The organism is Roseovarius sp. (assembly GCF_040223625.1).
In the GTDB taxonomy this organism is placed as follows: domain Bacteria; phylum Pseudomonadota; class Alphaproteobacteria; order Rhodobacterales; family Rhodobacteraceae; genus Roseovarius.
In genome coordinates this window covers 1-55653 of sequence record NZ_JAVKFX010000032.1, presented here as the reverse complement: position 1 = coordinate 55653, position 55653 = coordinate 1, and the positions used below count along the sequence as shown (strand labels likewise).

Sequence of the window (55653 nt, the reverse complement as noted above, 5' to 3'; positions counted from 1 at the left end):
GTTGTTCGACGAGATCGCGATGGCGCTCTCGGTGATCTGGATCGAATAGGACAGCGCATAGCGCCCCGGCTCGGCCCGGCCCAGCCGCTCCTCGAACCGGCGGGTCAGAAGATAGCCCGGCCGGCTGTTGGGTTCATCCACGAGCACCGAATTTTGAAGTTTCGTCGCCGCCCCGCCCGGTCCATAGGCGGGCGTGAAGCCACAGCCGGCCAGCGCGGCACCCGACAAGAGGAAGAGACGGCGGTTAAACGACGACATTCACGATCCGACCGGGGACGACGATAACCTTCTTGGGCTGGGCCCCATCCAGCGACCTGATCACAGCATCGTTCGACAGGGCGGCTTTTTCAACCTCTGCCTTGTCCATGTCCTTGGGCACCTCGATTTCGGCCCGGCGCTTGCCGTTGATCTGGATCGGCATCGTGATGGTGTCGTTGACCAGCATCGCGTCGTCGGCCTCGGGCCACTTGGCGGTGGTGACAAGGCCCTCCTGCCCCAGCGTCGACCAGAGTTCCTCGGACAGGTGCGGCGTCATCGGCGACATGAGCTGCACCAGCGTCACCGCCGCCTCGCGCTTGGCTTCCGCCCCGGCCTGCGAGCGGGCCAGAGTGTTGGTGAAGGCGTAAAGCTTGGCGATGGCGGCGTTGAAGCCGAAGCTTTCTACCCCGCCGGTCACGTCGTGGATGGTCTTGTGCATCTCGCGCAGCAGGGCGGTGTCGGCCTCGGCATTGGCCGGCGAGTCGCTTTCCGCGATCTCGGTGACGATGCGGTGCACGCGGGAGAGGTGCTTGAACGCCGCCTCGGCGCCAGCCGCCGTCCATTCGACATCCCGCTCAGGCGGGCTGTCGGAGAGGACGAACCAACGCGCGGTATCGGCGCCGAACTCGCGGATGATGTTGACCGGGTCGACCACGTTCTTCTTCGATTTCGACATCTTGGCGGAGGGGACGATTTCCACCGCCTCGCCCGTCGCCTTGAGGCGCATGGTGCCATCGGCCTCTTCCACGTCCTCGGGGAAGTGATAGACCGCGCGGTTCTTGTCATCCCTGGTCTGGTAGATCGCGTGGGTCACCATCCCTTGGGTGAAGAGCGCATCGAACGGCTCGATCGCCTTCTCGGGCAGGTGGCCGCAGATATGCATCGCCCGGGCGAAGAAACGCGAATAGAGCAGGTGCAGGATCGCGTGTTCGATGCCGCCGATATACTGGTCGACATTCATCCAGTACCCGGCCTCGACCATGTCCGTGGGCGTCTCGGCACGCGGCGCGGTGAAGCGGGCGAAGTACCACGAGCTGTCGACGAACGTGTCCATCGTGTCGGTCTCGCGCTTCGCCGGGGCGCCGCATTTCGGGCAGGCACAGTCGCGCCATGTCGGGTGGCGGTCGAGCGGGTTGCCGGGGGTGGCGAAGTCGATCGGTTTGCCATCCTCGTCATAAGGCAGCTCGACCGGCAGATTTTCCTTCTTCTCCGGCACGACGCCGCAGGTCTCGCAATGCACCACGGGGATCGGGCAGCCCCAGTATCGCTGGCGGCTGAGCCCCCAGTCGCGCAGGCGGTACTTCACCTGTTCGGTGCCGAGCCCCTTGTCGGCGAACCAGTCAATCGTGGCATCAATCCCCTCTTGGCTGGTGACCTCCGCGATACCGGCGAAGTGGTCGATATAGACAACCTTCTCGCTTTTCGGTGGCACGAGGGCGGTATCTTGTACCTCGACCTCCTCGCCCGGGAGATAGAAGGCATTTCTAACGTCGAGCCCGTACTTCCGCGCGAAGTCGAGGTCGCGCTGATCATGTGCCGGGCAGCCAAAGACGGCCCCGGTGCCGTAATCCATGAGAACGAAGTTACCCACCCAGACAGGCAACTCAACTTCGGGCCAGACGGGATGCCTGACAGTTATGCCGGTATCGATCCCCTTTTTCTCGGCCTTTTCCAAAGCGGCTTCGGTCGTGTCCATCTTTCGGGTTTCGGCGATGAAAGCGGCCAGCTCCGGATTGTTCAGCGCAAGGTCGCGAGAGACCGGATGCTCGGGAGAGATAGCGACAAAGCTGGCGCCGCGCATCGTATCGGGGCGCGTGGAATAACAGGTGATGGGCGGCTGGCCATCCATCCGTTCGAACGGTATCTCGATACCGCGCGACTTGCCGATCCAGTTCTCCTGCATCAGCCGCACCTTCGCGGGCCAGTTGTCGAGCCCGCCCAGCGCCTCGAGCAGTTCCTCCGAGAAATCGGAGATCTTGAAGAACCACTGTGTCAGCTCCCGCCGCTCGACCTCGGCGCCCGAGCGCCAGCCCTTGCCGTCGATCACCTGCTCGTTGGCGAGCACGGTCATGTCGACCGGGTCCCAGTTGACGACGGCGTTCTTGCGGTAGACGAGGCCTTTCTCGAGGAAATCGAGGAACATCGCCTGTTGGTGACGATAATACTCAGGGTGACATGTGGCGATTTCGCGCGACCAATCGTGCGAGATGCCCAGGGGCTTCATCTGCTCCTTCATGTCCGCGATGTTTTGATACGTCCATTTGGCTGGGTGTACGCCCTTCTCGATGGCTGCATTTTCGGCAGCCAGCCCGAAAGCATCCCATCCAAACGGATGCAGCACGTTGTGCCCCGTGGCCAGTTTGTGACGCGCAATCACGTCTCCCATCGTGTAGTTGCGCACGTGGCCCATATGGATGCGGCCCGAGGGATAGGGGAACATCTCGAGCACGTAGTACTTGGGCTTGTCCTGTGACCGCTCGGCGCGGAACACCTCGGCCTTGTCCCAGGCCTCTTGCCACTTGGCTTCGATTTCGGCGGCGGAATAGCGCGACATGGCCTGCCTGTCCTTGCAACTGTCTGATCCTCTGGGGTGATAGGGCCAGAGCGCGCGAGCGTCCAGTGCGGGAGCGCGAAAAATGCGTGACTTTGCACCGGGAAGGTGCGGGCCTATAAGGGGAAAAGTCGAGCGGGCCGCGATTGCGATGAAGATCCTTTTCATTCACCAGAATTTCCCGGGGCAGTACAAGCACCTTGCCCCGCTGCTGGCGTCGAAGGGGCATCAATGCGTCTCGCTCACCCTGCGCGTGAAGGAGCCGATCACGTGGAAGGGGGTCAAGGTGCTGCCCTATGCCCTGCCCGACCGGGGCGGGCAGAGAGTGCACCCCTGGTTGCTGGATCTCGACAGCAAGGTCACCCGCGGGCAGGCCTGTTTCCTCGCCGCGCGCAAGCTGCGCGACAACGGCTTCGAGCCCGACCTGATCCTGGCCCATCCGGGCTGGGGCGAGGCGATGTTCCTGCAGGATGTCTGGCCCGAGGCGCGGATCGGGCTTTACTGTGAGCTGTATCACCGGTCGGGTTATCCCCACTTGAGCTTCGATCCGGAGTTCGAGACCGGCGATGCGGAGCTTCAGCCGCTGCGCATCCGGATGAAGAACATCAACAACCACCTGCATTTCCCTGCCGCCACCGCCGGGATCAGCCCCACGGCCTTCCAGGCCGATACCTTCCCGCCCGAGTTCCGCGACAGGATCACCGTCTGCCATGACGGGATCGACACAGACATGGCCCGCCCGAACCCCGACGTGCGGCTGCAGATCGGGGATCTGGACCTCAGCCGCGATGACGAGGTGATCACCTTCGTCAATCGCAACCTCGAGCCCTATCGCGGCTATCACGTCTTCATGCGTGCCCTGCCCTGTCTGCTGAAGGAACGGCCCAACGCCACGGTGCTGATCGTCGGCGGCGACGAGGTGAGCTATGGCGCCCAGCCGCCCAAGGGGAAGACGTGGAAGCAGATCTTCATCGATGAGGTGCGTGGGCGCATCGCCACGAAGGATTGGAACCGGGTGCATTTCCTCGGCCGCATCCCCTACAGCCAGTTCGTGCAGCTGCTGCAGGTCAGCCGGGTGCATGTCTACCTGACCTATCCCTTTGTCCTGAGCTGGAGCCTGATGGAGGCGATGAGCTGCGAGGCGGCGATCGTGGCCAGCGGCACGGAGCCGGTGCGAGAGGTGATTCGCGATGGCGAGACCGGGCGGCTGGTGGATTTCTTCGACCAGGAGGGACTGGTGGAGCGGGTGTGCGAGTTGCTCGAGGACGAGGCGCAGCGCCGTACCCTCGGTCAGGCGGCGAGGCGGCTGATGATCGACGAGTACGACCTTCAGAAGACCTGCCTGCCGCGACAACTCTCATGGGTCGACGGCGTCATGCGCAGCGCCCCACCCGGGCCACCGCGCGACTGACGCTCACAACCTGTCGATCAGTACTTCCCGGCCTGGACCCGAAGCTGCCGCGCACGGGCGAGAATCGCATCCTCCACCGCGCGCTGGGTACCAGCGCTGACCGGGCCGCTCTGTGTTTGCAGGGCGACGTTGAGCGAGCGGGCGTCGAGCGCCGGGTCGCTGATCAGGATGGTCGCACGATAGGCGCGTCCGCCGCCCGGCGGGCGGCCATAGCCGGTGGTGATCACGCCGGTGAAGGGGTCGGCGCTCTGGACGGGCAGGAAGTCGAGCGTTTGAAGGGCCGCGTTCCACAGGTAGCGGTTCACCTTCACCTTCGCGCCACCATCGCGGAAGATGTCGAGCAGGCTCGACCCGTCGTCGACCGCACTGCCGGCATTCGGTCCGGTTTCGACTTCGAACGCGCTTTCGCGGATCTTGGTGTCGCGGAAACCGCTGCACGATGCGACCAGCCCGGCGCACAGAAGCACGAGGAGCGCTGTTTTCAAACGGAGGTGGATCATCTTAATCGCCCGTCACTGTTTCCCCCCCTCTACTATCCAACGACTGGGACCGGGGCAAGGAGTTTACCCCAGTGTCGCCAAACCCTTGCACGAGTGCGGCAGAGATTGTGCAGTCGGGCGGCCTGTGGCAGACCTGTGACCGACGTTGCCAGGGAAGGATTTGCCCCGTGAGCCTTGAAACCATCAAAGCCCGGATCGCCGAGGCGGAACGCGAGGCCGACCGCGCCGAAGGCAGCGTGCGGCTGGTGGCGATTTCCAAGAAGCAGCCGAACGAAAGGGTCGCGGCCGTGCTGGAAGAGGGCCACCGCTGTTTCGGCGAAAACCGCGTGCAGGAGGCCGATGGCAAGTGGCCGGAGTTCCGCGAGCGGTTCGACGGGATCGACCTGCATCTCGTGGGGCCCTTGCAGACCAACAAGGCCCGTCAGGCGCTCGAGCTGTTCCAGGCGATCCACTCGGTCGACCGCCCCAAGCTGGCGAAGACGCTGGCCCGCCTGGCCCAGGAGGAGGGGCATTGCCCCGATCTCTTCATCCAGGTGAATACCGGCGAGGAGGAGCAGAAGGCGGGGATCCTCCCCGGCGACGCGGACGGGTTCATCGCGGAGTGCAAGGCGCTCGACCTGCCGGTGAAAGGGTTGATGTGCATCCCCCCGGTGGACGAGGAGGCCAGTTTGCACTTTGCCTTGCTGGCCAAGATTGCCGAGCGCAACGGGTTGAGTGGCTTGTCGATGGGCATGAGCGGGGATTTCGAGAAGGCGATCTCCTTCGGCGCGACGCATGTGCGAGTGGGCAGCGCAATCTTCGGAGAGCGGACGGGCTGAGCTTATCTTCCGAGTCTACCGGAACGACCCCGGCCTCACGATCAGCCGCGTGCCGGGTCGGATCGCCCCCGCGATCTCGCGCAGGTGGTCGGGGCGGAACGCCACGCATCCCGCCGTCGGATAACCCGGCCGCCGCCAGCGATGCAGGAAGATGCAGGAGCCGCGCCCCGGTATCACGTCGGGCCAGTTCCAGTCGGTCACCAGCACGAGATCGTATAGCGGATCGCCCCGGCGCATCACCTCGTGCGAGGCGGCGTAGGGCCGGGTGACAAGGTGGTTGTACGCGGGGTCGTCCGCATCGTCCGACCAGAGATCGCCGGGCCGGATCGGTTTTGCCCATGCGGCCGGCCGGGCCATCCGGTCGGGGCGATAGAGCATGCCGACGATACGGTGCTCGCCCACGGGCGTCGCTCCGTCACCCTCGCGCTTGTCACCGCTCAGCCCGCCGCGGCCGATCGTGCAGGGATAGCGGCGACCTTGGAAACGCAGGCCGAGCGGGGTGAGGACAAGATCATGGGGCGTCATGCAGACGTGATGCCGCAACCGGCGCCGCAAGGAAAGCCCCGGTTTACCCCCTGGTCCAGCCGGTTTCCCGCAAGACCTGCACGATGCCGCCAGCCAGCAGCCCCCAGACCGCCCCGCCCAGACCGAAGGCGGTCACACCCGAGGCCGTGATGACAAAGGTGATCGCCGCCGCCTCGCGCGTGCGCTCGGCCTCCAGCGCGGCGGTGGCCGAACCGGCGAAAACCCCCAGCAGGGCCACGCCCGCGACCGCCGCCGTAAGCATCGGGGGTGCTAGGCCGGCGAAGCTGGTGATCACCCCGGCGAAGAGGCCGAGGATGCAATAGAACACGCCCGCCATGACCGCCGACCAGTAGCGTTTGCCGCGGTCGGGGTGCGACTCCTCGTTCGAGCACATCGCCGCGGTGATCGCCGCGAGGCAGGTGGCCGGCGCACCGAACGGGGCCGACAGGATCGAGAAGCCGCCCACCGAGGCGAAGAGCGGCCCCGGCGGCGGGGTGAAGTCGAAGCTGCGCATCACCGCGATGCCGGGGATGTTCTGGGTGGCCATGGTGACGATGAACAGCGGGACGCCAATCCCGATCACGGCGGGCAGCGAAAACTCCGGCATGACGAACCGGGGCGCCTGCAGCAGCGCGCCCGGTGCCCAGGCCGACAGATCGGCCGTGACCGCGATGGTGATCGCGGCCATCACCACGGCGCCGGGCACCGCCAGAAGCCGGCTGACCCGGCCCAGCAGGAACCATGTCAGGATCGTCGGCGCGATGACCAACGGTGTCTCGGCGAGGGCCACGACGGGGGCAATGCAGATCGGCAGCAGTACCCCCGCCAGCATCGCGTGGGCGAGCGGCGTGGGGATGGCCGAAGCCAGCCGGCCCAATGGCTTCCAGAGCCCGGCCAGAACGGTCAGCGCCCCGGCGGTCAGGAACCCGGCGACAGCGCCGGCGAACCCGGCCTCGACCGTGCCCGTGACGGCCAGCAGCGCCGCACCGGGGGTCGACCACGCGACCGAAACCGGCGCCCGTGTCCAGAGACTCAGCACGATCCCCGCCAGCCCCATCGCCACGGCCGCGGCCATCAGGCCAGAGGCGGATTGCGCCGGGTCGGCCCCGACGCCCTGGATGCCCTGCAGAAGGATGGGGAACGAGCTGAAGAACCCGACCATGGCCACTACGAACCCGGTCGAGACCGTCTGGAAAGGCGGCAAAGCGGTCGGCATCAGGGTAAGATCAGGCCCGTCGCGCTTCGTCCAGAAGCGACCAGGTGCGCTGGTCGGGGACGTGCAGGCGCATCACGTCGCCCACCGCCAGCGGGCCTTCACGCTCGACCCAGGCGGTGACGCCGCGGCGCCCCTCGGCGGCGGGCTTGAAGCGTTTGCCCAACCCCGGATGATCCTTCTCGATCTCCTTGGCCGGGAAAATGCAGGGCCGGTTGTGCATGTCGATGACAAGGCAGGTGCCCGCCTCGTTCTGCAGCCGCGCCGAGGGCGGGACATGGGTGAAGTCGGGGATGCCCTCGACCACGATCGAGGCGCCGAGCCATTCGGGCTTGATCTCGTTCATTTCCATCGCTTCGGCGATGGCCGAGAGTTCCTCGGCCGAGACGATAGTGAACTGCCGGACATTCGCGATCTCGGTGCCCTCGGGATACTGCGTCGTCACCCGCACGCAGGAGGGGCGCGTCAGCCCGCCGTGGATCTCGCCCTCGGCACCGGCGAAGCTGGCGAAAACCTTGGGATTCGCGGCCGAGCGGATGCCCTCGCGTTCTTCCCCCACGAGGCCCAGCCATGTGACGGTGCCCTTGAAGTCGGTGGGTATGAGCGCGGGCATGGTATGTCCTTTCCGAAACGGCAGTTCGCGCGCAGCTTCGGCAAACCGGCGGCGGGGGTCAATCGGTAACTTGTGCTCGGAACAATCGCGCCATGCGGGCGCGCGTCAGACGGTGAGAGTGAAGAACAGCCGCCGGAAGGGGAACAGGACCGATCCGTCCTTGCGCACCGGGTAGGCCGCGCGCATGACATCCTCGTACCGGCGGATCAATTCGGCTTTCTCGTCCTCGTCCAGCACCTGCAGCACCGGGCGGGCATAGGTGCTTTCCGTGAAGCGGCGCACGGGGTGACTGCCGCCCTCGGCCACGAGCCGCTGGTAATACTCGGTGTCCCACATGCGGAACTGCCCCTTCGAGCCGAGCAGCTCCTCGTATTTCACCGGGGCCATCACGCCGGGCGTGCCCATCTTCTCGACACGGCCGGGAAACAGCTCTTCCACGAGGGTCAACCAGACCCGGTGGGACGGGGCCTTGTTCTGATGCGGCATCTGAACGGCGAGGGTACCGCCCTTGCCCAACATCGAAACCAGCCGCGGCATGAGCTTTTCATGCCCGCCGACCCAGTGCAGCGCGGCGTTGGACAGGATCAGACCCGGCGGCCGGTTGGGGTGCCAGTCGCGGATATCGGCCTGTTGCAGCTTGGAATAGGCCTGGGCCTGGCGGGCCTTGTCCAGCATAGCGGGCGAGGCATCGACGCCGATCACGTCGCGCCCGCCGGCTCGGGCCTTGAGCGCATCGCCCATCGCCCCGTTGCCGCAGCCGAGATCGACGATGTCGCCCGCCCCCATCTGGCTGACCGCGTTCAACAGGTCGAGACCGGGGCGAAGGCGCAAATCGTGGAACCGGGCATAGGCGCCCGGGTTCCAGTCTGAACTTCGTGCCTTGGTCGTCACGTGGAGGGTTCGGGCTCCATTCCGCCTTCGCCGGAGCCCGGCGACGACTTGGGCTTGGTCTTGGGAATGGCCGTGACCGAGGGCTTTTCCTCCTTCTCGGGGGCGCTGCCGTCATCGTCGGATTCAGGCGGCTCGCCGCGGATCACGCGCTCGATCTCCTCGCCGGTCAGGGTTTCGTATTCCAGCAGGCCCTGGGCCAGGCGTTCCCACTCGTCTTTCTTCTCGCTCAGGATCTTGTGGGCGTGCTCGTAGGCCTCGTCGATCAGGCGCTTGACCTCTTCCTCGATCAGTTCCTTGGTGTGCGCCGAGACCGAGAACCCGCCGGCTGCGTTGCCCATGTAGCCCTCGTGGGCCTGTTCGTAATCCACGTTGCCGACCTTGTCGGACATGCCCCAGCGCAGGACCATGGCGCGGGCCAGGCCGCTGGCCTGCTGGATATCGCCGGCCGGGCCGTTCGACACGTTGTCGGGGCCGTACTTGATGATCTCGGCGGCCTTGCCGGCCATGGTCATCGCCAGCTTCTGCTCGCATTCCGACTTGTGCCAGTTCAGGCGGTCGATCTCGGGGAGGCTGACCACCATGCCCAGCGCGCCGCCGCGCGGGATGATCGTGGCCTTGTAGACCGGGTCGCATTTCGGCAGGGCAAGGCCGACGATGGCGTGCCCCGCCTCGTGATAGGCGGTCTTTTCCTTCTGGTCGTCGGTCAGGACCATCGAGCGGCGCTCGGCCCCCATCATCACCTTGTCCTTGGCGTTCTCGAAATCGTCCATGGTGACGAAACGCCGGCCCACGCGGGCCGCCATCAGCGCCGCCTCGTTCACGAGGTTGGCAAGGTCGGCGCCGGAGAAACCGGGCGTGCCGCGGGCGATGATCCGGAGGTCGACATCCGGACCAAGCGGGGTCTTGCGGGCATGGACGGCAAGGATCTTCTCGCGGCCCTTGATGTCGGGGTTGGGCACGGTGATCTGGCGGTCGAACCGGCCGGGACGCAGCAGCGCGGGGTCGAGCACGTCTTTCCGGTTGGTGGCCGCGATGATGATCACGCCTTCGTTGGCCTCGAACCCGTCCATCTCGACCAGAAGCTGGTTGAGGGTCTGCTCGCGCTCGTCATTGCCGCCGCCATAACCGGCGCCACGGTGGCGGCCGACGGCGTCGATTTCGTCGATGAACACGATGCAGGGCGCGTTCTTCTTGGCCTGTTCGAACATGTCTCGCACGCGGGAAGCGCCGACACCCACGAACATCTCGACGAAGTCCGAGCCGGAAATGGTGAAGAAGGGCACGCCCGCCTCACCCGCGATGGCGCGGGCCAGAAGCGTCTTACCGGTGCCCGGAGGGCCGACCAGCAGCGCGCCCTTGGGGATCTTGCCGCCGAGGCGCGAGAATTTCTGCGGATTGCGAAGGAATTCGACGATCTCTTCGAGCTCTTCCTTGGCCTCGTCGATGCCGGCCACGTCGTCGAAGGTCACGCGGCCATGCTTCTCGGTCAGCATCTTGGCCTTGGACTTGCCGAAGCCCATGGCCCCGCCGCCGCGGCCGCCCTGCATGCGGTTCATGAAGTAGATCCACACGCCGATGAGAAGCGCGAAGGGCAGGAGCGAGATCAGGAAGGTCTGGAAGCCGGATTGCTCCTGCGGCTCTGCCGTGATCGGAATGTCGCGCTCGATCAGCATCGGCGTGAGTTCCGCGTCTTCCGGCTTGATGGTCACGTAATCCTGACCGTCCGTGCTACGAAAGCGCACGTTCTCGCCATCCAGCGTCACCTGGCTGACCGTTTCGTCCTCGACCGCCTGCACGAATTCGGAGTAACGGATCTGCTTGCTTTGCAGGGTACTGCCTGAGCCGCTGAACAGATTGAACAGCGCCAGTATCAGCAGAAAGAGCACCAGCCAGAAGGCTATGTTTCTCGCGTTACCCAAGGACATTCTCCTAACAGAAGGGGGTCGGCTTGCTCTAGCACAAGCGGTACCTGTCTAAAATAGCCATCATCTCTGGCGGTTCAATGCGATATTAGTGCGGCAAAGTCGTGGTTTTCCCGGCGCACGAGCTCTGCCGTCCAGCCGTTGTCGAGCCCGGCCAGCGGCGCGGCCAGCAAGGTCTCGCCCTGCCAGACGGCCGGAGAGGCGCGCAGTGAGGCGGCCGGCAACGCGGAATTTCGCCGGTTCGGGCAGTGCCTGAGCCCGTTTTCGCCCAAGGCTGCAACGATGGCGCCTTCCGTCTCGGGGCCGGAGAGGCGCCAGCGGCCATCCCAGGGCTCGCCCGGTCGGGCAGTGATCCCCGCCACGGCCCGCTCTTCCCGCGTGATGCGAAGCGCGCCCGCCCGGGTGATGAAGCGGCAGCCGTGCAGGGTGGCGCTTTCGCCTGCGTCAATGGCGCGCATCACCCGTTTGAGGGCTGGCCCGCGCGGCGGGTAATCGGCGCCACTGATCCAGAGGATCGCCTTCTGCAACAGGCGCCGGGTGATCTCGGGCTCGATCCGGGCCAGCGCGGTGCGGTCGATAAGCACGTCGCCCGCCTCGATCCGGGCCACGTTCCGCGCGGCGAAGGCCACTTGGGTGTCAACGATATCGCGGGCGTCGGCAAGGTTGCCCGCAACCTCGGCCAGCGTGGCCGCCTCGATGCCGAGCGGCGCTAGGGTTTCGAGCACCTGCCGTGCCCGCACGCGTTCATAGGCCGGGTCGGCGTTGGTCGGGTCGTCGGCCCATGTGATGCCACGGGCGCGCAGGACTTCGCGCAGGTCTTCCCGGGTGGCACTGAGGACCGGCCGCAGGAAGGTGACGCCCCCTTGCTGCCAGCGCGGCGCCATGGCCGACAGCCCGTCGAGCCCGGCCGCGCGGGCCAGCCGCATCAGGAAGGTTTCCGCTTGGTCATCGGCAGTATGGGCCACGGCAATGGCGGAAATGCCCGTTTCCGCTGCCCAATCCGCCATGAGTCCGTAGCGCGCGCGGCGCGCGGTATCCGGCAGGTTGCCGGTGCCGTCCCAACCCTCCCATTTCAGGGTGGCGTGAGAGATGTTCCAGCCTTCGCAGAGACGCGCGACCATGCGCGCCTCCTCCGCCGCCTCGGACCGCAGGCCATGGTCGACCGTGACGGCATACAGATCGGGGCCGCCGGTGGCGCGCCAGTCGTTCAGCAATGTCAGAAGGGCCAGCGAGTCGCTTCCGCCGGACACGGCCACGCCGAGCCGGTCTGGCCTGTCCGCGCCAATCGCTCCGGCGATCTGTTGTCGCAGCCGCGCGGGCAGGTCGGTCACTGGCAGGAGAGGGCCTTTCTTTCGGCCTGTGCGCTTTGCGCGGGCTGGGAGTTGGGAAAGCGGAAGCCGACCTCGGACAGGGTCACGCAGGCCTCTTCGGTCTGGCCAAGCTGGCCCAGCGCCCGGCCCAGCCGGAACAGCGCATCGGCGGCCTTGGGCCCGTTCGGGGCGGCGCTGAACGTGTCGAGATAGGCGCGGGCGGCCTTGGAGGTTTCGCCCGCCTTCTCCAGTGCCTCGCCCCGTTTGATCCCGGCCTCGGCCTCCAGCGGGCTGCCGGGATAGTTCTTGATGAACAGCGCGAACTGCTCGGCGGCGGCGGCGTAGTCGCCCTCCTCCATCGCCTTGGCAGCCTGGTCGTAATCGGCCTGCTCGCCCACCGCCATCTGCACGCCGCTCGTGTCCGAGCCGGTACCGGTGGCGGTGTTGCTGGACGAGCTGTCACTGCCGATGCTGCCGCTGGTCCCCGACTGCGATCCGGCGGTGCTGCCGGTCGAAGGCGCGGTGCCGCCCAGCGTGGTGCTCTGACCGAGCTGGCCAACATCGCAATCGGTCTCGAGCTCGCAGAGACGGAACTCGAGGTCGCCCAGCCGGTTGGTGCCGTCATTGACCACCTGGTCGATACGGAACTCCAGCTCCTCGGTCTTCGAGGTCAGTCGCTGAAGCTCGCTTTCGATGGCGCCGACCCGGTCGATCACCGAGCCGCCGATCTGCGCGCTGCTGACGCCGCCCGTGGTGCTGAGCTCGCGTTTGAGTTTCTGCAACTCGACGTAAAGCACCGACATCTCCTGTCGGATGTCGGCGAGGGTTTCGTCCCTGTTCTGTGCATGGCCCGCGCCGGCCGTGGCCAGAACGGCAACCAGAAGTCCAATCCAAACCGGGCGCATGACGGCCATACCCCCTTAGCTCGTCGGCCCGGCCGAGATCACCGTCACCGCACGGCGGTTCTTGGCATAGCAGGCTTCCTCGCTGCAGATCTCGATCGGGCGTTCCTTGCCGTAGGACACGACCTTGAGCCGGCTGGCGGCCACGCCCTTGGTGATCAGGTATTCCTGAACCGAGTTGGCCCGTCGCGCCCCCAGGGCCACGTTGTATTCGCGCGTGCCCTGCTCGTCGGCGTGGCCTTCGATGACGGCGTTGTAATCGGCATTGCGCATCAGCCACAGAGCCTGGCCGTCAAGCGTGGCGGTCGCGGTGGGCGACAGGTTGGACTGGTCCACCTCGAAGAGCACGCGGTCACCCACGGCCTGCTGGAAGTAGAGCGGCGACGTCGGATCTTGTGCGGTGCCGGCAATGCTCGCGTTCGCGTTGGCGGATGCAGAGCCGGACTCGTCGAAACGGTCGGGGTTGCTGCAGGCGGCCAGGGCCAGCCCCGCCACCACCAGGATTGTCTTGCTGAGAAAAGTCATGTCGATGCCTCACGTATCAGATTTGTCTCGGTCCAATGTTGATCCTGGCCCTCGTGCATCTTCTAGCACAGCGGTGCGGCGTTGGAAACGCGGGCCTTTCTCCATAACGCTCATTTTTGAAGGGGCGACCAGGAAGGGTCGGACGCACCGGAGGGTGTCGGCACCTGTTTCAGGTTCCGGCCGGTGATGTCCACGGAATAGAGGCTGGTGCTGCCCTGCGCGCCCTGTGTCTCGCGCGAGAACATGATGACCCGGCCGTTCGGTGCCCATGTCGGCCCCTCGTCGAGGAACGACGCGGTCAGCAGGCGTTCCTCGCTGCCGTCGGTGCGCATGACGCCGATATGGAAGCGGCCCTTCGACTGCTTGGTGAAGGCGATGAGGTCGCCGCGCGGCGACCAGACCGGCGTGCCGGAGCGGCCCAGCCCGAAGCTGATCCGCTGCGCCTCGCCGCCGCCGGCGGGCATGATGTAAAGCTGCGGCGTGCCGGAGCGGTCGCTTTCAAAGACCATGCGGCTGCCGTCGGGGCTGAAGCTTGGGGCGGTTTCGATCGAGGGCGCGTTGGTGAGCCGCGTGCTCTGACCCGAACCGATCTGCATGGAATAGAGGTCGGTATTGCCGCCGCGTGTCAGGCTGTAGACCACTGTCTGCCCGTCGGGGGCGAAGCGCGGCGCGAAGCTCATCGTGCCGTCCTGGCTTTCCAGCACGCGCCGCCCCACGGTTTCGACGTTCAGCACGTAAATGCGCGGGAAGCCGGATTCGTAGCCGGTGTAGAGCACCTGGTCCCCCTGCGGCGAGAACCGGGGCGCCAGTACCAGCGACGAACTGTCGGTCAGATAGGTGACGTTGGCGCCATCGTAATCCATGATCGCCAGCCGCTTCTGGCGCGCATCCTTCGGCCCGTCTTCCGAAACGAAGACCACCCGGCTGTCGAAATACGGGTCTTCGCCGGTCAGCCGGCTGTAGACCTGGTCGGCCACCTTGTGGGCGATGCGGCGCCAGCCTTGTTCGGTGCCGACAAGCTGCAGGCCCTGCCCCATCTCCTGCCCCGCGAAGACGTCGTAGAGGCGGAAGCTGACCACGATCCGCCCCGACCCTTCGGTTCTGACGGCGCCGGTGATCAGCGCCTGCGCATTGATCGCCTTCCAGTCCGAGAACTGCACCGGGCTGGAGAAGTTGCTGATCCGCGCGATATGCGCCTCTGCCGGGATCTCGCGGAAGAGGCCGGTGCCGTTCAGGTCAGAGGCGACGACGCGGGAAATCTTGTCAGCCCATTCAGACGCCGCCGCCGTGTCGGCCACGAAGGACGGTATGGCATAGGGCAACGGCTCGATCACACCCTCGGTGATCTCGATCCGGAGTGGCCCGTCTCTCTCGGCCGTGTCCTGGGCGAGGGCGGGCGCGGCCAGCATGTGAAGGGCCGCAAGGAGGCTGAGCATGTATCGCATCATTTGATCCTCATTTTCTCCGGATTGAATGTCATTTCAATGTCACGCCACTGATCATACTTCTCCGGTGGCAATTTGTAGCCGGCCGCGCCGCAGCGGATGATCGCGCGGCGGGCGGCCTCGAAAGCCTGTTGTGCGGCCGAGTTGCTTCCCCCGGACGAGCCGAGCATTTCGATCGACGCGGTAATCGGCCGGCCGTCTTCCGACATCGACACGCCGACGACGACGGTCGTGGCAAGCGCTTCGGACGACAGGCTGCCGACGTTCCAGCATTGCTGCACGGCAACGCGCAGCCCTTCCTTCTCGCCCGCGGTAAGCGGCGGGCCGGAGGGGGTGCTGTCAGCCTGCGTCTCGCTTCCGCCCAGGGCTTCGGCGAGCGCGTTCTCGACGGCGTTCTCGTCGACCTCGGGGCTTTGCGGGGCCGCAGTTTCGGTCTGTTCCGGCTCCTGCGCGGCGGGCTGGGGATCGGCCTCGGGCTCGGGCTCCGCCTCGGCCTGGCGGGTGGGCCGGGTGCGCGGGCGCAGCGAGCGGCTGGGCGCCGCATCTGCGGGCTCGTCAGCCTCGGTCACGATCTCGGTGGTGGCCTCTTCGCGGGCGGTTTCCTCCTGATCCTCCTCGACCGGCTCGGCGCTTTCGTCGGGCGCCGACTCCTGCTGGTCGACATCGTCGATCTGCACGTCCGGCTCGGGCGGGGCGACGGGTTCGGGGGCCACGCGGGGCGCCTCGCGCGGGCGGGTCTCGGGCGAGCGGTCGGGGACCAGCGCCGCCGTATCCTCCTGCGGGGGCTGCATGACGGGGGGTTCCTCGCTGACCTCGGCCTGTGCGGGCGGATCGGGCTCGGTCACCTCGGGGGGCGTGTCGGGTTCGGCGGTCTCGGCCACCTCGGGCTGGGCCGTCTCGGGAACGGCGTCGGCCTCGGACGTCATGCCCGGCGCTTCGCCCGCCTCGGGCGGCTCGGGCGTGTCGACATTGGCCACGGCTTCGGGCGACTGTTCCGGCGCCATCAGCGCGGCATAGTCCTCGGCCGAGATGGCGGTGACCTCTGTCACTTCATTGGGCGGCGGCACGTCACTGAACGCCCCTCCGAACAGAGCCCAGAAGATCAGGCCAGCGTGTCCGGCCCCGGATATGATCTGACCGGTGTTCATGCCGCACGCGTCAGCCGTCCTCGTCGAGCGTCGGCCCGCCGGTATCGGTCACGAGGCCGATATTGGAGAATCCGCCCCGGTTGAGCGCACCCATCACCTGCATCACCAGCGCATAGGGCACGTTGCCGTCAGCCCGCAGGAATATCCGCGTGCTCTCGCGCTCGGCCGCAATGGCGCGAAGGCGCGTGACAAGCTGCTCGGTGGCGATCTCGGTGGTTTGCAGCATCACCGTGCCCTCGGGCGTGATCGTCACGGTCAGCGGCTCCTCCTGTTCGGTCGGCAGGGCGCTGGCGGCGGTCTTGGGCAATTCCACCGGCACGCCGACGGTCATCCGCGGCGCCGCCACCATGAAGATGATCAGCAACACCCGCATGACGTCGACGATGGGCGTGCCGTTGATCTCGGCCTTCGGGCGCGAGCGCCCGCGCCCGCGCCGCCTGCGGCCGCCGTCTCCGGTTTTCTGAACGACACCTGCGCCCATGGGTCAGCCGTCCAGCTGGCGGCTGAGGATGGTCGAGAACTCGTCGGCGAAGGCCTCGTAGCCCGCCACGATCCGGTCGCTGTCGCCGCTGAGCTTGTTGTAGAAGATCACCGCGGGGATGGCGGCCAGCAGGCCCAGCCCTGTGGCCAGCAGTGCCTCGGCAATGCCAGGCGCCACGACGGCGATGTTGGTGTTCTGCTGCTCGGCGATACCGATGAAGGCGTGCATGATGCCCCAGACCGTGCCGAACAGGCCGATGAACGGCGCCGTCGAGCCGACCGTGGCCAGCACCGACAGCCCGCTCTGCAGCGAATCCGCCTCCTTGGCGACGGCCACGTCCATGTTCCGGTCGATCCGTGCGGTCGCGCCGGGGATCAGCTTGCCATCGTCGCGATGGGATCGCCGCCATTCCATCATGCCGGCGGCGAAGACCCGTTCCGACTGGCCGCTGGGATCGGGGCCGATCTCGTCGAACAGCTCATCCAGTGGTTCGCCGGACCAGAACCGGGCATCGAAGCGGTCGGCCTCGGTCCGGGCGCGGCGATACATGATGATTTTCTGGATGATGATCGACCATGCCCAGAAAGAGGCGACGATCAGCATGATCATCACCAGTTTGACTACGATCGTGGCACGCGCAAACAGCGCCCACATGGAGAAATCCATCTCCTGTGCCATTGCCAGGGTTTCTGCTTCCATCTGCCTGCTCTTTTTGACGTCGTTTCGTCCCGAAGGGCCTTGTTCACCGGCCTCATTGCCCCGGAACCTAGCGGAAATCCATAAGGAAAGCCATCACTTCCGCGTCAGTGGTGACACGCGGGCAGACTGCGGCGGATATTTGCCGTTCTCCGCTTCTAATGAAGGCGTTTGCGGACCTCCGCCGGCAGCCTGACCGGCTGTCCGGCGAGGTTCATGCAGGCCACGGTCACCTGGGCCTCGAACAGCCGCTGGCCGCCGCGGAGAACCACCTGGTCCATCACCAGCCGCGCGCCGCTGACCGAGGCGGTCGTCGTGCGCACCTCGAGGTCATCGCCGTAGCGCGCGGGCAGCAGAAACTCCGCTTCAACCCGGCGCACCGCGAAGACCACGCCCCTGTCGCGCATCGCGTTCTGGTCGAGCCCCAGCCCGGCGACCCACTCGCTGCGGGCCCGTTCGATGAACTTGAGGAAATTCGCATGGTAGACGATGCCGCCCATGTCGGTGTCTTCGTAATAGACGCGGATGGCGAAGCGGTGAGTCATGCCGCGGACGTTAACCGGTGATATTCGGGGCCGAAACCCGAATCGTGGGGCCGATCGCGATTAATCACGCCTTCCCGTCCGTGCGGCCTTTATTTTCCGGCCAAGCTCTGGCAACGATTTCCCTGGGACAATTGCAATTACAGTACAAGCCCGGGCAGCGGTGACAGCAGGAGGGACAGATGGAAGGATTCATGGAAACGGCCAACGGATACGCTCCGCTGGTCATCAATGCGGTCAAGGCGCTCGTCGTCCTGATCCTCGGCTGGATCGTCGCCGGGGCCGTCAGCGGGCTGATCCGGCGCCGCGTCAATGCCAATCCGAAGATCGACAACACGATCGGCAATTTCGCCGCCAGCATCGCCAAGTGGGTGATCCTGCTGATGGTGCTGACTGCCATCCTCGGCCTGTTCGGGATCGAGGCGACCAGCCTCGTCGCCGTACTGGGCGCCGCGACGCTGGCCATCGGCCTTGCGCTTCAGGGCACGCTGGGCGATCTGGCGGCGGGGTTCATGATCATCCTGTTCCGGCCCTACAAGAACGGCCAGTTCGTCGATATCGGCGGCACCGCCGGCACGGTGGTCGACATCAATCTCTTCGTGACCGAGCTTGTCACGCCCGACAACGTGCAGATCATCGTGCCCAACGGCCAGGCGTGGGGGTCGATCATCACCAATTATTCCCATCATGACACCCGGCGCTGTGACCTGTCTTTCGGCATCGACTATGCCGACGATCCCGACAGGGCCATGCAGATCATCCTCGATCTCGCGAAGGCCGACACGCGCGTCTTCGAGGACCCCGAACCCTGGGTCCGGGTCACCAACCTGGGCGACAGCAGTGTCGACCTGGGCGTGCGCCTGTGGTGCAATGCCGCCGATTACTGGAACCTCAAGTTCGACATGACGAAGGCGGTGAAGGAGGCCTTCGACAAGGGCGGCATCTCGATCCCCTATCCGCACTCGGTCGAGATCAAGCGGGACGGCTAATCCCCTTCGGACCGCTGGCCGAGCGGGTATTCGGCCAGCGGTTCGTAGATCATGTCATCCGGTCCGGCGATCGAGCGGTAGAGAGTGAAATGCCCGACCGGGATCACCCCGGCCTCGACATCGCCCCAGGCTTCCAGGACACCGGCGATGCGCTGGGTTTCAAGCATGGTCATCCGCTTGCGAAACCGCGCCAGCGTGACATGCGGGCGGAAGCGTTCGCGGGGCAAGTCGATGCCCGCGCTGCGCACCACCTGGCGGACCTTCTTGCGCAGGTGGCCGAGGGCCTCCGACATGTCCACCCCGGCGTATAGCAGGCTGGGCTTGCGGCCGCCGAAAATGTCGACCCCGGCGATGCGCATGTCGAGGGCGGGCGCGTCCAGCTCCGACAGCCTGTCGTGCAGTTGCTCAAGCACGTCCTCCGGCTGGTTGCCGAGGAAGGCCAGCGTCACATGCCAGTTCTCAGGCGGCACCGGCCGGCCCACTTCCAGCGCATGCTGCACATCGAGCAGGGGCTCGGCCTGTTCCTCGGGGACGGGAATGGCGAGAAAGCTGCGCATCGCCGCGGCCCCTACTGCGTCCGCCCGACCCTTGCCGCCAGCCTGAGCGCATGGCTCGGGTCCTGTGCGACGGGCGGCATGACCGGGTCATAGCCCGCCCGGATCACCCCGGCGATATCAGGCCGCAGGATCACCCGGTCACCCTCGGGCACCCGCGCCAGCGGCGAGCTGTCGGTAAAGGCCGTGTCGGACCAGAGCAGGATGGTCTGCACCACCTGTCCCAGCGCCAGCGTTTCGGCGGGAATCCGGCTCAGCTCCTGATCCATCCGCAGGAAGACGAAGGCCGCCTTGATCGCGTCCTGTTCGTCGAAGCGGAAGACGCGGTACTGGTTGGCATCGGCCTTCTTCAGCTTGGCCACCAAGGGCTCCAGCCCCTCGATCAGCCGGTCGAGATCGGGAACCTCGAGCAGTTCGTCCCACTCGCGGAAGAAGAAGAACATGCAGTTGACGCCCAGCTCCGGGTCGGTCTCTGCCATTTGGTGGCCGGCCAGACCGACCACCGCCTCGAGCGCGCCCTTCACGGTGGAAAGCGTCTTGTCGTCGACCCCGAACACGACCGGCACGATCGGCCGGCCCCAGCGGGCGAACAGGTAGCTGCCATCGGCGCGGGTGAACAGCGCCTCGATCTCTTGCGGGGTCATCGTCTCTGCCATGGCCCCGACTTACGCAGCCGGACCCGCCGGCGCAATCCCGCCCTCGCTTCTTCTGGCTCCAAATATCCTCGCCGAAGGCATCGCCCGGCACGGGCGATCTCACTTGCCGAACAGGTCGTTCTGCCCCTTCGGCCCCGGCACCTCGAGGCCCAGGTGCCGCCAGCCCCGCTGGGCCAGCATACGCCCGCGCGGCGTGCGCTGGATCAACCCCTGTTGCAGCAGGAAGGGCTCGATCACCTCCTCCAGCGCGTCGCGGCTTTCCGACAGCGCCGCGCTCATGGTCTCGATGCCGACCGGCCCGCCCTGGTAGGCCTCGGCGATCAGCGCGAGATAGCGCCGGTCGGCGCCGTCGAGGCCGAGGTGGTCGACCCCCAGCCGGGTGAGCGCGCCGTCGGCCAGCGCCTTGGTGATATGCCCGTCGCCCTCGACCACCGCGAAATCCACCACCCGGCGCAGCAGGCGCCCGGCGATGCGCGGCGTGCCGCGCGAGCGGCGGGCGATCTCGCGTGCGCCGTCATTGTCGGCGGGCACGCCGAGCAGCTGGGCATTACGGGTGACGATCTCGTGCAGCTCGTCCTCGGTATAGAATTGCAGCCGGGTCGGAATGCCGAACCGGTCGCGCAAAGGCGTGGTCAGCAGGCCCAGCCGCGTTGTGGCACCGACCAGCGTGAAGGGCTGCAGCTCGATCCGCACGGTGCGCGCCGCCGGCCCCTCGCCGATCACGAGGTCCAGCTCGAAATCCTCCATCGCCGGGTAGAGCACTTCCTCCACCGCCGGGTTGAGGCGGTGAATCTCGTCGATGAAGAGCACGTCATTGGCTTCGAGATTGGTCAGGATCGCCGCAAGGTCGCCCGCCTTGGCCAGCACCGGGCCAGAGGTCATGCGGAAACCCACGCCAAGCTCCTTGGCCATGATCTGGGCCAGCGTCGTCTTGCCGAGGCCGGGGGGGCCGTGAAATAGTGTGTGATCCATCGCCTCGCCCCGCTGGCGGGCCGACTGGATGAAAACGCGCAGGTTGGCCTTGGCCTCCTGCTGGCCAATGAATTCCTGCAATGCCTGCGGGCGCAGGCTGCGCTCGGCATCCTCGGGCAGCGGATCGGGCCGCAGGGTCGGGTCGGGGCCGGTCATGCCGGGGCCTTGTGGCGAAACGGGCTGTGAAGTCCGGTGAGCGGTGCCATCTCCCTACCCTTTCGGCGCCAGCAGGCGGAGCGACAGGCGGATCAGCTCCGCCGTCTCGGCCTCGGGCGCGTCGCCCGCCGCCTGCGCCACGGCGCCGGCGGCCTCTCCCGGGGCATAGCCCAGGTTCGTGAGTGCCGACAAGGCCTCGGCCTGGGCACCGGGGCCGGAGGGGGCGGCCGCGGGTGTGGCAGGTATCGCAGGTTCAATCACGTCGCCGTCGGCGTCCGGCGCAGGGGCCGCTTGGGACGACACCGCCGCCATCGCCATTACCTCCGGCGCCTTGTCCTTCAGCTCGTTGACCACCCGCTGCGCCGTCTTCGGCCCGATCCCCTTGGCCGCCTTCACCGCGTTCCAGTCGCCCAGCGCGATGGCCCGGCCCACGCCGTCGGGCCCCAGCGTGCCGAGAATGGCGAGCGAGGCCTTGGCCCCCACGCCCTGCACGCTCATCAGCAGGCGGTGCCATTCCTTCTCGGCCAGGGTGGTGAAACCGTATAGCTGCAGCAGGTCCTCGCGCACCAGCAGATCGGTATAAAGCGCCACGTGCTCGCCCGTGGCCGGCAGGGCGCGCAACGTCCGTTCCGAGCAATAGACGAGGTAGCCCACGCCGCGCACGTCGATCAGCACGTGGTCGGCGGCGCGATAGTCGATCCGGCCGGCGAGGCGCCCGATCATGTGCCGACCCTCCGCATCGCCGGCATCCGCACGTGGTGGGCGTGGCAGATGGCGATGGCCAGCGCGTCGGCGGCATCGGGCCCCGCGATTTCGGCACCGGGCAGTTGCACCTTCACCATGTGGGCGATCTGGACCTTGTCGGCGTGACCCACGCCGACGACCGTCTTCTTGACCGTGTTGGGGGCGTATTCACCGACCGCCAGACCGAACTGCGCGGGCACCAGAACGGCGATGCCGCGGGCCTGCCCCAGCTTGAGCGTGCCGGCCCCGTCCTTGTTGACAAAGGTCTGCTCGACCGCCGCGGCCTCGGGCGAAAACCGGTTGAGGATTTCGGTCAACTGCCGGTGCAGGGACAGGAGCCGTTCGGCAAGATCCGCGCCTTGCGACTTGCACACCCCGTTGGCGATATGAGTCAAACGGCTACCTTCGGCGTCGATCACGCCCCAGCCGAGGTTTCGCAACCCGGGGTCGATGCCCACTACCCGCATGTTCCACTGCCCGTTCTTGTCGTTTTGCAATGCTTAGCACGAAACGGGAACATACGCCAAGCGGATTACGGCCCTGCCTGCAAGGATGGCGTTTCCGGCCTTCAGAGTGTCGATTCCATGCTGCGGCGCGGCATCTGCAGGCAGCCAGTCACAAAAATGTTTTCTTAACAGGCGTTTATCCGCCACCCGAGCCTTGCAGGATTTGCATATGGACTATGCAGGAAGCCAGCTTGCTGATGTTCGAATGCCCAATTATCTGGCGCTCTATAAATCACACACATCCGCAATCCGCGCGTTTAGAAGGAAGATAACCATGGCTGTCCTCGACACCACCCGTACCGCATCGCATGCCGGCCTTTTCGGCGGCCTGTTCAAACTGTTCGGCACCGTTGCCGCATGGAACGATGCCCGCATGACCCGTCGGGCCCTGTCGCAACTGAGCGACCGTGAGCTTGACGATATCGGTCTTGTCCGTGGCGACATCGACCGCATCACGTTCTGAGTTTTCCGCAGCTTCGTTTCCGGGGCCGCCACTCACGCAAAAGCCCTGTGCCGCGACCATCGGCACAGGGCTTTTCCGTTTTCGAGAGAGGACTGCCCGAACGGGGCGGAACTGGTAACGTACCGAAGCTTACTGAATGATCTGGAGCAGCTGGCCGGCCACGGCCTGCGAGGCGAAATCCGGCCGCATGATGAAGGCGCCGGCCTGTTCCAGAAGCGAGCCGCTTTCCAGCGTCGCGATGGCCTCGGCATAGAGGGGCAGGCCGAGGGAGGCGATCACGGCCCCTTTGAAGGCGAGAAATGCGGCGACCAGCAGCGTGAACCCCTTGAGGGTGATCGCCGCCTCGGGCCGGTGGTTCGTCAGAACGATCACACCGTCTTCGCCGGCATCCGCCCGGCCGTCATTGTCGGACCATGACTGAATTGATTTGACCGCGTGCAGACCGCGCGATTTCTCGAACCATTTACTCATGACAGCACCAATATTCTTCCAACGTGGCCCCCACCACATTGCGGCGAGAACTAGGCAGAAAATGTGGCGAAACTTGGGCGCGCGCCTTAAAAAGACCGCTTTTTCACTGCTTTTCAGACAGGTTTGCGTAGAACTGTCGTGGTCCACTCACCAATCTCGGAACGGTCGGAGAGACTGTTTCCTGCCTCCGAATAGACCGCGATCACCTCGTCGGCCTGTTCGTTGAGGATGCCGGAGAGAATCACGAATCCCCCCGGTGCGAGCGCGTCGGTGATCGAGGGCGCCAGCGCGATGAGCGGGCCCTTGAGGATATTCGCGAAGATCAAGTCGAAGGGCGCGGCACCGGCGATGCCCGGATGATCGAGCCCTTCGGCCTCGATGCAGTCGACCCGGTTGGCCAGGTCGTTCGCGGCAAGGTTGGCCTCTGCCACCTCGACCGCGACCTCGTCGATATCGCTGGCGAGGATCGTTGCCTCGGGCCAGGTATGCGCGGCCCCCATGGCCAGCACCGCCGTGCCACAGCCAAGGTCGAGCACGCGGCGTGCCGTGAAACCGTCATTCGCCAGCCTGTCGAGTGCCCGGAGGCAGCCCTGTGTCGTGCCGTGGTGGCCGGTGCCGAAGGCCATCGACGCCTCGATGAGCAGCGGCACGCTGTCGCTCGGCACCTTGTCGGCATCGTGGCTGCCATAGACGAAGAAGCGGCCCGCCTCGACCGGCACCAGCTCGCGCCGGACCTTGGCAACCCAGTCGACCTCGGGCAGTTCGGACACGACGAAGGGCTTCGCGCCGTGCATCGCCGCCAGAACGGCCAGCCCGGCCTCGTCGGGTTGTTCGTCGAAATAGGCGCCCACCTCCCACAGGCCGGAGCCGTCCTCGATCTCGAACGTGCCGATGCCCGTGGGCTCGGGCGTCAGCCGGTCGAGATCCTCGCCCAGCGCCTCGGCGGGGGCTTTGCCGGACAGGGTGGTCAGAGCGGTGTAGGTGGGCATGGGGCCTCGTCTTTGTCGTGCGTCACTCGGCCGGGGCGGGGGCCGCGCCCGACAGGATCGTTTCGTGCCCCGGTTCGGGGTGGCGCGGGATCAGCGTGGCCAGTAGCAGCGAAGTGCCTGCCATCCCGGCCGCCAGCAGGAACACCGCCCCGGGCGAAACAAGCCACAGATAGCCCAGCAGCGCCGGCAGGAAAACCGCCGCGATGTGGTTGATGGTGAAGGCGACGGCGGCGGTGGGCGCGATGTCGCCCGGATCGGCGATCTTCTGGAAGTAGGTCTTCAGCGCCAGCGCCAGCGCGAAGAGCATGTGGTCGATCACGTAGAGCGCGGCGGCCAGCAGCACGCCCCAGCCGAAATAATAGATGCCGCCATAGGCCAGGAAGACGATGACCAGCCCGGCATACTCGAAGATCAACGTCGCGCGCTCGCCGAACTGGAACACCGCCCGGCCCATCAGCGGGGCGAAGATCATGTTGGCCACGAGGTTGATCAGGAAGAGCGCCGTGACTTCGTGCACCTCGAAACCGAACTTCTCGACCATCATGAACCCGGCGAAGACGACGAAGATCTGCCGCCGTGCCCCGGCCATGAATTGCAGCAGGTAGTAGAGCCAGTAGCGCCGCCGCAGGATCATCTTCTTGACCTGCGGATTGGGCGCCTCGAACTGCGGATAGGCGAACATGCAGAAAATCGCGATCGCCGCGGTCACGCCACCCGCGAGCAGGTAGACGATGTTGTAGGTCAGGCCCAGCGGCTCCCACAGGGCGACGATCAGGCCATAGGCCACCAGCGTCGCCGCCGACCCCGCCGCCAGCAGCCAGCCCAGCATCTTGGGCGCGCGCAGCTTGTCGAGCCATTGCAGTTGCAGTGACTGGTTGACCGTCTCGTAATAGTGAAAGCCGATCGAGCTGAGCATGGTGATGGTCAGGATGCCGCCAAGGCTGGGAAACCACGCGGTCACCGCCGTCGCCACGCCGAGAAGCAGAAGCGACACCAGCCCCAGCACCTGTTCGCGCATGAAGATGATGATGGCGATCACCCCGATGGCGAGGAAGCCGGGGATTTCGCGCACCGTGTGCAGCCAGCCGATATCCTTGCCGTCGAATCCCGCCACCTCGATGACGAAATTGTTGAGGAGCGCCGACCATGTGGCGAAGGCCACCGGCATGGCGGCGGCCATCAGGAAAAGAAGCGTCACCGGGCGCCGCCAGACGGGCAGATGTTTCGCTTCGGCAAGGGGCACGGTGCGGGTCATGTTCGTGCTTTACGCCGAAGCGTCCGGAATGGCGAGCGCTATTGACGCACAGTGAACTGTGCGTCAGGCGGGCTCCCGCGTCAGATGTTCGGCCACCGCCCGGGCGATGACCGGCGCCTGCCGAGAGATTTCCCTGAGCTGGCCGTTGGGGGCGGTGTGGTAGGAGCAGAACCACAGCCCCGGCGCCAGCTGTTCACCCGAAGCGACGGGTCGGCCGGTCTCGTCGAGCACCTCCGGCAGGGCCCCGAGGAGCGGGCGCAGATCGACCTCGTAGCCGGTGGCCAGCAGGATCGCGTCGTACTGCGCGCTGGTGTCGTCATCGAACGTGACCAGCGCGCCCTCGACGCGCGACAGGCCGGGGCGCACCCTGATCCGGCCGCGGCGGATCAGGTCGAGCGTGCCGATGTCGATGAGCGGGATACGCCCGTTCTCGCGTACCTGTGCGATGGGGCCCTTGTCGGACTTGCGCAGGCCGAGGCGGGCATAGTCGCCCATCTTCAAGCGCAGGATCGGGGCGGTGATGGCGTCGGCCACGCGGTAGGGGAAGATGCGTTGCAGCACCTCCCAGTTGCCGATGGGCCGCCCGAACAACACCTTCGGCAGAAGGTTGACCGGGCTGCGCACGGCAATGTCGACCTTGCGGCCGGCCTCGGACAGGTCGATGGCCAGTTCGCCGTCGGAATTGCCGAACCCCACCACCAGCACCCGCTCGCCCGGCAGGTCGCCGGGGGCGCGGTAGGCACGGGAATGGACGACCGGGCCGGGGAAGCTGTCGAGGCCCGGCCACGTGGCGAAATGGGGGGTTTCGGAGACGCCGGTGGCGAAGACGAGGGTGCGGGTGGCGAGTGTCTCGCCCGTGGTCAGCGTCACCTGCCAGCCGGTTTCCATGGGCTCCGCCCAAGCAACTTCGGCCCCGAGGCGGGGGTGCAGGTCGAACGCCTCGGCATAGCGCTCGAGATAGGTCACGACCTGGGCCCGCGGCACGTAGCGCGGCGCCTCTTCCGGGAAGGGTAGGCCGGGCAAGGAAGAACGTTTCTTGTCGGTATGCAGCGCCAGCCGCCGGTAGTGGCGGCGCCATGCGCTGCCGACGGTATCTTCGCGCTCTAGGATCAGCGGCGACAGTCCTTCGCCCTTCAGACAGGCGCCCAGCGCAAGCCCTGCGGGCCCCGCGCCTATGACAATGACATCCTCCATGATCGCATTGGACGGAACCACTGCCAGCCGGTCAACCGGGGGCGGATCAATAAAAACTTTGCGGGTCTATATCGACACTCAGGCGGAACTGGTTCGAGCCGCGCACCTGCCCCACCCATTGCGCCACCGGGCCTTGCAGTGCGACGCCCTTGGGGGCCTTGACCAGCAGCCGGACCCGGTGCCGCCCGCGCACCCGGGCGATGGGTGCCGGGGCCGGGCCGAAAACCTGTGCGCCGGCGGCGCGCAGCGGGCCATCGTTGCGGGCCAGCTGGTTGCCGATGTCGAAGGCTTCCTGCATGTCGGTCGAGGACAGCACGATACCGGCCATCCGGCCGTAGGGGGGCACGCCGGCCTGCCGCCGTTCGTCGGCCTCGGCGGCCCAGAAGCCTTCCTCGTCGCCCGAGAGGATGGCGCGGATCACCGGATGTTCGGGCTGGAAGGTCTGAAGCAGCGCAGTGCCCGGCTTGTCGGTGCGCCCGGCGCGGCCGGCCACCTGGCGCATGAGCTGGAAGGTGCGCTCGGCGGCACGCAGGTCGGAGCCCTGAAGCCCAAGGTCTGCGTCGATCACGCCCACCAGCGTGAGGTTGGGAAAGTTGTGGCCCTTGGCGACAAGCTGCGTGCCGATGATGATATCGGCGCCGCCCTCGGCGATCTCGGCGATCTGTTCCTTCAGGGCACGAGCGGAGCCGAAAAGGTCGGAGGAAAGCGTGGCAATCCGGGCGTCGGGGAAAATCGCGGCGGCCTCCTCCGACATCCGTTCGACACCGGGGCCGACGGCGGCCATCCGGTCCTCGGCGCCGCAGCTTGGGCAGACCTGCGGCATCGGCTTGGTCTCACCGCACTGGTGGCACATCAGGCGCTTGAGGAATCGATGCTCGACCATCCGCGCGTCGCAATGGTCGCAGCCCACCTGGTGGCCGCAGGCCCGGCAGATCGTGACCGGCGCATAGCCGCGGCGGTTGAGGAAGAGGAGCGCCTGCTCTCCTTTGGCCAGCCGCGCCTCGACCGCCCTTTGCAGGGTGGGCGAGACCCAGCGTTGCGACGGCAGCGTTTCGGCGCGCATGTCGATGGCGCGCATTTCGGGCATCACCGCCTCGCCGAAGCGCGAGGTCAGGTCGAGCCGGCGGTATTTGCCCGCCTCGGCATTAGCCCAGCTTTCGAGGCTGGGCGTGGCCGAGGCCAGCACCACCTGAGCGCCGCACAGGCTGGCGCGCAGAACGGCCATGTCGCGGGCGTTGTAGAGCACGCCGTCCTCCTGCTTGTAGGAGGTGTCGTGTTCCTCGTCGACGACGATCAGCCCGAGGTCGCGGAAAGGGAGGAACAGGGCCGAGCGGGCGCCCACGACCACCTGCGCGCCGCCCTGCCCCACCATCTTCCAGATGCGGCGGCGTTCGGTCATCGTGGCGCCGGAATGCCATTCGGCGGGGCGGGCGCCGAAGCGGGCCTCGATGCGGGTGAGGAACTCGGTGGTGAGCGCGATTTCCGGCAAGAGGACCAGCGCCTGCCGCTTCTGACGCAGGGTTTCCGCCACGGCTTCGAGATAGACCTCGGTCTTGCCGGAGCCGGTGACCCCCCGCAGCAGCGTCGTGCCGTAGGCCCCCGAACGGATACCTTCTTGCAGAACCTCGACCGCCTCGGCCTGTTCGCCGGTCAGGTCCACCCCGGCGATATCGGGCTGAAGCGTTGGGAAGGGCACGTCGCGCGGCGTGTCCTCCTCCCCCACGGCGCCGTGTTTCACCAGCCCCTTGACCACAGAGGAAGTCACCCCCGCCTGTTCGGCCAGTTCCTTCAAGGTGAAGGACAGCCCGCCATAATCGCGCAGCACCTCGAGCACACGACGGCGGGCGTCGGTCATCCGGTCGGGCTCGGCATCGCCGAGGTGATAGACCTTGCGCATCGAGGGCGGGTCGCCCAGCCCCGGTGCGCGGGTGGCGAGCCGCAGCATCGCGGGCATGGAAGTGAGCGTGTAGTCGCCGGCGCGTGCGAGGAAAGCCTGCAACTCTTCGCGCATTGGCGCCACGTCGAGCACCCGGATCACCGAGCGGATCTTCGAGGCGTCGAAATCGCCCTTGCCGGCCCCCCAGACCACGCCAAGAACCTTGCGCGGGCCCAGCGGAACCTCGACGAAGGCGCCTGGCTGGCAGCCACCCTCGGGCGCCTTGTAGTCGAGCAGCCGGTCGAGCGGTTGCGTCGTCAGCACGCCCACAAGCTCGCCTTCGGCAAAGAATCCCGGCGCCTTGGCCACGCAATCGCTCCTTCAAGGGTTTCGGCAAATCAATCTATGGGGTAAACGCAAAGCCAACCAGACCCAAGCCGCTTGAAAGGGTGCGCCATGAAGTTTTTCGTAGATACCGCAGATGTGGACGCGATCAAGGAACTGAACGACCTCGGCGTCGTCGACGGGGTCACCACGAACCCCTCGCTGATCCTGAAATCGGGGCGTGACATCCTCGAGGTGACCAAGGAGATCACCGCGATCGTCAGCGGCCCGGTGAGTGCCGAAGTGGTCGCACTGACGGCCGACGAGATGATCGCCGAGGGCCGGAAACTGGCCAAGATCGCCGACAATATCGCCGTGAAGGTACCGCTGACATGGGACGGGCTGAAGGCCTGCAACGTGCTGACGAACGAAGGCCACATGGTCAACGTGACGCTGTGCTTCTCGGCAAACCAGGCGCTGCTGGCGGCTAAGGCGGGGGCGAGCTTCATCAGCCCCTTCATCGGGCGTCTGGACGACATCAACCTCGACGGGATGCAGCTGATCGCGGATATCCGGCAGATCTACGACAATTACGATTTCGAGACCGAGATCCTCGCCGCCTCGATCCGCACGGTGAATCACGCCTTCGAGGCCGCGCGCATCGGCTCTGACGTGATGACCGCGCCGCCGGATGTGATCAAGAAAATGGCGGAGCATCCGCTGACCGACAAGGGGCTCGAGGCGTTCCTGAGCGATTGGGAAAAAACAGGGCAGAAAATCCTGTAGGGCGTGCTATAAAATCGAAAAAGATAAAGAGGCAGGAATGAGCAGCAGCCCAGCCATGAACGACCAGATGCGCGAGAAGATCATCTCGCAACCCGATGTCATCCTTGAGGATCAGGACCTTATGCGCGCCCTGATCGCGGCGAACGAGCGCGCGATGGGCGGCAATATCGTCGACCTGCGCGGCATCGCGATGGAACGGCTCGAGGCGCGGCTTGCCCGGCTGGAGGATACCCATCGCAGCGTGATCGCCGCGGCCTACGAGAACCTGTCGGGCACCAACCAAGTGCATCGCGCGGTTCTGCGGATGCTGGACCCGACGGATTTCGAGACCTTCCTGCGCGACCTCGGCGGCGAGGTGGCGGATATCCTGAGGGTGGATTGCGTGAAACTGGTGCTGGAAACGGTGCAGGATGACGAGGATCCGGCGGTACGCAAGCTGGGCGACGTGCTGTCGGTGGCAGAGCCCGGTTTCATCGAGGATTACCTGACCGCGGGCCGGCCCGGCCAGCCCCGGCAGGTCACCTTGCGGCAGTTGAGCGAGGGCGACGCGCGAATCTATGGCGCGCGGGCGCAGTTCATCCGGTCGGAGGCCTGCCTGATGCTCGATTTCGGCAAGGGGCGCCTGCCCGGCATGCTGGCCATGGGGGCCGAGGACCCGCACCAGTTCAGCCCGCAGCAGGGCACCGACCTGCTGGCTTTCTTCACCGGCGTTTTCGAAAGGGCGATGCGCCGCTGGCTGTCATGATCTCCGACGCCGCACAGTCCGCGCTTCAGGGCTGGCTGCAATCGCAGAAGGCGCTGAAGGGCGCCTCGGACAACACGCTTGACGCCTACAGGCGCGACGTATCGGGTTTCCTTGGGTTCCTGACCGAGCACAAGGGCGGCTTGCAAGGCATCGGCGCGCTCAAGTCCGTCACGCTGTCGGACATGCGAAGCTGGATGGCGCGCTGCCGCGGGCAGGAGATCGGCGCGCGGTCGCTGGCGCGGAAGCTGTCGGCGGTGAAGAGTTTCTATCGCTGGCTGTCCGAACGCGAGGATTTCGACGCCACCACGGTGATGGCGGCCAAGGCGCCCAAGTTCCAGAAGAAGCTGCCCCGCCCATTGGCCGAGGATGCGGCGCAGGGGGTGATCGACACGCTTGACCTGCAATCGCAGGAGCCATGGGTTGCGGCGCGGGATCAGGCCGTTGTGACGTTGCTGTACGGCTGCGGGCTGCGGATATCCGAGGCGCTTGGCCTGAAGGGCGCCGACCTGCCGCTGGGCGAGGTGTTGCGGATCACCGGCAAGGGCGGCAAGGAGCGGATCGTGCCGGTCATCGCGCCAGCGCGGAAGGCCGTCGCCGTGTACCTGCGGCTTTGCCCCTACCCCGCCGAGCCGGGTGCCGCCATCTTCCGCGGCGTCCGCGGCGGGGCACTGGGGCCGCGGGCGGTGCAGAAGGTGGTCGAGCAGGTCCGCCTGCAGCTCGGCCTGCCCGCCAGCGTGACGCCGCATGCCATGCGCCACAGCTTTGCCACGCACCTGCTGAATGCCGGGGGAGACTTGCGGGCGATCCAGGAACTGCTTGGTCATGCCTCGCTTTCCACCACGCAGGCCTATACCGCTGTCGATACCGCGCGGCTGATGGAGGTCTATCGCCGTGCCCACCCCAAAGCCTAATTGCGCCGCAGGCGGTTTTGCTTCATGACACCCATATGACGGATACGTTCAAGGCTCTCCTCGTTCACCTTCTGACCGCCACGGGCGCGGTGTTCGCCATGCTGGCCATGCTGGCGGCGGTGGATGAGAAATGGGACCTGATGTTCCTCTGGCTGGTGGTGGCCTTTGCCGTTGATGGTGTCGACGGGCCGCTGGCGCGGCATTACCAGGTGCAGAAATACTCGCCGCGGTTCGACGGCGTGCTGCTCGACCTGATCATCGACTACCTGACCTATGTCTTCATCCCGGCCTTCGCGCTGTTCAGCTCTGACCTGTTGCCGGGCTGGACGGGCTGGTTCGCGATCATCGTAATCACCTATGCCAGCGCGATGTATTTCGCCGATACCAAGATGAAGACCAAGGACAACTCGTTCCACGGCTTTCCCGGCTGCTGGAACATGCTGGTGCTGGTGCTGTTCGCGGTCGAGCCGAATTTCTGGCTGATCCTCGTGCTGGTGGTGGCGATGGCGGTGGCGATGTTCCTGCCGCTGAAATTCGTGCACCCGGCGCGGACCAAGCGCTGGCGGGTCGTGACGCTGCCGATTGCGGTGGCGTGGACCTTCTTTGCCGGCTGGGCGGCGTGGGTCGATTTCCACCCGGAAAGCTGGGCGCATTGGGGGCTGGTGACGACGAGCGTCTACCTGCTGTTTGCCGGGATCGTGCAGCAGATCATCCCGGAACGCCGCAAGGCCTAGATCAGCAGGCCCGCCGCGCCCTCGCGGCGGAGCAGCCAGACCTTGGTTTCCACACCGCCTTCACCTGAGTACCCGCCAAGAGTGGTCGCGCCGAGAACGCGGTGGCAAGGGATGATCACCGGGATCGGGTTGCCGCCGCAGGCCTGGCCCACGGTCTGGGCCGGCACGCCGAGGCGCTTGGCGATATCGCCGTAGGTGAGCGTTTCGCCGAAGGGGATGGATTGCATGACCTCGCATACCGAGACCTGGAAATCGGGCGCCTCGACGGCGAGGGGGAGGTCGAAATCCTTGCGCGTTCCGGCGAAGTAGGCGTCGAGCTGTGACAGGGCTTCGGCCAGTTCGGGGCGGTCGTCGTGGCCTTCGGACCCGTCCCACGTGACACGGGTGATGGCGGTGCCGTTGCTGGTGACGGTCAGCGGACCGACCGGCGTGGGCAGGGTTGCGGAATACATGGGCGGCCTCCTTCGGCGTTGCCGCGGAGGATAGCGCGTTTCGGGGGGCCGTGCGCCCCGAATCCTGCGCATTGACGCGGTTAGCCTCGGGGCAGCGTGTCGTAATCCGGCAGCCGGTCCTTCAGGAAGGTGTACCCCTCCCGCGCCTCGGTGATCTCGGTTCTGGTCACGTCGAACCAGCGGAGGTCTTCCTTGTGGGGGTCGAACAGGTGTTTCGGCCGGCTTTCGTCCATCCACGGGCGGCAGAAGGCCGAGCCGCCGAAATGTGTGCCCGCCCGGTTCAGGCTGAGCAGGTAGACCTGGTTTTCCAGCGCCCGAACGGTGATGAAGTCGTGCCAGGTGGCAAAGCTTTCGTCGCGGTAATAGGCGCCGCTGTGCAGGATAATGTCGGCCCGGTGTTTCAGGGTCAGGCTGCGGGTCAGTTCCGGGATGCGAATGTCGTAGCAGATGATCGGGGCGCAGGTGAGGCCGTTGACGTCGAAGGTCAGGACGTGATCGCCGCGGGTGAAATACTCCTTCTCCATCGAGGCGCCGTACTGGCAGAGGTGCAGCTTGTCGTAGGCGCCGAGGCAGGTACCATCCGGCGCGGCCACGCCCATGCTGATGAACCTGTCGCGGCCCGCCTGCCGGGCAAAGCCGAAGACGACATGGGTGTCATGCGTCTGTGCCACCTTGGCCCATGCCTCGAACGACGGGCCCTCCAGCGGTTCGGCCAGGGCATCCAGCGCGTCGAAGGCGGGGCGGGAGTAGTCGATGCTGGACAGTTCGGGCAGCACGACGAGGTCGGCGGGCCGCTCGGACAGCGCGTCGGAGACAAGCCGCATCGTCCGCGCCAGATGCGCGTCGCGTTCTTCGGCGCGGGTCATGGGCGGCACGTCGATCTGGCAGGCGAGCAGGCGGAGCGACGCCGGGCCGGCCATTCCGGTCACTCGGCGCTCAGCAGGACGGCCTCGACCCGGCGGTTGGCCTCGCGCCCGGCCTCGGTGGTGTTGGGCGCCACGGGCGAGAGGTAGCCCATGCCGTTCGATTCCATCTGTGCGCGCGGCACCTCGTAGCGCGACACCAGCCGTTCCAGCACCGAGGCCGCGCGGCGGCGGGAGAGGGCGACGTTCGGGTCGAGCCCGCCCACCGTATCGGTATGTCCCACCAGCGCGATGCGCCGCGCCGCGTTGCCGTTCAGGAAGGCCGCAAGCGCCGCGAGCGAGTCGTAGGGCCCTTCCGCCAGGGCTGCCGATCCGCTGTCGAACTCGAGGTCGGGAAGCACCACGTGCCCCTGCCCCATGAGCTGCTCGATCAGCTTCGCCGCCTCGACCGGCTGCGGCGGGGCGACCGGGGACAGGGTGCCGATGTCGCCGATCTCGACCGTGGGGGCCTGTCCGTCGCCTACGATGACAAGCTGCAGGTAGCCGGTTTCGCCCGTCAGGCTGACGAGGCATGTGACGTATTCGACGGCCGGACCGTCCTTTCGCCGCGCCGACAGGAAGCGGAAATCGAACAGGTCGACGAACATGTCCGGCGCGGGCAGGACGCTGATGTTGAAGCGGAAATCGAACCCCCCGCATTCCCGGTCGGCGCAGTCGAAGAGGATCTCGTAGCCCGCCTCCCGCAACTGGTCGCGCAGGGGGGTCAGCAGCTTGAGCGTCGTCAGCCCCTCGCCCTCGATCCGCCAGGACTGGCGGGTGACGAGCCCCTCGACGTCGATCGAGGGGACCTGGCCGTCGGAGTAGGGCCCGGTGGGAAGAAGGTAGGAATCGGCCGCGCTCTGCTCTTCGCGGGTGAGGTCGGCATCGCCCGGCACGGTCAGGTCGAGCGCCTGCGCCATGCAGGCCTCCCCGGCCAGAAGCGGGAACAGAAGAAGGAGGCGCGTCAGTCCGGCCAACAGGGTCAGCGGGCCTGGGCGTGGTATTCGGGGTTGGGCAGCATCCCCGTCGCGCTGGCCACGCGGTTCGACATGGAGAAGAAGCCGACGACGCTAGCGATGTCCCAGATATCGCGGTCGGAAAAGCCCGCGTCGCGCAGGGCCTGCCTGTCATCCTCGGTCACCTCGGCGCTGGCCTTGGTCACCTTCTCGGCGAAGGTCAGCATGGCGGTCTGTTTCGCATCGAGGTCGGCCATGCGCCAGTTCATCACCATCGCCTCGCCCAGTTCGGGCTTGCCCGACAAGGCGCGCACGGCGGCCCCATGGGCCACCTGGCAGTACCAGCAGCGGTTGATCGACGAGACGACCACCGCGATCATCTCGCGCTCCAGCTTGGTGAGCCCGCTATCGGCCAGCATCAGGTCGTTATACATGGCCGTGAAGGCATTGAGCTTGTCGATATCGAAGGCGTAGGCCTTGAGCACGTTCGGCACCATGCCCAGCTTGTCCATGCAGACGTCGAAGTATTTCTGCGTCTCGGGCGGCAGCGGGTCGGCCATCGGCAGATCGAGGGTGGTGGGCTGATCGTCTTGGCTCATGACGGGCTGTCTTCCTGTAGTTTGCGGTAGTGATACTGTCCCACAACCCCGAGGCCGAGGGAAGCATAGAGGGCGTTGGCGCCGGTGTTGGCCTGTGTGCAAAGGGCCGAGATGAACGTGCCGCCGTTCTGCACCGTCCAGAGCGCGGCCTGGCGACAGACGCGCACGGCAACGCCCTTGCGCCGCAGGGCTGCGGGCACTTCGAGCGCGTGGATCATGCCGACGCCGGCGTGCAAGCCGACAAAGGCGGTGGCGGCGGGGGTGTGCTCGAACCGGCCGATGATCGAGGTCTTGGTGGCGGCGACCCGGTGCATCACGGCGATGCGGCCGGGGCCGATGCCGCCCTCGGCCCACATGTCGACCTGAATCGCCAGTGGCTCCCACACGGCGTAGGCCTTGGCGCGCGGGCCGGCCACGTCGGCGAGGGGCTGGGCTTCGCCGATCCAGAGGTGGACGGGATCGACCACCTTGTAGCCACGCGCGTCGAGCATCGTGTCGAGGGCGTCGTCGCCCATGCGGATCATGAAAAGCGGCGTCTGGCCGAGCGCACGCATCGCCTCTTCGGCCTGGGGCAGGTCGCCTTCGGTGACCGGACCGTTCGCCGTGGCGGCCGAGACGCGCTGGCCGCCGCCCTGCCCTTCGCGGATCGTCCATGGGCCGGCCTGGGTCATGGCAGCGGGGGCCCATGTGGCGTCGATCACGCCGTAGAGGGTTTCGATTTCGGGGGTCACTCGGGGAAGGCCTTGCGCAGCTCGGCCATCGCGGCGTCGAGCCTTTCGGGATCGGGCCCGCGCAGCACGACATTGGCGCCGAACGCCCCCTCGCGCTGGAACGGGTAGGAGCCCATCGACAGGTCCGGATAACGCCGTGCCAGCTCTGCCAGCGGGCCTGCGATATCGCCCTCGGGCCGCATGATCTGAAGCGTTTGCGACAGCACGGGCGCGCCGCCTGTGATGGTCGGCAAGACGCTTTCCAGCATCGCCTCGAAGATGCGGGGCACGCCGGCCATGACATGCACGTTGCCCAGCGTGAAGCCGGGCGCGGCGCTGACCGGGTTGTCGATGAGCGTTGCGCCCTCGGGGATGCTGGCCATGCGCAGGCGGGCCTCGTTCAGGGACTGGCCGCTTTTCTCGTAATGGGCGGCAAGCAGGGCGCGGGCATCCTCGCGCACGTCGATCGGGGTGTCGAAGGCGCGGGCCACGTTGTCGGCGGTGATGTCGTCATGGGTGGGCCCGATACCGCCGGAGGTGAAGAGGTGATCGTAGGTGTCCGACAGGGTTTTCACGGCGTTTGTGATGGCGTCGGGATCGTCGCTGACAACGCGCACCTCGCGCAGGTCGATGCCGCGTTGCGTCAGCACCTTGGCGAGGTGGTGCATGTTGGCGTCGCGCGTGCGGCCCGAGAGGATTTCATCCCCGATGACGAGCATGGCGGCGGTGGGGTTTGGCATTCTCGGCCTTTCTTGAACGGGTCGCCGGATCGGTATAGGCCCTGCGTCATGCGCTTTCAAACCCCTCTTGAGCCGGCGCGGCTTCTTCGCCGGTACAAACGGTTTCTTGCCGATATCCGGCTGGAGGCGGACGGGCGCGAGGTGGTGGCGCATTGCGCCAACCCGGGCTCGATGATGGGGCTGGCCGAGCCGGGGATGCGCATCTGGGTCGAGCCGAATGACGACCCGAGGAAGAAGCTGGATTATGGCTGGCGGCTGGTGGATCACGGCAACGGGCATTTCACCGGCGTCGATACCGGGCTGCCGAACCGGGCGCTGAAGGCGGCGTTGGAGGGGCGGGCGGTGCCGGGGCTGGAAGGCTATGGCACGGTGCTGCCCGAGCGGAAGTACGGCGCCGGGAGTCGGATCGATTTCCTGTTGCAGGAGAACGGGTTGCCGGATGCCTACGTGGAGGTGAAGTCGGTCACCCTGTCGCGGCAGGCGGGGCTGGCGGAGTTTCCCGACAGCGTGACGGCGCGGGGGCGCAAGCACCTGCTGGAACTGGCGGAAATGGCGCGGGCCGGGCACCGGGCGGTGATGCTGTTCCTTGTCCAGCGCACCGATTGCGCGGCGGTCACGCTGGCGGCGGATATCGACCCGGCCTATGCGGCGGCCTACGAGGCGGCCAGCGCGGCCGGGGTCGAGACCATCTGCCTTGGATGTGCGATCACTCCAGAAGCCGTGGAAGTGGCGGGGCCGCTGGCGTTCACTCCGGCCGTGTCACCTTGACCGAGGGGTCGTAGGTATAGACCACGCGGTGCTGTTCGCCGTTGGGGTCGGGCGCCCAGGAGGAGACGAAGCTGTCCATCTCCCAGATCATGACCCGTTGGGTCTCCGGGTCGATATAGACCGTGTCGGACGAGCCGTACCAGATGCCGCCCATCTCCTCGTTCGGGTCGGACTTGGTTGTGAAGCTGTAGGAGAGGTAGCTGGCGCCGTCGACCTCCACCGTGCCGTGGCAGGTGATATCGGTCACGTTGGCCTGTCGCTGCTGCCGGTCGGCCTCGTGCTGGGCGCGGCGGTCGCCGGTGAAGCCCTGCTGCGGGGTCCAGGGGCCGTTTTCGCCCGGGCCTGTCCAGATATCGTTGTCGATCGCCATGGTCATGTTGGCGCCATCGACGCCGGCGATGGTGCGCAGGGGCGTTTCGATGATCGACCCGTAGACCTGTGTCACGGTGCCGTCGGCATCGCGCACGGTGTTGACGTGGCGGTGCGGCGGGCGCTGATAGGCGTCGAGCGGGGCGCCCGTGGCCCAGAGGGCCTGAACCTCGGCGAGGCAGTCATCGGCCCGGACCGGGGCCGCCGCAGAGATAAGCAGGGCAGAGGCTAACAGGTGAAAAAGCTTGGAGAATCCGTTCATGGCACTACCTTTGGTCTGACAATGATGGCAGATTACACCGGAACCGCGCGGCACAGAAGGCCGCAGGCGGGCCCTCTGGCACATCCGGGCCATCTGTCATAGATAGACGCGGAACGGGTAGTTACGGGAGCCAACCGTGAAGAACGAACATCGCGGCAAGCTGACGCGCGACGGGATCCGCATCCATGAGCGGGACGACTTTGTCGGCATGCGCAAGGCCGGCGAGCTGGCGTCGCGTATCCTCGACGAAGTGGCGCCGCATGTGCAAGTGGGCCAGACCACCGGCGCGCTGGACCGGTTGATCGAGGACCATGTTAACAAGGCCGGGGCGACCTCGGCGACGATCGGGTACAAAGGGTACCAGCACGCGAGCTGTATCAGCGTCAACCATGTGGTTTGCCACGGGATTCCGGGCAGCAAGCTGCCGAAATGGAAGAACGACACCAACCGGCGGACGGATGATACGCTGATGGACGGAGACATCCTGAATATCGACGTCACGGTGATCGTCGATGGCTGGTATGGCGACACCAGCCGGATGTTCGTGGCCGGCCAGCCGAAGCCCTATGCCGAGCGGCTGATGCAGGTGACCCATGACAGCCTGATGAAGGGGATCGAGGCGGTGAAGCCGGGCAACACGTTCGGCGATATCGGCCATGCGATCCAGACCTTCGTCGAAGGCCATAAGATGAGCGTTGTCAGGGACTTCTGCGGTCACGGGCTGGGCCGGGTGTTCCATGCGCCGCCCAATGTGCTGCATTATGGCCGCCCCGGGACGGGGCCGATTCTGGAGGAAGGCATGTTCTTCACCATCGAGCCGATGGTGAACCTCGGGCGGCCGGAAACCAAGGTGCTGTCGGATGACTGGACGGCGATCACGCGGGACAAGTCGCTTTCCGCGCAGTTCGAGCATTCCATCGGGGTGACGGCGGACGGGTGCGAGATCTTCACGCTGTCGACAGCGGGTAAATTCCACCCCACCTGGGGGTGATCCCCTAGTTCCTGCGAATCACGGGTTAATTCACTGAAAAGACGGCCAAACCCGATGTCGGTATCGCGTCGGTTTCACGTCGGTATTACGTCGGTATTTTTTGCCGACGCCCCGGCCTGTCGGGCCGGGTTAACGCGCCGGGCGTTGCGATTCACTCCGGATCGGGCTCGAACACCTCTTCGATCGTGGCGCCGAACAGGCGGGCGATGGTGAAGGCCAGCGGCAGGCTGGGATCGTAGCGGCCACGTTCGAGGGCGTTGACCGTCTGGCGCGAGACGCCGAGCTGGCTGGCGAGGTCGGCCTGCGACCAGCCGCGCTGGCGGCGCAGCTCGTGAATGCGGTTCCTCATCCGTAGCGGATGCGGCCGATGACGGTGCCGATCACCCAGAGCGCGGCCATCAGCGGCCAGACCACGAACATCGACAAAGTCGGCAGGCCCGCACCTTCGAGGAAGCCGTAGCCGAAGGTGAGAAGGGCGGTTCCGGCGAAGGCGAAGGCCAGCGCCTCGAACTGCATCTTGCGCTGCATCTCGTCTAGGTGGCGGATGGTGCGGATGATGACGCCGCAGATGAAGATGGCGGGCAGCATGGGGGCGAGGGATAGGAGGATGCGGGCGGTATCGCCGTGGGGACCGGCCTGCAGGAGCTTCTGCGAGAAGAACAGGGCAAAGGCGTAGGCGGCGAAGCCCACGAGCATGAGGGCGAGGTTGCGTTTCATCGGGCGGCCTCCTGTTGTAAAGTGTGCTTTACAATTGGGGGAAAGGCCGGGAGATGTCAAGGGTGCTTTACATTTTTGGGTTTTGATGTGGGGGGAGGTGGGTTTCACCCACCCTACGGCGGCAGGTTTGGTGCAGCGAGGTCCCGGCTCGGGGGCCGGGACGGGAAGGACATGAGGCCGGGTGGGGCATAATGAGAAAGGCCCCGCCGGGTGGCGGGGCCTTTCCTGTTTCCATCCGAGCGATGCTCAGTCTTCGCGGCTTTCCGGCGTTTCGACGAAGTTGTCGAACTCGTCGCCGCCGACCACGTCGTTGGCATCCGGGGCCGCCAGCGCGGCGGCCGCTTCGGCCTCCTCGCGGCGGGCCTCGATGACCACGTTGTCGCGGCCCTGGGCGATCGAGCGGACCTTGAGGGTCGCGCCACCAGTGCCGGCCGGGATGAGGCGGCCGACGATGACGTTTTCCTTGAGGCCAACCAGCTTGTCACGCTTGCCTTGGACCGAGGCTTCGGTCAGCACGCGCGTGGTTTCCTGGAACGACGCCGCCGAGATGAACGACCGGGTCTGCAGCGAGGCCTTGGTGATCCCGAGAAGGATCGGCTCGCCCTGTGCCGGGCGCTTGCCCTTGTCGAGCGCCTTCTGGTTGGCCGCGTCGAACTCGGCCTTGTCCACATGCTCGCCCTTGAGAAGCGTGGTTTCCCCGCTGTCGAGGATCTCCCACTTCTGGAGCATCTGGCGGACGACGACCTCGATGTGCTTGTCGTTGATCTTCACGCCCTGCAGACGATAGACCTCCTGCACCTCGTTGATCATGTAATCGGCCAGAGCCTCGACCCCCATGATCGACAGGATGTCGTGGGGTGCGGGGTTGCCGTCCATGATGTAGTCGCCCTTCTGCACGTAATCCCCTTCCTGAACGGGGATGTGCTTGCCCTTGGGCACCATGTACTCGACCGGCTCCAGCGACTCGTCGGCCGGTTCGATGCTGATCCGGCGCTTGTTCTTGTAGTCGCGGCCATAGCGAACGTAGCCGTCGATTTCCGCGATGATGGCGTGATCCTTCGGGCGGCGTGCCTCGAAGAGTTCGGCCACACGCGGCAGACCGCCGGTGATGTCCTTGGTCTTGGCGCCTTCGCGCGGGATCCGGGCGACCACGTCGCCGGCGCTGACATCCTGCCCGTCTTCGATCGACAGGATGGCGTCGACCGACATCGGGTAGGTGACTGGGTGACCGGCATCGTTGCGCACCGGCTCGCCATCGGCGTCGGCGATCAGGATTTCCGGCTTCAGCTCGTTCCCGCGGGGGGCGGCACGCCAGTCGGACACGATCCGCTGGGTCATGCCGGTGGCGTCGTCGGTCACCTCGCGCACCGAGACACCGGTGGTGAGGTCGACGAACCGGGCCGTACCGCTCTTCTCGGCAAGGATCGGCAGGGTGTAGGGATCCCACTCGAACAGCTTGTCGCCGCGCTTGACCTTGTCGCCTTCCTTGAGGAACAGCTTGGAGCCGTAGCCGATCTTGTGGCTGGCCAGCTCGGCGCCGTTCTCGCCCATGATCCGCAGTTTCATGTTGCGGCCCATGACCAGGGTTTCGCCCGACGAGTTCTCGAGCGTCTGGGCGCCCTCGTACTCGATCGTGCCTTCCTGGCTGGCTTCGAGGAACGACTGCTGGCCACCCTGCGCGACGCCGCCGATGTGGAAGGTCCGCATCGTCAGCTGGGTGCCGGGTTCGCCGATCGACTGGGCGGCGATGATGCCGACCGCTTCGCCGGTGTTGACCATGGTGCCGCGGGCGAGGTCACGGCCGTAGCACATGGCGCAGACACCGTCATCGGCCTCGCAGGTCAGCGGGCTGCGGATCCGCGCGGTTTGCACGGCAGCCTGGTCGATCGCGTCGGAGAGGCGCTCGTCGATGAGCTGGCCGTTGGCGACGACCACCTCGCCCGATGCCGGGTCGACGATATCCTCGGCCGCGACACGGCCCAGCACGCGCTCGGCCAGCGACGCCACCACCTCGCCGTCATTGACGGCGGCCTCGGCGGTGATCGCGCGTTCGGTGCCGCAATCGTGCTGACGCACGATGCAGTCCTGCGCGACGTCGACGAGACGGCGGGTCAGGTAGCCGGAGTTGGCGGTCTTGAGTGCCGTGTCCGACAGACCCTTACGGGCGCCGTGGGTGGAGTTGAAGTACTCCAGCACGGTGAGGCCTTCCTTGAAGTTCGAGATGATCGGCGTCTCGATGATGTCGCCGTTCGGCTTGGCCATCAGGCCGCGCATGCCGCCCAGCTGTTTCATCTGCGTGACCGAGCCCCGCGCGCCCGAGTGCGCCATCATGTAGACGCTGTTGGGTTCCTGCACGGCGCCGCTCTCGTCGGTGATCTCGGCCGAGATGGTGCCCATCATCGCCTCGGTCACCTGGTCGTTGCACTTCGACCAGGCGTCGACAACCTTGTTGTACTTTTCGCCCTGGGTGATCAGGCCGTCCATGTACTGTTGCTCGAAGCCCTTCACGAGTTCGCGGGTCTCCTCGACGATCGTCCACTTGGTGTCGGGGATGACCATGTCGTCCTTGCCGAAGGAAATGCCGGCGCGGAAGGCTTCCTTGAAGCCCATCGACATGATCTGGTCGCAGAAGATCACGCTCTCCTTCTGGCCGCAGTAGCGGTAGACGGTGTCGATGACCTGCTGCACCTCTTTCTTGCGGAGGAGGCGGTTGACCAGCTCGAAGGGCGCCTTGGCGTTGAGCGGCAGGAGCCCGCCGATGCGGACGCGGCCCGGGGTGGTTTCGAACCGTTGAACCACCTCGTTGCCTTCCTCGTCGATCTGGGGAAGACGCGCGGTGACCTTGGCGTGCAGGTGCACCTCGCCCGAGTCGAGCGCGTGCTGCACCTCGTCGATGGAGGAGAAGACCATGCCTTCGCCCTTCATGCCTTCGCGCATGATCGAGGTGTAGTAGAGGCCGAGGACCATGTCCTGCGACGGCACGATGATCGGGGCGCCGTTGGCGGGCGACAGGACGTTGTTGGTCGACATCATCAGGACGCGCGCCTCGAGCTGGGCTTCCAGCGAGAGGGGCACGTGCACGGCCATCTGGTCACCGTCGAAGTCGGCGTTGAAGGCCGAGCAGACGAGCGGGTGAAGCTGGATCGCCTTGCCCTCGATGAGGATCGGCTCGAACGCCTGGATGCCGAGGCGGTGAAGCGTCGGCGCGCGGTTCAGGAGGACCGGGTGCTCCCGGATCACCTCGTCGAGGATGTCCCAGACTTCGGGGCGCTCTTTCTCGACGAGTTTCTTGGCCTGCTTGACGGTCGAGGACATGCCCTTGGCTTCGAGCCGCGAGTAGATGAACGGCTTGAACAGCTCGAGCGCCATCTTCTTGGGCAGGCCACACTGGTGCAGCTTGAGTTCCGGGCCGGTCACGATGACCGAGCGGCCCGAGAAGTCGACCCGCTTGCCGAGAAGGTTCTGGCGGAAGCGGCCCTGCTTGCCCTTGAGCATGTCGGAGAGCGACTTGAGCGGGCGCTTGTTGGCGCCGGTGATGACCCGGCCGCGGCGGCCGTTGTCGAAGAGCGCGTCGACCGATTCCTGCAGCATCCGCTTTTCGTTGCGGACGATGATGTCGGGCGCGCGCAGTTCGATCAGCCGCTTGAGGCGGTTGTTCCGGTTGATCACGCGGCGGTAGAGGTCGTTGAGGTCGGACGTGGCGAAGCGGCCGCCGTCCAGCGGGACGAGCGGGCGCAGTTCCGGCGGGATCACCGGGATCACGGTCATGACCATCCATTCCGGGCGGTTGCCGGATTCGAGGAAGGACTCGACGACCTTCAGGCGCTTGATGATCTTCTTGGGCTTGAGTTCGCCGGTGGCCTCGGCCAGGTCGGCGCGGAGCTGCTCGGCCTCGGATTCGAGGTCGATGTTCTGCAGCATCTCGCGGATCGCCTCGGCGCCGATATTGGCGGTGAAGGCATCCATGCCGTAAGCGTCCTGGGCGTCCATGAACTCTTCTTCGGTGAGCATCTGGCCGTAGGTCAAGTCGGTGAGGCCCGGCTCGATCACGACGTAGTTCTCGAAGTAGAGCACGCGCTCGAGGTCACGCAGGGTCATGTCGAGCATGAGGCCGATGCGCGACGGCAGCGATTTCAGGAACCAGATATGGGCGCAGGGCGCGGCCAGCTCGATATGGCCCATGCGCTCGCGCCGGACCTTCTGGAGCGTGACCTCGACGCCGCATTTCTCGCAGACGACGCCGCGGTACTTCATCCGCTTGTACTTGCCGCACAGGCATTCGTAGTCCTTGATCGGGCCGAAGATGCGCGCGCAGAACAGGCCGTCACGCTCGGGCTTGAACGTGCGGTAGTTGATGGTTTCGGGCTTCTTGATCTCGCCGTAGGACCAGCTGAGGATGCGTTCCGGGCTGGCGAGGGAGACCTTGATTTCGTCGAACACCTTGGCGGGGGCCGCAGGGTTGAACGGGTTGTTCGTGAGTTCCTGGTTCATGTTCAAATCCTTTGATCGGGTAAGGGGGAAGCCGTTCGGCGGTGGTGGGTTGGCACCCACCCTACGGATCGCAGGGTGGGCCTAACTCACCGACGAGCGCCGTTACTCGTCTTCCTCCTCGTCCAGGAGTTCCATGTTGAGGCCGAGGCCGCGGACTTCCTTCACCAGCACGTTGAAGCTTTCGGGCACGCCGGCCTCGAAATTGTCCTCGCCCTTGACGATGCTCTCATAGACCTTGGTCCGGCCGGCCACGTCGTCGGATTTCACCGTCAGCATATCCTGCAGGGTGTAGTCCGCGCCGTAGGCTTCGAGTGCCCAGACCTCCATCTCGCCGAAGCGCTGGCCGCCGAACTGGGCCTTGCCGCCCAGCGGCTGCTGGGTGACGAGGCTGTACGGCCCGGTGGAACGTGCGTGGATCTTGTCGTCGACAAGGTGGTGCAGCTTGAGCAGGTACTTGACGCCGACGGTCACCTTGCGGCTGAACTGTTCGCCGGTGCGGCCGTCATACAGGATGGACTGGCCGCTTTCGTCGAAGCCCGCGCGTTTCAGCGCGTCGTTCACGTCAGGCTCTTTCGCACCGTCGAAGACCGGGGTCGCGATCGGCACGCCACGGGTGACGTTGCCGGCGGCTTCCACCAGCCCTTCCTCGGACATGGGCGCGATGCCTTCTTCGTAGACATCGTCGCCATAGGCGATCTTCATCGCCTCGCGGACCGGGGTCAGGTCGCCCGAGCGGCGGTATTCCTGCAGCGCCTCGTCGATCTTGATGCCGAGGCCGCGGGCCGCCCAGCCCATGTGGGTTTCGAGGATCTGCCCGACGTTCATCCGCGACGGCACGCCGAGCGGGTTGAGGCAGAAGTCGACCGGGGTGCCATCCTGAAGGAACGGCATGTCCTCCATCGGGACCACCTTGGAGATGACGCCCTTGTTGCCGTGACGGCCGGCCATCTTGTCGCCCGGCTGAAGCTTGCGCTTCACGGCGATGAAGACCTTGACCATCGTCATCACGCCCGGCGGCAGGTCGTCGCCGCGGCGGACCTTCTCGACCTTGTCCTCGAAACGGGCGTCGAGGGTGCGTTTCTGCGCCTCGTACTGCTCGTTCAGGGCCTCGACGATCTGGGCGTCTTTCTCTTCCTTCAGCGCAAGCTGCCACCACTGGCCGCGCGAGAGCGTTTCCAGCAGCTCCTCGGTGATTTCCGAGTTGGCCTTGACGCCTTTCGGGCCTTTCACGGCGACCTTGCCGAGAATGTGGTCCTTCAGACGCGCGTAGATGTTGCGCTCGAGAATGGCGAGCTCGTCGTCGCGGTCACGGGCAAGGCGTTCGACCTCTTCCCGCTCGATCTGCAGCGCGCGCTCGTCCTTCTCGACCCCGTGGCGGTTGAAGACGCGGACCTCGACCACGGTGCCGTAGTCGCCCGGCTTCACGCGCAGCGAGGTGTCGCGCACGTCGCTGGCCTTTTCGCCGAAGATGGCGCGGAGGAGTTTCTCTTCCGGCGTCATCGGGCTTTCGCCTTTCGGGGTGATCTTGCCCACGAGAATGTCGCCCGGCTGTACGTCGGCGCCGATATAGACGATGCCCGCCTCGTCGAGGTTGCGCAGGGCTTCCTCGCCGACGTTGGGGATGTCGCGGGTGATCTCTTCCGGTCCGAGCTTGGTGTCGCGGGCGGCGACCTCGAATTCCTCGATGTGGATCGACGTGAACACGTCATCGCGGGCGATGCGTTCCGAGATCAGGATCGAGTCTTCGAAGTTGTAGCCGTTCCACGGCATGAAGGCCGTGACCACGTTCTTGCCGAGTGCCAGTTCGCCCAGGTCGGTCGACGGGCCGTCGGCGATGACCTCGCCCTTGCCCACGGTGTCGCCCACCTTCACCAGCGGCTGCTGATTGATACAGGTGTTCTGGTTCGAGCGCTGGAACTTGCGCATGCGGTAGATATCCACGCCGGGATCGCCGATTTCGAGATCCTCGGTGGCGCGGATCACGATCCGCTGGGCATCGACCTGGTCGATCACGCCGGCGCGGCGGGCGAGCACGGATGCACCCGAGTCGCGCGCAACGACGCCTTCGATGCCGGTGCCCACGAGCGGGGCCTCGGACCGGAGCGTCGGCACGGCCTGACGTTGCATGTTCGAGCCCATCAGCGCGCGGTTGGCGTCGTCATTTTCCAGGAACGGAATGAGCGAGGCCGCGACCGAGACCAGCTGTTTGGGCGAGACGTCGATCAGGTCGACATGCTCGACCGGGGCCAGCATGTATTCGCCCGACTGGCGGGTGTTGACCATCTCGTTGACGAACTTGCCGTTGTCGTCGAGCGTCGCGTTGGCCTGGGCCACGGTGTGGCGCATTTCCTCGGTGGCGGACATGTAGGTCACGTCGTCGGTGACCTGCCCGTCCTTCACGCGGCGGTAGGGCGTCTCGATGAAGCCGTACTTGTTCACGCGGGCGAAGGTGGCGAGGCTGTTGATCAGGCCGATGTTCGGGCCTTCCGGCGTCTCGATCGGGCACATCCGGCCATAGTGGGTCGGGTGAACGTCGCGCACCTCGAAGCCCGCGCGTTCGCGCGTCAGGCCGCCCGGCCCGAGCGCCGAGAGGCGCCGCTTGTGGGTGACCTCGGACAGCGGGTTGGTCTGGTCCATGAACTGCGACAACTGCGAGGAGCCGAAGAATTCACGCACCGCGGCCGCCGCCGGCTTGGCGTTGATCAGGTCCTGCGGCATGACAGTGTCGATCTCGACCGAGGACATACGCTCCTTGATGGCGCGTTCCATGCGGAGGAGGCCGACGCGGTACTGGTTCTCCATCAACTCGCCGACCGAGCGCACCCGGCGGTTGCCGAGGTGGTCGATGTCGTCGATGTCGCCCTTGCCGTCGCGCAGTTCGACCAGAGCCTTGACGCATGCGACGATATCGCTGCGGTCCAGCGTGCGCTGGGTGTCGGGCTTTTCGAGGTTGAGGCGCATGTTCATCTTCACGCGGCCGACCGCAGACAGGTCATAGCGCTCGCTGTCGAAGAACAGCGTGTCGAAGAGGGCCGAGGCGGCCTCTTCCGTCGGCGGCTCGCCCGGGCGCATGACGCGGTAGATATCCATGAGCGCGGTTTCGCGGTTCATGTTCTTGTCCTGCGCCATGGTGTTGCGCATGTACGGACCGACATTGATGTTGTCGATGTCGAGCACGGGGATATCCGTGACGCCCGCCTCGATCAGGTCCATCACCGTGCCGCCGGTGATTTCGCCGTCCTTGTCGCGGGTGATCGTCAGCTCGTCGCCGGCCTCGACATAGATCGCGCCGGTTTCCTCGTTGATGATGTCACGGGCGACGAAACGCCCGGCGATCTGCTCGAAGGGCACGAGCAGCTCTTTCACGTTGCCGTCGTCGATCAACTTCTTGACGGCGCGGGGCGTGATCTTCTTGCCGGCTTCGGCGATCACCTCGCCCGTGGCGGCGTCGATCAGGTCATAGGTCGGCCGGGTGCCGCGCACGCGGTTGGGGAAGAACTTGGTGACCCAGCCCTTCTTCTTTTTCAGCTTGTAGTCGACCGTATCGTAATACGCGTTCATGATGTCTTCCTGGTCCAGCCCGAGGGCATAGAGCAGGGTGGTCACCGGCAGTTTGCGGCGACGGTCGATCCGCGCGAAGACGATATCCTTGGCGTCGAATTCGAAGTCGAGCCAGGAGCCGCGATAGGGAATGATCCGGCAGGCGAAGAGCAGCTTGCCCGAGGAATGGGTCTTGCCCTTGTCGTGGTCGAAGAACACGCCGGGCGAGCGGTGCATCTGGGAGACGATCACGCGCTCGGTGCCGTTGACGACGAAGGTGCCGTTCGGGGTCATGAGCGGCATGTCCCCCATGAAGACATCCTGTTCCTTGATGTCCTTGACCGAGCGGGCGCCGGTATCCTCGTCGAGATCGAACACGATCAGGCGCAGGGTGACCTTCAGCGGGGCGCTGTAGGTCATGTCGCGCTGCATGCATTCATCGACGTCGTACTTGGGTTTTTCCAGCTCGTAGCTGACGAATTCCAGCACGCTGGTTTCGTTGAAATCCTTGATCGGGAAGACCGACTGGAAGACCCCCTTGATGCCTTCGCCATCCTGCGGGTCGGGCTGATCGCCGGAGTTCAGGAAAAGGTCGTAGGAGGATTTCTGAACCTCGATGAGGTTCGGCATCTCCAGCACTTCGCGGATTTTGCCATAATATTTGCGGAGACGTTTCTGGCCGAGATAGCTCGCGGGCATAAGGGCGCTGTCCTTGTACTCACGCCACTTCGCGGGGCGGCAACCGGCGAAGTGACTGTTCAGGCGGTTCGGTGTCCCATTCCTGTGCAGCGTGCCAGGCTGAACGCTCGGACATCGAAACGCACCTAGCCAAACCTGCGCACGTACAGGTTTGGCAAGATGCGTTAAGTGAGGTGATCTCGTAGCATCATATTTGTTCGGACCGCAAGGGCGTCAAGGGCGGTTTCTCGCTCACGTATGGTTTACCTTGCTTCCCTTCGGGTTTTCAGCGGGGCCGAGGGCGGCGTCGAGGCCGGCCCAGGCGGATTTGACGGTGGTTTCGAAGGCGCTGCGGGAATATTTCCTGGCAATCACGGCCGAGGCGGCGCGCCGGAGCGAATCAAGGCGGGCCGGGTCGCGGTCGTACTCGGCGACGGTGTCGCGGGTGGCGTCGATCAGGGCGGCAAAGTCGGCGTCGGGCACCTTGATGCCGGTGGTGGCGTCGAAGAATTCCTCTCCGCCGATGCCGGCATAGCCGATGGTGATGCAGCCGGCCTTCATCGCCTCGGCCGGGGGCAGGCCGAAGCCCTCCTGCTCCGAGAAGGAGAGGAAGATGAGCGCCTCGCGCAGGGCGGCGGCGACCTGGCCGGGGGGCAGGCCGTCGATCGGCGTCAGCTCCCACCGCTTGAGTTCGGGCAGGGCGGCCAGCGTGTCGGCGACGAAACAGGCCTGTTCGGGACGCTTGCGGGGCATGTAGGCGATGCGGCGCTGCTTGGCCTCGGTATAGTCGAGGCCGGGCTGGTCGACCGGCAGGGTGATGCGCTCGGCCGGGCCGGGATAGGCGTGGCGGAGGGCGGCGTGGCAGGCCTCGGAGATGGAGAAGGCGGCATCGACCTTGCCCATGACATCGCCGGTCTTGTCCCAGTGGCGGGCCAGCAGCAGGCCGAAGCCGTTCTGCACGGCCAGCACGAGGCGGTTGTCGGGATAGACGCGGGCGATTTCGGTCAGGCAGAATTCGGGGGCGACGATGACATCGCCCGGGCCGGGGCGGCGGAGGGGGTTGGCGCCGCTGCGGGGCAGCAGGCCGGAGAGCTTCTGCTTCAGGCGGGTCAGGCGGCGTTCGAATGGGTTGGCCAGCGAGGCGAGCGCGGGGTCGTGGAAGGCGTCGCCGGTGTAGGGCCAGAAGCGGTAGGCATAGCCGGGCGAGGCGTAGAGCGGGGCGGCGTCATAGCCGGCGCGGCGCAGCACCTCGATGATCTGCAGCAGCACGTTCACGCCGCCGACCGGCTTGGCCACCTCGGGCAGCGGGAAGAGATATGTGCGGCGGGCGGTCATGCGGGGCGGATCGGCCTGAGGTTACATGGAGGCGGGGGCGTGTCCCCTGCCCTTTCAATGCACAAAGGCACGCCGCGGGGGGCGTGCCTTTGCAGATGAACCGGGAACCGGCGGCGCGGCGTGATCCGTCGCACCGCCGGGCCTGATCACTTGAGCTCGACTTCTGCGCCAGCTGCTTCCAGCTTGCTCTTGAGGTCTTCTGCTTCGTCTTTGGAAACCTGTTCCTTGACGGCCTTGCCACCGGCTTCGACCAGTTCCTTGGCTTCTTTCAGGCCAAGACCGGTGATTGCGCGAACCTCCTTGATGACGTTGATCTTGGAAGCGCCAGCGGACTTCAGGATCACGTCGAATTCGGTTTGCTCTTCACCAGCGTCGCCACCGGCGTCGCCGCCGGCCGGGCCGGCCATCATGACGGCGCCGCCAGCGGCGGGCTCGATGCCGTACTCGTCTTTCAGGATGGTTTTCAGTTCTTGTGCCTCGAGAAGCGTCAGACCAACGATCTCTTCGGCGAGTTTCTTCAGATCAGCCATTTTACAGCTCTTTCCGTTTTCCAAGTTTGTGTTCCAACGTCGGGCGATTGCCCCACACGCGGGATGTTCCAGTTGCGCTTATGCAGCTTCGGCCTTCTCTTCGATGGTCGAAAGGATGCTCGCGATGTTCGAGGCAGGTGCGCCAATGGCCCCGGCAATGTTCGAAGCGGGTGCGCCGATGCAGCTTGCGATCTGAGCGATAAGCTCGTCGCGCGAGGGCATCTTCGACACGGCTTCGACACCGGCCCGGTCCAGGGGATCCGAACCCATTGCCCCGCCAAGGATCTCGTAGTTCTTGTTATCCTTGGCGAAGTCCTCGGCGACCTTGGCTGCTGCCACAGGGTCTTCCGAGAAGGTGAGCACGGTCATGCCCGTGAGGTAATCGGCAATGCTTTCGCACGGCTTGCCCTCAAGGGCGATCTTGGCGAGCCTGTTCTTGGCAACGCGAACGGATGCTTCGGCCGCGCGGGCGCGGGCGCGAAGATCCTGCATTTCTGCAACCGTGAGACCCGCGTAGTGGGCCACCACTACGACGCCAGAGCTTTCGAAGATCTGGCCGAGTTCCTCGACCACTTTCTCTTTCTGGGCTCTATCCACAGTTTCACTCCAAATTTGGGGGTTGCCCCCCGGCTCAGTTCTGGCGGGTTGCCCCGCCGTTCGGGTCCAATTTCAGGGTCCCGAGACCAAGATCACCCGAAGGCAGGGCCTTCGCATGGAATCTCAACTCGTTCCCCATCTCAGGAAGGAATTATTGGGCGGATGCCCAACCCTCCATCTCGGACAGGACGAGGCCACCGTGGCGGCCCCGCCATTCGCCCCGGCCCCTAGAGACCGGAGGCAAATTCTCAGGCGTCGGCCAGGCTGGCCGCGTCGCCCACGTCGATCGAAACGCCCGGCCCCATGGTCGAGGTGAGCGAGATCTTCTTCATGTAGGTGCCCTTGGCGCCGGCCGGCTTGGCGCGGTTCACTGCGGTCACGAAGGCGCGCACGTTCTCGACCAGCTTCGCCTCGTCGAAGGAGGCCTTGCCGATGCCGGCATGGACGATCCCGCCCTTGACGGCCTTGAACTGCACCTCGCCGCCCTTGGCGGCCTTGACGGCGTCAGCCACGTCCATCGTCACCGTGCCGACCTTGGGGTTCGGCATCAGGTTGCGCGGGCCGAGGATCTTACCCAGGCGGCCGACGATCGGCATCATGTCCGGCGTGGCGATGCAGCGGTCGAAGTCGATCTTGCCCGACTGCACGGTTTCCATCAGGTCCTCTGCGCCGACGATGTCGGCACCGGCCTTCTCGGCCTCCTCGGCCTTGGGGCCGCGGGCGAAGACGGCGACGCGAACGTCCTTGCCGGTGCCGTTGGGCAGGCCGACGACGCCGCGGACCATCTGGTCGGCGTGGCGGGTGTCGACGCCGAGGTTCAGCGCGATCTCGACGGTTTCGTCGAACTTGGCCTTGGCGTTGTTCTTGACCAGCGCGACGGCCTCTTCGACGGTCACGTTCATCTTGCCTTCAAAGGCCTCGCGGGCGGCGCGGGTGCGTTTTCCGAGCTTTGCCATCTTACTTCACCTCGATGCCCATGGACCGTGCGGAACCGGCGATGATCTTCATCGCGGCTTCGACGTCGTTTGCGTTGAGGTCCTTCCACTTGGCCTCGGCGATTTCGCGCAGCTGTTTCGGCGACACGGTCGCGACGGACTCGCGGCCCGGCGTCTTGGCGCCGGATTTCAGCTTGGCGGCCTTCTTCAGGTAATAGGACGCCGGCGGCGTCTTGATGTCCATTTCAAAGGACTTGTCCTGATAGTAGGTGATGACGGTCGGGCACGGCGCGCCCGGTTCCATCTCCTGCGTCTTGGCGTTGAACGCCTTGCAGAATTCCATGATGTTGATACCGCGCTGACCAAGCGCCGGACCCACGGGCGGGGACGGGTTCGCCTGACCTGCGGGCACTTGCAGCTTCATCGTGCCTGCGAGTTTCTTGGCCATGAGGCCTCTCCTTTACTTCCAACTTCCCGGGGGCGCGCCCCTGCGGGATCTTTGTTGTGTGGTCCGGTCCGCGCATCGCGATGCGCTCGCCTTCCACTTCGGCATCCCGGGAGACCCGGGCATTTCGGGCGCGGTCAGCCTTGCTTGGTGACCTGCGTGTACTCCAGCTCGACCGGGGTTTCCCGGCCGAAGATCGACACCATCACCTTGAGGCGCTGGTTGTCGTCGTCGACTTCCTCGACCATGCCGTCGAAATCCTCGAACGGGCCGTCGTTGACCTTCACCTTCTCGCCCACCTCGAAGGAGATGAGGGTGCGCGGGGCTTCCTCGCCTTCCTGGACGCGGTTCAGGATGGCGTTCACCTCGGCGTCGCGCATCGGCATCGGGCGGCCCTGGGGACCGAGGAACCCGGTGACGCGGTTGATCGAGTTGATCAGGTGATAGCCCTTGTCCGACATTTCCATGTGGACCAGCACGTAGCCCGGCATGAACCGGCGCTCGGCCGTCACCTTCTTGCCGCGGCGCACCTCGATCACTTCCTCGGTCGGCACGAGAACCTCGTCGATCTCGTCCTCGAGGCTTTGCTCGGCAACGGATTGTCTGATCTGCTCGGCAATCTTCTTCTCGAAATTCGAGAGAACGCTAACCGAGTACCACCGTTTTGCCATCGTTCAACCAAGTCCTGTCAAGCCCGGCGCGATGCCGGATATATTCGTGTTTTCAGGCCCTTGGCCCGAAGTCCCCGAAACAAAAAGCGGCGCGCAACACGAATCGCCGCGCGCCATGTATCGGAGTGTCGGCTGGCCTACCCCCAAACCGCCTTGAAATCAAGGGCAAGGGGGTGAATTTCTGAGGCTCAGCCGAAGAAGCCCAGGACACCCGTCAGCCCGGTGCGGATCAGCAGGTCGACCAGGGCGAAGAAAATCGCGGTCAGGGTGGCCATGATGAAGACCATGACCGTGGTCAGGAACACCTCGCGCCGGGTGGGCCAGACGACCTTTGCGACTTCCGAGCGGACCTGCTGGATGAACTGAAGCGGATTGGTCATTGCCATGTGCGGATATGCCTGTAGCTGAATGCGCGTTGCGGGCGGACATACGCGCAGCCCCGCGCGAATTCAAGGGTGGAGAAAACACCCGCCCGGGAAACCGGGCGGGTGTGGCATGGAGAGGCATGCCGTCGGGGAGGGATCAGGAGGTGCGCATGCCGCCGTGGCGGGCGGCGGGGCGGGTCTTGGCGACCGGCTGCGACATGTCGGGCAGCGCGAGGCTTTCGGCCAGGCTGTCGGGCAGGTAGTCGAGCACGGTGTCGAGACGCAGCGCGGCCCGGTCGATGGCGCGGCGCAGGCGTTCGGCGGTCTTCGGGCGCCGACGGGCGAAGCGGTGCCAGTGGCCGGCGGTCACGAGGTAGCGCAGCGAGAGGATGGCGAGGACGGCGAACCATGCCATGACGAGGACGGCGGCGCCGAGGAGGACCGGCCAGAAGAAGGCGGTGAGCACCAGGGCCGCGATGCCCACGTGGCGGGCGCGGAGACGGGAGAGGAGGCTGGCGCGGGGTTCTTCGACCTCCTCGTCCTCGTCGGCGGAGAAGGCGGCGCGGAGGCGCTGCTCCTCGTCGAGCTCTTCCTGCGCCTCGAGCGGCGGGAGGGCCTTCGCGCCCTTCGCCTGCGGCGCCTTCTGCGCGGTTTCGGCGGTGTCGGTTGCCGGGCCGTCGGGGCGTTGACCGCGCTCGCCCAGCATGAGCTGGCTGATGTAGCGCTCGGCGTTCTTCTGGGCGACGTCGTCGTTCAGCGCGTCTTCGGGCGGCGGGCTTTGCAGCTCGACGGAATCATGGGGCAGGTGCGGGTTCGTCTTTGAAAGGACAACAAACTTGGTCATGGCAGCACTCGTTCAACATGTCAGACGCCCCCACGCCTGCCCCGGTTCCGATGCCCAAGTGGGCGGTGCCGGGAACGGGGGTTTTTCTGTGGTCCAATTATGGCGCAAATGTGGCGGAATGTGGCCTGAATTGTGTCACGCCCCATTTCGGCCCTTTTTCAGCCGCAATTCCGGCAACACTGATTTCGCTGGGAAAAGACTGTTTCCGAAGCCGGAACAGGGCGGAATTCGCGGAGGCGGGCGAGGTGTCGATTCGCGGCGAATCGAAATCCCGCCACGCGGGTGCGCGCACGCCGAAACGCCCGCCAAGGGCGGTGAAGCTGACGGTTCCGGAATGTCGGGAGGAATGGCAGGGGCAGCAGGGCTCGAACCCGCGACCTACGGTTTTGGAGACCGTCGCTCTACCAGCTGAGCTATACCCCTTCGCAAGCGAAGCCCCGGATACGGCAACGCCTGCGAAAGTTCAAGCCCGATTTCGGCAGAAGAGGCGGAGAATCCGGGCGGAAGCGGGTTAGCCGGCCGCCGCGCGCTCGAGCGCCGCAAGGTCGGCCCCGCAGATCGCCGCCTCGTGGGCGAGGATGCGGTCGATCGGCCAGTCCCACCAGGCGATGTCGAGCAGGCGGGCGATGGTGGCGGCGTCGAAGCGGGTGCGCACGGGCCTTGCCGGGTTTCCGGCGACCAGCGTGTAGGGCGGGACATGGCCCGCCACCACGGCCCCCGCCCCGGCGATGACACCGTGGCCAAGCCGGGCGCCGGGCAGGATGCGCACCCCCTGCCCCAGCCAGACGTCATGGCCGATCACGGTGTCGGGATCGACTGCCTGCGGCAGCGAGGGGCGGCCCGCCTCGAACCCGCCATCGAAGACGGCGAAGGGAAAGGTCGAGAACCCGTCGCGCCGGTGATTGGCCGAGGCGGTGATGAAGGTGACCCCGTCTGCGATCTGGCAGAAGCGGCCGATCTGCAGCCGCTCGGGCGAACCGGGGTAGAGGTAGGGCGCCAGGCGCACCGCCCAGTCCTCGGGCGGGACGTGGGCGCTGGCATATGTGTAGTCGCCCACCTCGATGCGCGGATGGTCGATGGCGTTTTTCAGAAAGACGGTGCCGGTGTGGACACGGCCGTCGGGAAGGGTCAGCGGATGGCGCGTATCGGCGCCGGGAAAGGGGCGGTGCATGGCAAGCCTCGCGTATGATCGGTCCGGGGTCGGGTTAGGCGATCAGGCGGCTTGGTCCACTTTTCCCTCCATTGGCTGCGTGGGGGCTGATAGCAGGGGGGCGGCGAAAAGGAAAGGGCCGCCCTGCCGGGGCGGCCCTTCGTGATGTCTGCGAGAGGTCCCGGGTCAGGCCCGGGACGGGGCGGTGTTGCCCTTTACTCGATGATCTTCGACACCGCCTGCGTGGCGCGTCTCGGGACCATCGAGTGCTCTTCGATCACTCGATGATCTTCGACACGACGCCGGAGCCCACGGTGCGGCCGCCTTCGCGGATGGCGAAGCGGAGGCCGTCTTCCATGGCGATCGGCGCGATCAGCTCGACACCGAACTTCAGGTTGTCGCCGGGCATGACCATCTCGGTGCCCTCGGGCAGGGTCACGGTGCCGGTCACGTCCGTCGTCCGGAAGTAGAACTGCGGGCGGTAGTTGGCGAAGAACGGCGTGTGACGGCCGCCTTCATCCTTGGTCAGG

Annotated in this window: 57 protein-coding genes and 1 tRNA gene (1 of these 58 only partly in view); 10 read left to right on the top strand and 48 right to left on the bottom strand. The window is 65.9% G+C overall.

Translation table 11 applies throughout. From position 1 onward, the window contains the following. Both lptE and leuS read right to left on the bottom strand, forming a co-directional pair. Positions 1-258 carry the 5' portion of an LPS assembly lipoprotein LptE gene (gene lptE, locus RLN94_RS09300; RefSeq protein WP_350130160.1) on the bottom strand. Its footprint begins 231 nt before the window's first position, so 258 of the gene's 489 nt are visible here — the first part of the coding sequence; it begins with the start codon at positions 256-258; the stop codon falls past the left edge of the window. Then, positions 245-2812: a leucine--tRNA ligase gene (gene leuS, locus RLN94_RS09295; RefSeq protein ID WP_350130158.1), complete on the bottom strand. Its 2568-nt coding sequence runs from the start codon at positions 2810-2812 to the stop codon at positions 245-247. The genes lptE and leuS overlap by 14 nt, the downstream gene beginning before the upstream one ends. A gap of 148 nt (positions 2813-2960) precedes the next feature. Here leuS and RLN94_RS09290 point away from each other — a divergent pair, with 148 nt between their 5' ends. Next, positions 2961-4220, top strand: coding sequence for a glycosyltransferase (locus tag RLN94_RS09290; RefSeq protein ID WP_350130156.1), 1260 nt, complete (start codon positions 2961-2963; stop codon positions 4218-4220). A gap of 17 nt (positions 4221-4237) precedes the next feature. Here the strand turns inward: RLN94_RS09290 and RLN94_RS09285 are convergent, their stop codons facing one another. Beyond that, the gene (locus tag RLN94_RS09285) at positions 4238-4720 is read right to left on the bottom strand and encodes a DUF3576 domain-containing protein (protein ID WP_350158514.1); all 483 of its coding nucleotides are present in this window, start codon (positions 4718-4720) and stop codon (positions 4238-4240) included. A gap of 167 nt (positions 4721-4887) precedes the next feature. Between RLN94_RS09285 and RLN94_RS09280 the strand changes: the two genes are divergently transcribed. Next, the gene (locus RLN94_RS09280; protein WP_350130152.1) at positions 4888-5538 is read left to right on the top strand and encodes a YggS family pyridoxal phosphate-dependent enzyme; all 651 of its coding nucleotides are present in this window, start codon (positions 4888-4890) and stop codon (positions 5536-5538) included. A gap of 15 nt (positions 5539-5553) precedes the next feature. Here RLN94_RS09280 and RLN94_RS09275 read toward each other — a convergent pair whose 3' ends face one another. The 13 genes from RLN94_RS09275 to ybgC all read right to left on the bottom strand — a co-directional run bounded on the left by RLN94_RS09275 (position 5554) and on the right by ybgC (position 17754). Beyond that, positions 5554-6063, bottom strand: a complete 510-nt coding sequence (locus tag RLN94_RS09275) for a L,D-transpeptidase family protein (RefSeq protein ID WP_350130150.1) — start codon at positions 6061-6063, stop codon at positions 5554-5556. A gap of 43 nt (positions 6064-6106) precedes the next feature. Continuing rightward, positions 6107-7279 (bottom strand): benzoate/H(+) symporter BenE family transporter, encoded by a 1173-nt coding sequence (locus tag RLN94_RS09270; protein ID WP_350130148.1) that lies wholly within the window; start codon positions 7277-7279, stop codon positions 6107-6109. Between the two features lie 10 nt (positions 7280-7289). Next, complete coding sequence (locus RLN94_RS09265; protein ID WP_350130146.1) at positions 7290-7889, bottom strand: MOSC domain-containing protein; 600 nt, start codon at positions 7887-7889, stop codon at positions 7290-7292. A 105-nt stretch (positions 7890-7994) separates the two neighbouring features. Further along, positions 7995-8675 carry a methyltransferase domain-containing protein gene (locus RLN94_RS09260; protein ID WP_502949386.1) on the bottom strand — a complete coding sequence of 227 codons (681 nt, stop codon included), beginning with the start codon at positions 8673-8675 and terminating at the stop codon, positions 7995-7997. Between the two features lie 101 nt (positions 8676-8776). Then, complete coding sequence (gene ftsH, locus RLN94_RS09255; protein ID WP_350130144.1) at positions 8777-10699, bottom strand: ATP-dependent zinc metalloprotease FtsH; 1923 nt, start codon at positions 10697-10699, stop codon at positions 8777-8779. Between the two features lie 80 nt (positions 10700-10779). Then, positions 10780-12033, bottom strand: coding sequence for a tRNA lysidine(34) synthetase TilS (tilS, locus tag RLN94_RS09250; RefSeq protein ID WP_350130142.1), 1254 nt, complete (start codon positions 12031-12033; stop codon positions 10780-10782). Further along, positions 12030-12917: a tol-pal system protein YbgF gene (gene ybgF / locus RLN94_RS09245; protein WP_350130140.1), complete on the bottom strand. Its 888-nt coding sequence runs from the start codon at positions 12915-12917 to the stop codon at positions 12030-12032. The genes tilS and ybgF overlap by 4 nt, the downstream gene beginning before the upstream one ends. A gap of 15 nt (positions 12918-12932) precedes the next feature. Then, positions 12933-13439 (bottom strand): peptidoglycan-associated lipoprotein Pal, encoded by a 507-nt coding sequence (gene pal / locus RLN94_RS09240; protein WP_350130138.1) that lies wholly within the window; start codon positions 13437-13439, stop codon positions 12933-12935. A gap of 110 nt (positions 13440-13549) precedes the next feature. Continuing rightward, positions 13550-14887: a Tol-Pal system beta propeller repeat protein TolB gene (gene tolB, locus RLN94_RS09235; RefSeq protein WP_350168852.1), complete on the bottom strand. Its 1338-nt coding sequence runs from the start codon at positions 14885-14887 to the stop codon at positions 13550-13552. Next, positions 14884-16032: a cell envelope integrity protein TolA gene (gene tolA, locus RLN94_RS09230; RefSeq protein ID WP_350130134.1), complete on the bottom strand. Its 1149-nt coding sequence runs from the start codon at positions 16030-16032 to the stop codon at positions 14884-14886. Before tolA ends, tolB begins: the two co-directional genes overlap by 4 nt. 10 nt (positions 16033-16042) lie before the next feature. Then, entirely contained in the window at positions 16043-16513 is a 471-nt protein-coding gene (locus tag RLN94_RS09225) for an ExbD/TolR family protein (RefSeq protein WP_350168850.1), read from the bottom strand. A gap of 3 nt (positions 16514-16516) precedes the next feature. After that, the gene (gene tolQ, locus RLN94_RS09220) at positions 16517-17212 is read right to left on the bottom strand and encodes a protein TolQ (RefSeq protein WP_350130130.1); all 696 of its coding nucleotides are present in this window, start codon (positions 17210-17212) and stop codon (positions 16517-16519) included. Positions 17213-17367: 155 nt separating this feature from the next. Next, complete coding sequence (gene ybgC, locus RLN94_RS09215) at positions 17368-17754, bottom strand: tol-pal system-associated acyl-CoA thioesterase (protein WP_350130128.1); 387 nt, start codon at positions 17752-17754, stop codon at positions 17368-17370. A gap of 179 nt (positions 17755-17933) precedes the next feature. On the opposite strand from ybgC, the gene RLN94_RS09210 reads away from it, so the two are divergent. Further along, on the top strand, positions 17934-18740 hold the full coding sequence (locus RLN94_RS09210; protein ID WP_350130126.1) for a mechanosensitive ion channel family protein: 807 nt from the start codon (positions 17934-17936) through the stop codon (positions 18738-18740). On the opposite strand, the gene thpR is transcribed toward RLN94_RS09210, so the two are convergent. From thpR to ruvC, 5 genes are all read right to left on the bottom strand, one after another. Then, positions 18737-19297 (bottom strand): RNA 2',3'-cyclic phosphodiesterase, encoded by a 561-nt coding sequence (gene thpR, locus RLN94_RS09205; RefSeq protein ID WP_350130124.1) that lies wholly within the window; start codon positions 19295-19297, stop codon positions 18737-18739. The two genes, RLN94_RS09210 and thpR, sit on opposite strands and share 4 nt — an antisense overlap. Before the next feature lie 11 nt (positions 19298-19308). Beyond that, complete coding sequence (locus RLN94_RS09200; protein ID WP_350130121.1) at positions 19309-19938, bottom strand: hypothetical protein; 630 nt, start codon at positions 19936-19938, stop codon at positions 19309-19311. A gap of 111 nt (positions 19939-20049) precedes the next feature. Continuing rightward, a complete protein-coding gene (ruvB, locus tag RLN94_RS09195; protein ID WP_350130119.1) occupies positions 20050-21078 on the bottom strand; it encodes a Holliday junction branch migration DNA helicase RuvB in 1029 nt (342 codons plus the stop codon). A 54-nt stretch (positions 21079-21132) separates the two neighbouring features. Next, the gene (ruvA, locus tag RLN94_RS09190; RefSeq protein WP_350130117.1) at positions 21133-21801 is read right to left on the bottom strand and encodes a Holliday junction branch migration protein RuvA; all 669 of its coding nucleotides are present in this window, start codon (positions 21799-21801) and stop codon (positions 21133-21135) included. Next, complete coding sequence (gene ruvC, locus RLN94_RS09185) at positions 21798-22289, bottom strand: crossover junction endodeoxyribonuclease RuvC (RefSeq protein ID WP_350130115.1); 492 nt, start codon at positions 22287-22289, stop codon at positions 21798-21800. Before ruvC ends, ruvA begins: the two co-directional genes overlap by 4 nt. Positions 22290-22602: 313 nt before the next feature. Here ruvC and RLN94_RS09180 point away from each other — a divergent pair, with 313 nt between their 5' ends. Then, positions 22603-22791, top strand: coding sequence for a DUF1127 domain-containing protein (locus RLN94_RS09180; RefSeq protein WP_350130113.1), 189 nt, complete (start codon positions 22603-22605; stop codon positions 22789-22791). A 129-nt stretch (positions 22792-22920) separates the two neighbouring features. Here RLN94_RS09180 and RLN94_RS09175 read toward each other — a convergent pair whose 3' ends face one another. The 5 genes from RLN94_RS09175 to RLN94_RS09155 all read right to left on the bottom strand — a co-directional run bounded on the left by RLN94_RS09175 (position 22921) and on the right by RLN94_RS09155 (position 28945). Beyond that, positions 22921-23262, bottom strand: coding sequence for a hypothetical protein (locus RLN94_RS09175; protein ID WP_350130111.1), 342 nt, complete (start codon positions 23260-23262; stop codon positions 22921-22923). Positions 23263-23375: 113 nt separating this feature from the next. After that, the gene (locus tag RLN94_RS09170; RefSeq protein ID WP_350130109.1) at positions 23376-24251 is read right to left on the bottom strand and encodes a 50S ribosomal protein L11 methyltransferase; all 876 of its coding nucleotides are present in this window, start codon (positions 24249-24251) and stop codon (positions 23376-23378) included. 22 nt (positions 24252-24273) lie between these two features. Next, positions 24274-25506 carry an MFS transporter gene (locus RLN94_RS09165; RefSeq protein ID WP_350158538.1) on the bottom strand — a complete coding sequence of 411 codons (1233 nt, stop codon included), beginning with the start codon at positions 25504-25506 and terminating at the stop codon, positions 24274-24276. 63 nt (positions 25507-25569) lie between these two features. After that, positions 25570-26700, bottom strand: coding sequence for a flavin-containing monooxygenase (locus RLN94_RS09160; protein ID WP_350130105.1), 1131 nt, complete (start codon positions 26698-26700; stop codon positions 25570-25572). A gap of 46 nt (positions 26701-26746) precedes the next feature. Further along, positions 26747-28945: a primosomal protein N' gene (locus RLN94_RS09155; protein WP_350130103.1), complete on the bottom strand. Its 2199-nt coding sequence runs from the start codon at positions 28943-28945 to the stop codon at positions 26747-26749. A gap of 87 nt (positions 28946-29032) precedes the next feature. On the opposite strand from RLN94_RS09155, the gene fsa reads away from it, so the two are divergent. The 4 genes from fsa to RLN94_RS09135 are packed head-to-tail and all read left to right on the top strand — an operon-like array spanning position 29033 to position 32076. Continuing rightward, positions 29033-29686, top strand: coding sequence for a fructose-6-phosphate aldolase (gene fsa / locus RLN94_RS09150; protein ID WP_350130101.1), 654 nt, complete (start codon positions 29033-29035; stop codon positions 29684-29686). Positions 29687-29723: 37 nt separating this feature from the next. Then, complete coding sequence (locus tag RLN94_RS09145) at positions 29724-30431, top strand: DUF484 family protein (protein WP_350130099.1); 708 nt, start codon at positions 29724-29726, stop codon at positions 30429-30431. Beyond that, positions 30428-31342, top strand: a complete 915-nt coding sequence (locus RLN94_RS09140; RefSeq protein ID WP_350130097.1) for a tyrosine recombinase XerC — start codon at positions 30428-30430, stop codon at positions 31340-31342. Before RLN94_RS09145 ends, RLN94_RS09140 begins: the two co-directional genes overlap by 4 nt. 35 nt (positions 31343-31377) lie before the next feature. After that, positions 31378-32076, top strand: a complete 699-nt coding sequence (locus RLN94_RS09135) for a CDP-alcohol phosphatidyltransferase family protein (protein WP_350130095.1) — start codon at positions 31378-31380, stop codon at positions 32074-32076. Here RLN94_RS09135 and RLN94_RS09130 read toward each other — a convergent pair. From RLN94_RS09130 to RLN94_RS09105, 6 genes are all read right to left on the bottom strand, one after another. Continuing rightward, complete coding sequence (locus tag RLN94_RS09130; protein WP_350130093.1) at positions 32073-32528, bottom strand: methylated-DNA--[protein]-cysteine S-methyltransferase; 456 nt, start codon at positions 32526-32528, stop codon at positions 32073-32075. The genes RLN94_RS09135 and RLN94_RS09130 overlap by 4 nt on opposite strands. 80 nt (positions 32529-32608) lie before the next feature. Beyond that, entirely contained in the window at positions 32609-33448 is an 840-nt protein-coding gene (locus RLN94_RS09125) for a carbon-nitrogen hydrolase family protein (protein ID WP_350130177.1), read from the bottom strand. A gap of 5 nt (positions 33449-33453) precedes the next feature. Beyond that, positions 33454-34350 carry an OmpA family protein gene (locus RLN94_RS09120; RefSeq protein WP_350168843.1) on the bottom strand — a complete coding sequence of 299 codons (897 nt, stop codon included), beginning with the start codon at positions 34348-34350 and terminating at the stop codon, positions 33454-33456. 62 nt (positions 34351-34412) lie between these two features. Then, a complete protein-coding gene (locus RLN94_RS09115) occupies positions 34413-34985 on the bottom strand; it encodes a peroxidase-related enzyme (RefSeq protein ID WP_350130089.1) in 573 nt (190 codons plus the stop codon). Then, positions 34982-35716, bottom strand: a complete 735-nt coding sequence (locus RLN94_RS09110) for a GNAT family N-acetyltransferase (protein WP_350130087.1) — start codon at positions 35714-35716, stop codon at positions 34982-34984. The genes RLN94_RS09115 and RLN94_RS09110 overlap by 4 nt, the downstream gene beginning before the upstream one ends. Beyond that, positions 35713-36435 (bottom strand): competence/damage-inducible protein A, encoded by a 723-nt coding sequence (locus RLN94_RS09105; protein WP_350130085.1) that lies wholly within the window; start codon positions 36433-36435, stop codon positions 35713-35715. The genes RLN94_RS09110 and RLN94_RS09105 overlap by 4 nt, the downstream gene beginning before the upstream one ends. A gap of 48 nt (positions 36436-36483) precedes the next feature. On the opposite strand from RLN94_RS09105, the gene sfsA reads away from it, so the two are divergent. Beyond that, on the top strand, positions 36484-37203 hold the full coding sequence (gene sfsA, locus RLN94_RS09100; RefSeq protein WP_350130083.1) for a DNA/RNA nuclease SfsA: 720 nt from the start codon (positions 36484-36486) through the stop codon (positions 37201-37203). Here the strand turns inward: sfsA and RLN94_RS09095 are convergent. Further along, positions 37181-37834 carry a hypothetical protein gene (locus tag RLN94_RS09095; protein ID WP_350130081.1) on the bottom strand — a complete coding sequence of 218 codons (654 nt, stop codon included), beginning with the start codon at positions 37832-37834 and terminating at the stop codon, positions 37181-37183. The genes sfsA and RLN94_RS09095 overlap by 23 nt on opposite strands. A gap of 136 nt (positions 37835-37970) precedes the next feature. Here RLN94_RS09095 and map point away from each other — a divergent pair, with 136 nt between their 5' ends. Further along, positions 37971-38825, top strand: coding sequence for a type I methionyl aminopeptidase (map, locus tag RLN94_RS09090; RefSeq protein ID WP_350130079.1), 855 nt, complete (start codon positions 37971-37973; stop codon positions 38823-38825). A 151-nt stretch (positions 38826-38976) separates the two neighbouring features. On the opposite strand, the gene RLN94_RS09085 is transcribed toward map, so the two are convergent. From RLN94_RS09085 to RLN94_RS09015, 15 genes are all read right to left on the bottom strand, one after another. Then, entirely contained in the window at positions 38977-39174 is a 198-nt protein-coding gene (locus RLN94_RS09085; protein ID WP_350130077.1) for a helix-turn-helix transcriptional regulator, read from the bottom strand. After that, positions 39171-39542, bottom strand: a complete 372-nt coding sequence (locus RLN94_RS09080) for a hypothetical protein (RefSeq protein ID WP_350130075.1) — start codon at positions 39540-39542, stop codon at positions 39171-39173. Before RLN94_RS09080 ends, RLN94_RS09085 begins: the two co-directional genes overlap by 4 nt. Positions 39543-39788: 246 nt before the next feature. Continuing rightward, on the bottom strand, positions 39789-44033 hold the full coding sequence (rpoC, locus tag RLN94_RS09075) for a DNA-directed RNA polymerase subunit beta' (protein ID WP_350158539.1): 4245 nt from the start codon (positions 44031-44033) through the stop codon (positions 39789-39791). A gap of 102 nt (positions 44034-44135) precedes the next feature. Further along, positions 44136-48272: a DNA-directed RNA polymerase subunit beta gene (gene rpoB, locus RLN94_RS09070; RefSeq protein WP_350168839.1), complete on the bottom strand. Its 4137-nt coding sequence runs from the start codon at positions 48270-48272 to the stop codon at positions 44136-44138. A gap of 231 nt (positions 48273-48503) precedes the next feature. Then, positions 48504-49586, bottom strand: a complete 1083-nt coding sequence (locus tag RLN94_RS09065; RefSeq protein ID WP_350130852.1) for a glycosyltransferase — start codon at positions 49584-49586, stop codon at positions 48504-48506. A 146-nt stretch (positions 49587-49732) separates the two neighbouring features. Further along, positions 49733-50116: a 50S ribosomal protein L7/L12 gene (rplL, locus tag RLN94_RS09060; protein ID WP_350130851.1), complete on the bottom strand. Its 384-nt coding sequence runs from the start codon at positions 50114-50116 to the stop codon at positions 49733-49735. Positions 50117-50194: 78 nt separating this feature from the next. Then, on the bottom strand, positions 50195-50713 hold the full coding sequence (gene rplJ / locus RLN94_RS09055; protein ID WP_300896465.1) for a 50S ribosomal protein L10: 519 nt from the start codon (positions 50711-50713) through the stop codon (positions 50195-50197). Between the two features lie 248 nt (positions 50714-50961). Next, positions 50962-51669, bottom strand: coding sequence for a 50S ribosomal protein L1 (gene rplA / locus RLN94_RS09050; RefSeq protein ID WP_350158541.1), 708 nt, complete (start codon positions 51667-51669; stop codon positions 50962-50964). 1 nt (position 51670) lies between these two features. Then, the gene (gene rplK / locus RLN94_RS09045) at positions 51671-52096 is read right to left on the bottom strand and encodes a 50S ribosomal protein L11 (protein WP_350158542.1); all 426 of its coding nucleotides are present in this window, start codon (positions 52094-52096) and stop codon (positions 51671-51673) included. Positions 52097-52230: 134 nt separating this feature from the next. Next, complete coding sequence (nusG, locus tag RLN94_RS09040) at positions 52231-52764, bottom strand: transcription termination/antitermination protein NusG (protein ID WP_300896468.1); 534 nt, start codon at positions 52762-52764, stop codon at positions 52231-52233. A gap of 188 nt (positions 52765-52952) precedes the next feature. Further along, positions 52953-53150 carry a preprotein translocase subunit SecE gene (secE, locus tag RLN94_RS09035; protein WP_057816445.1) on the bottom strand — a complete coding sequence of 66 codons (198 nt, stop codon included), beginning with the start codon at positions 53148-53150 and terminating at the stop codon, positions 52953-52955. A gap of 136 nt (positions 53151-53286) precedes the next feature. Further along, positions 53287-53973, bottom strand: a complete 687-nt coding sequence (locus RLN94_RS09030; RefSeq protein ID WP_350123722.1) for a hypothetical protein — start codon at positions 53971-53973, stop codon at positions 53287-53289. Positions 53974-54320: 347 nt separating this feature from the next. Continuing rightward, positions 54321-54396 (bottom strand) — tRNA-Trp (locus tag RLN94_RS09025). Positions 54397-54484: 88 nt separating this feature from the next. Next, positions 54485-55144, bottom strand: coding sequence for a CatB-related O-acetyltransferase (locus RLN94_RS09020; RefSeq protein WP_350123725.1), 660 nt, complete (start codon positions 55142-55144; stop codon positions 54485-54487). A 256-nt stretch (positions 55145-55400) separates the two neighbouring features. Then, the coding region (locus RLN94_RS09015) for an EF-Tu C-terminal domain-related protein (RefSeq protein WP_502949478.1) at positions 55401-55653 on the bottom strand (253 nt) is incomplete at its 5' end.

Coding starts and splice junctions, on each gene's coding strand:
- RLN94_RS09285 (WP_350158514.1), bottom strand. CDS start 4,720: ATGATCCACCTCCGTTTGAAAACAGCGCTCCTCGTGCTTCTGTGCGCC.
- rplK (WP_350158542.1), bottom strand. CDS start 52,096: ATGGCCAAGAAACTCGCAGGCACGATGAAGCTGCAAGTGCCCGCAGGT.
- tolB (WP_350168852.1), bottom strand. CDS start 14,887: ATGATGCGATACATGCTCAGCCTCCTTGCGGCCCTTCACATGCTGGCC.
- thpR (WP_350130124.1), bottom strand. CDS start 19,297: ATGCGCAGCTTTCTCGCCATTCCCGTCCCCGAGGAACAGGCCGAGCCC.
- RLN94_RS09030 (WP_350123722.1), bottom strand. CDS start 53,973: ATGACCAAGTTTGTTGTCCTTTCAAAGACGAACCCGCACCTGCCCCAT.
- RLN94_RS09180 (WP_350130113.1), top strand. CDS start 22,603: ATGGCTGTCCTCGACACCACCCGTACCGCATCGCATGCCGGCCTTTTC.
- fsa (WP_350130101.1), top strand. CDS start 29,033: ATGAAGTTTTTCGTAGATACCGCAGATGTGGACGCGATCAAGGAACTG.
- pal (WP_350130138.1), bottom strand. CDS start 13,439: ATGACTTTTCTCAGCAAGACAATCCTGGTGGTGGCGGGGCTGGCCCTG.
- RLN94_RS09165 (WP_350158538.1), bottom strand. CDS start 25,506: ATGACCCGCACCGTGCCCCTTGCCGAAGCGAAACATCTGCCCGTCTGG.
- ruvB (WP_350130119.1), bottom strand. CDS start 21,078: ATGACCGGCCCCGACCCGACCCTGCGGCCCGATCCGCTGCCCGAGGAT.
- RLN94_RS09085 (WP_350130077.1), bottom strand. CDS start 39,174: ATGAGGAACCGCATTCACGAGCTGCGCCGCCAGCGCGGCTGGTCGCAG.
- RLN94_RS09275 (WP_350130150.1), bottom strand. CDS start 6,063: ATGACGCCCCATGATCTTGTCCTCACCCCGCTCGGCCTGCGTTTCCAA.
- leuS (WP_350130158.1), bottom strand. CDS start 2,812: ATGTCGCGCTATTCCGCCGCCGAAATCGAAGCCAAGTGGCAAGAGGCC.
- ybgF (WP_350130140.1), bottom strand. CDS start 12,917: ATGCGCCCGGTTTGGATTGGACTTCTGGTTGCCGTTCTGGCCACGGCC.
- RLN94_RS09145 (WP_350130099.1), top strand. CDS start 29,724: ATGAGCAGCAGCCCAGCCATGAACGACCAGATGCGCGAGAAGATCATC.
- RLN94_RS09270 (WP_350130148.1), bottom strand. CDS start 7,279: ATGCCGACCGCTTTGCCGCCTTTCCAGACGGTCTCGACCGGGTTCGTA.
- RLN94_RS09200 (WP_350130121.1), bottom strand. CDS start 19,938: ATGACCCCGCAAGAGATCGAGGCGCTGTTCACCCGCGCCGATGGCAGC.
- tolQ (WP_350130130.1), bottom strand. CDS start 17,212: ATGGAAGCAGAAACCCTGGCAATGGCACAGGAGATGGATTTCTCCATG.
- rpoC (WP_350158539.1), bottom strand. CDS start 44,033: ATGAACCAGGAACTCACGAACAACCCGTTCAACCCTGCGGCCCCCGCC.
- RLN94_RS09170 (WP_350130109.1), bottom strand. CDS start 24,251: ATGCCCACCTACACCGCTCTGACCACCCTGTCCGGCAAAGCCCCCGCC.
- RLN94_RS09020 (WP_350123725.1), bottom strand. CDS start 55,144: ATGCACCGCCCCTTTCCCGGCGCCGATACGCGCCATCCGCTGACCCTT.
- ruvC (WP_350130115.1), bottom strand. CDS start 22,289: ATGCGGGTAGTGGGCATCGACCCCGGGTTGCGAAACCTCGGCTGGGGC.
- RLN94_RS09225 (WP_350168850.1), bottom strand. CDS start 16,513: ATGGGCGCAGGTGTCGTTCAGAAAACCGGAGACGGCGGCCGCAGGCGG.
- rplA (WP_350158541.1), bottom strand. CDS start 51,669: ATGGCAAAGCTCGGAAAACGCACCCGCGCCGCCCGCGAGGCCTTTGAA.
- RLN94_RS09160 (WP_350130105.1), bottom strand. CDS start 26,700: ATGGAGGATGTCATTGTCATAGGCGCGGGGCCCGCAGGGCTTGCGCTG.
- RLN94_RS09265 (WP_350130146.1), bottom strand. CDS start 7,889: ATGCCCGCGCTCATACCCACCGACTTCAAGGGCACCGTCACATGGCTG.
- RLN94_RS09135 (WP_350130095.1), top strand. CDS start 31,378: ATGACGGATACGTTCAAGGCTCTCCTCGTTCACCTTCTGACCGCCACG.
- RLN94_RS09105 (WP_350130085.1), bottom strand. CDS start 36,435: ATGCCAAACCCCACCGCCGCCATGCTCGTCATCGGGGATGAAATCCTC.
- secE (WP_057816445.1), bottom strand. CDS start 53,150: ATGGCAATGACCAATCCGCTTCAGTTCATCCAGCAGGTCCGCTCGGAA.
- rplL (WP_350130851.1), bottom strand. CDS start 50,116: ATGGCTGATCTGAAGAAACTCGCCGAAGAGATCGTTGGTCTGACGCTT.
- RLN94_RS09125 (WP_350130177.1), bottom strand. CDS start 33,448: ATGGCCGGCCCGGCGTCGCTCCGCCTGCTCGCCTGCCAGATCGACGTG.
- sfsA (WP_350130083.1), top strand. CDS start 36,484: ATGCGCTTTCAAACCCCTCTTGAGCCGGCGCGGCTTCTTCGCCGGTAC.
- RLN94_RS09130 (WP_350130093.1), bottom strand. CDS start 32,528: ATGTATTCCGCAACCCTGCCCACGCCGGTCGGTCCGCTGACCGTCACC.
- RLN94_RS09115 (WP_350130089.1), bottom strand. CDS start 34,985: ATGAGCCAAGACGATCAGCCCACCACCCTCGATCTGCCGATGGCCGAC.
- tolA (WP_350130134.1), bottom strand. CDS start 16,032: ATGAACACCGGTCAGATCATATCCGGGGCCGGACACGCTGGCCTGATC.
- RLN94_RS09210 (WP_350130126.1), top strand. CDS start 17,934: ATGGAAGGATTCATGGAAACGGCCAACGGATACGCTCCGCTGGTCATC.
- RLN94_RS09095 (WP_350130081.1), bottom strand. CDS start 37,834: ATGAACGGATTCTCCAAGCTTTTTCACCTGTTAGCCTCTGCCCTGCTT.
- RLN94_RS09175 (WP_350130111.1), bottom strand. CDS start 23,262: ATGAGTAAATGGTTCGAGAAATCGCGCGGTCTGCACGCGGTCAAATCA.
- ybgC (WP_350130128.1), bottom strand. CDS start 17,754: ATGACTCACCGCTTCGCCATCCGCGTCTATTACGAAGACACCGACATG.
- ruvA (WP_350130117.1), bottom strand. CDS start 21,801: ATGATCGGGCGCCTCGCCGGCCGGATCGACTATCGCGCCGCCGACCAC.
- nusG (WP_300896468.1), bottom strand. CDS start 52,764: ATGGCAAAACGGTGGTACTCGGTTAGCGTTCTCTCGAATTTCGAGAAG.
- RLN94_RS09065 (WP_350130852.1), bottom strand. CDS start 49,586: ATGACCGCCCGCCGCACATATCTCTTCCCGCTGCCCGAGGTGGCCAAG.
- RLN94_RS09120 (WP_350168843.1), bottom strand. CDS start 34,350: ATGGCGCAGGCGCTCGACCTGACCGTGCCGGGCGATGCCGACCTCACC.
- RLN94_RS09290 (WP_350130156.1), top strand. CDS start 2,961: ATGAAGATCCTTTTCATTCACCAGAATTTCCCGGGGCAGTACAAGCAC.
- RLN94_RS09140 (WP_350130097.1), top strand. CDS start 30,428: ATGATCTCCGACGCCGCACAGTCCGCGCTTCAGGGCTGGCTGCAATCG.
- RLN94_RS09080 (WP_350130075.1), bottom strand. CDS start 39,542: ATGAAACGCAACCTCGCCCTCATGCTCGTGGGCTTCGCCGCCTACGCC.
- RLN94_RS09260 (WP_502949386.1), bottom strand. CDS start 8,675: ATGGGGGCGGGCGACATCGTCGATCTCGGCTGCGGCAACGGGGCGATG.
- rpoB (WP_350168839.1), bottom strand. CDS start 48,272: ATGCCCGCGAGCTATCTCGGCCAGAAACGTCTCCGCAAATATTATGGC.